Source organism: Mycobacterium sp. E787 (assembly GCF_001668725.1).
Classification (GTDB): Bacteria; Actinomycetota; Actinomycetes; order Mycobacteriales; family Mycobacteriaceae; genus Mycobacterium.
The window spans coordinates 1-54122 of record NZ_LZKL01000100.1 but is presented as its reverse complement, the minus strand read 5'-3'; the positions used below and the strand labels follow the sequence as shown (position 1 = coordinate 54122).

General features: G+C 70.6%; 50 protein-coding genes and 5 pseudogenes. 39 read left to right on the top strand and 16 right to left on the bottom strand.

What is annotated here, in order from left to right; genetic code table 11:
• The coding region (locus tag A5705_RS28720; protein WP_231982525.1) for a DUF2561 family protein at positions 1 to 52 on the bottom strand (52 nt) is incomplete at its 3' end.
• On the opposite strand from A5705_RS28720, the pseudogene A5705_RS27435 reads away from it, so the two are divergent.
• Positions 37 to 438: pseudogene (locus A5705_RS27435) on the top strand (MmpS family transport accessory protein); the annotation flags it as partial. The gene A5705_RS28720 and the pseudogene A5705_RS27435 sit on opposite strands and share 16 nt — an antisense overlap.
• Positions 438 to 1082: a DUF2561 family protein gene (locus A5705_RS20335; protein ID WP_068279546.1), complete on the top strand. Its 645-nt coding sequence runs from the start codon at positions 438 to 440 to the stop codon at positions 1080 to 1082. The pseudogene A5705_RS27435 and the gene A5705_RS20335, both read left to right, overlap by 1 nt.
• Before the next feature lie 115 nt (positions 1083 to 1197).
• Here the strand turns inward: A5705_RS20335 and A5705_RS20330 are convergent, their stop codons facing one another.
• Genes A5705_RS20330 through A5705_RS20315 form a run of 4 tightly spaced genes read right to left on the bottom strand, consistent with a single transcriptional unit; the run spans position 1198 to position 5591 of the window.
• Positions 1198 to 2886, bottom strand: coding sequence for a cytochrome bc complex cytochrome b subunit (locus A5705_RS20330; protein WP_068279558.1), 1689 nt, complete (start codon positions 2884 to 2886; stop codon positions 1198 to 1200).
• Positions 2883 to 4091, bottom strand: a complete 1209-nt coding sequence (locus A5705_RS20325; RefSeq protein ID WP_068279543.1) for a ubiquinol-cytochrome c reductase iron-sulfur subunit — start codon at positions 4089 to 4091, stop codon at positions 2883 to 2885. The genes A5705_RS20330 and A5705_RS20325 overlap by 4 nt, the downstream gene beginning before the upstream one ends.
• Positions 4088 to 4954 (bottom strand): c-type cytochrome, encoded by an 867-nt coding sequence (locus A5705_RS20320; protein ID WP_068279541.1) that lies wholly within the window; start codon positions 4952 to 4954, stop codon positions 4088 to 4090. The genes A5705_RS20325 and A5705_RS20320 overlap by 4 nt, the downstream gene beginning before the upstream one ends.
• A 25-nt stretch (positions 4955 to 4979) precedes the next feature.
• Positions 4980 to 5591, bottom strand: a complete 612-nt coding sequence (locus A5705_RS20315; RefSeq protein WP_067883377.1) for a heme-copper oxidase subunit III — start codon at positions 5589 to 5591, stop codon at positions 4980 to 4982.
• A 138-nt stretch (positions 5592 to 5729) separates the two neighbouring features.
• Here A5705_RS20315 and trpD point away from each other — a divergent pair, with 138 nt between their 5' ends.
• Complete coding sequence (gene trpD / locus A5705_RS27430) at positions 5730 to 6821, top strand: anthranilate phosphoribosyltransferase (RefSeq protein WP_156763172.1); 1092 nt, start codon at positions 5730 to 5732, stop codon at positions 6819 to 6821.
• On the opposite strand, the pseudogene A5705_RS20310 reads toward trpD, so the two are convergent.
• Positions 6759 to 8609: pseudogene (locus A5705_RS20310) on the bottom strand (DEDD exonuclease domain-containing protein); the annotation flags it as partial. The gene trpD and the pseudogene A5705_RS20310 sit on opposite strands and share 63 nt — an antisense overlap.
• 146 nt (positions 8610 to 8755) lie before the next feature.
• Here A5705_RS20310 and A5705_RS20305 point away from each other — a divergent pair.
• The 4 genes from A5705_RS20305 to pimB all read left to right on the top strand — a co-directional run bounded on the left by A5705_RS20305 (position 8756) and on the right by pimB (position 12380).
• Positions 8756 to 9001: a hypothetical protein gene (locus A5705_RS20305; protein WP_067883378.1), complete on the top strand. Its 246-nt coding sequence runs from the start codon at positions 8756 to 8758 to the stop codon at positions 8999 to 9001.
• A gap of 209 nt (positions 9002 to 9210) precedes the next feature.
• Positions 9211 to 10359 (top strand): peptidoglycan hydrolase RipC, encoded by a 1149-nt coding sequence (ripC, locus tag A5705_RS20300; protein WP_369829613.1) that lies wholly within the window; start codon positions 9211 to 9213, stop codon positions 10357 to 10359.
• Positions 10360 to 10402: 43 nt separating this feature from the next.
• A complete protein-coding gene (locus A5705_RS20295) occupies positions 10403 to 11236 on the top strand; it encodes a hypothetical protein (RefSeq protein ID WP_068279539.1) in 834 nt (277 codons plus the stop codon).
• 10 nt (positions 11237 to 11246) lie between these two features.
• Positions 11247 to 12380: a GDP-mannose-dependent alpha-(1-6)-phosphatidylinositol monomannoside mannosyltransferase gene (gene pimB / locus A5705_RS20290; protein ID WP_068279537.1), complete on the top strand. Its 1134-nt coding sequence runs from the start codon at positions 11247 to 11249 to the stop codon at positions 12378 to 12380.
• A 67-nt stretch (positions 12381 to 12447) separates the two neighbouring features.
• Here pimB and A5705_RS20285 read toward each other — a convergent pair whose 3' ends face one another.
• Complete coding sequence (locus A5705_RS20285) at positions 12448 to 14250, bottom strand: long-chain fatty acid--CoA ligase (RefSeq protein WP_068279534.1); 1803 nt, start codon at positions 14248 to 14250, stop codon at positions 12448 to 12450.
• A gap of 156 nt (positions 14251 to 14406) precedes the next feature.
• Here A5705_RS20285 and A5705_RS20280 point away from each other — a divergent pair, with 156 nt between their 5' ends.
• From A5705_RS20280 to A5705_RS20260, 5 genes are all read left to right on the top strand, one after another.
• Positions 14407 to 14796, top strand: coding sequence for a polyketide cyclase / dehydrase and lipid transport (locus A5705_RS20280; RefSeq protein WP_067883382.1), 390 nt, complete (start codon positions 14407 to 14409; stop codon positions 14794 to 14796).
• Between the two features lie 104 nt (positions 14797 to 14900).
• Positions 14901 to 15338, top strand: coding sequence for an SRPBCC family protein (locus A5705_RS20275; RefSeq protein WP_067883418.1), 438 nt, complete (start codon positions 14901 to 14903; stop codon positions 15336 to 15338).
• Positions 15331 to 16614 (top strand): ArsA family ATPase, encoded by a 1284-nt coding sequence (locus A5705_RS20270; RefSeq protein WP_156738562.1) that lies wholly within the window; start codon positions 15331 to 15333, stop codon positions 16612 to 16614. Before A5705_RS20275 ends, A5705_RS20270 begins: the two co-directional genes overlap by 8 nt.
• Entirely contained in the window at positions 16611 to 17000 is a 390-nt protein-coding gene (locus A5705_RS20265; protein ID WP_067883384.1) for a hypothetical protein, read from the top strand. The genes A5705_RS20270 and A5705_RS20265 overlap by 4 nt, the downstream gene beginning before the upstream one ends.
• Positions 17001 to 17084: 84 nt before the next feature.
• Complete coding sequence (locus A5705_RS20260) at positions 17085 to 17813, top strand: 1-acyl-sn-glycerol-3-phosphate acyltransferase (RefSeq protein WP_067883385.1); 729 nt, start codon at positions 17085 to 17087, stop codon at positions 17811 to 17813.
• Here the strand turns inward: A5705_RS20260 and A5705_RS20255 are convergent.
• On the bottom strand, positions 17806 to 19089 hold the full coding sequence (locus A5705_RS20255; protein WP_068279531.1) for a glycosyltransferase 87 family protein: 1284 nt from the start codon (positions 19087 to 19089) through the stop codon (positions 17806 to 17808). The two genes, A5705_RS20260 and A5705_RS20255, sit on opposite strands and share 8 nt — an antisense overlap.
• A 90-nt stretch (positions 19090 to 19179) precedes the next feature.
• On the opposite strand from A5705_RS20255, the gene A5705_RS20250 reads away from it, so the two are divergent.
• Genes A5705_RS20250 through A5705_RS20240 form a run of 3 tightly spaced genes read left to right on the top strand, consistent with a single transcriptional unit; the run spans position 19180 to position 22011 of the window.
• Complete coding sequence (locus A5705_RS20250; protein WP_068279525.1) at positions 19180 to 20064, top strand: hypothetical protein; 885 nt, start codon at positions 19180 to 19182, stop codon at positions 20062 to 20064.
• Between the two features lie 9 nt (positions 20065 to 20073).
• Entirely contained in the window at positions 20074 to 20577 is a 504-nt protein-coding gene (locus tag A5705_RS20245) for a polyadenylate-specific 3'-exoribonuclease AS (RefSeq protein WP_067883388.1), read from the top strand.
• Positions 20578 to 20622: 45 nt separating this feature from the next.
• Positions 20623 to 22011 carry a class II 3-deoxy-7-phosphoheptulonate synthase gene (locus tag A5705_RS20240; RefSeq protein ID WP_067883389.1) on the top strand — a complete coding sequence of 463 codons (1389 nt, stop codon included), beginning with the start codon at positions 20623 to 20625 and terminating at the stop codon, positions 22009 to 22011.
• A gap of 78 nt (positions 22012 to 22089) precedes the next feature.
• Here A5705_RS20240 and A5705_RS20235 read toward each other — a convergent pair whose 3' ends face one another.
• Positions 22090 to 23331, bottom strand: coding sequence for a protein kinase (locus A5705_RS20235; RefSeq protein WP_197521307.1), 1242 nt, complete (start codon positions 23329 to 23331; stop codon positions 22090 to 22092).
• Between the two features lie 60 nt (positions 23332 to 23391).
• Here A5705_RS20235 and A5705_RS20230 point away from each other — a divergent pair, with 60 nt between their 5' ends.
• Positions 23392 to 23796, top strand: a complete 405-nt coding sequence (locus A5705_RS20230) for an Rv2175c family DNA-binding protein (protein ID WP_067883391.1) — start codon at positions 23392 to 23394, stop codon at positions 23794 to 23796.
• Here A5705_RS20230 and A5705_RS20225 read toward each other — a convergent pair.
• Both A5705_RS20225 and idsA2 read right to left on the bottom strand, forming a co-directional pair.
• Positions 23783 to 25321, bottom strand: a complete 1539-nt coding sequence (locus tag A5705_RS20225; RefSeq protein WP_067883392.1) for an alpha-(1->6)-mannopyranosyltransferase A — start codon at positions 25319 to 25321, stop codon at positions 23783 to 23785. The genes A5705_RS20230 and A5705_RS20225 overlap by 14 nt on opposite strands.
• A gap of 4 nt (positions 25322 to 25325) precedes the next feature.
• Positions 25326 to 26384 (bottom strand): bifunctional (2E,6E)-farnesyl/geranyl diphosphate synthase, encoded by a 1059-nt coding sequence (gene idsA2, locus A5705_RS20220; protein WP_067883393.1) that lies wholly within the window; start codon positions 26382 to 26384, stop codon positions 25326 to 25328.
• 211 nt (positions 26385 to 26595) lie between these two features.
• On the opposite strand from idsA2, the gene A5705_RS20215 reads away from it, so the two are divergent.
• Positions 26596 to 27480, top strand: a complete 885-nt coding sequence (locus tag A5705_RS20215) for a mycobacterial-type methylenetetrahydrofolate reductase (RefSeq protein WP_067883419.1) — start codon at positions 26596 to 26598, stop codon at positions 27478 to 27480.
• Here A5705_RS20215 and A5705_RS20210 read toward each other — a convergent pair.
• Positions 27477 to 28124: a DUF3153 domain-containing protein gene (locus A5705_RS20210; RefSeq protein ID WP_067883394.1), complete on the bottom strand. Its 648-nt coding sequence runs from the start codon at positions 28122 to 28124 to the stop codon at positions 27477 to 27479. The genes A5705_RS20215 and A5705_RS20210 overlap by 4 nt on opposite strands.
• Before the next feature lie 97 nt (positions 28125 to 28221).
• Complete coding sequence (locus A5705_RS20205) at positions 28222 to 28806, bottom strand: N-acetyltransferase (RefSeq protein WP_067883395.1); 585 nt, start codon at positions 28804 to 28806, stop codon at positions 28222 to 28224.
• 326 nt (positions 28807 to 29132) lie between these two features.
• Here A5705_RS20205 and A5705_RS20200 point away from each other — a divergent pair, with 326 nt between their 5' ends.
• From A5705_RS20200 to A5705_RS20105, 20 genes and pseudogenes are all read left to right on the top strand, one after another.
• Entirely contained in the window at positions 29133 to 29534 is a 402-nt protein-coding gene (locus A5705_RS20200; protein WP_067883396.1) for a DUF3040 domain-containing protein, read from the top strand.
• A gap of 464 nt (positions 29535 to 29998) precedes the next feature.
• Positions 29999 to 30430, top strand: coding sequence for a division/cell wall cluster transcriptional repressor MraZ (mraZ, locus tag A5705_RS20195; protein ID WP_066913393.1), 432 nt, complete (start codon positions 29999 to 30001; stop codon positions 30428 to 30430).
• Complete coding sequence (gene rsmH / locus A5705_RS20190; protein WP_156738563.1) at positions 30405 to 31610, top strand: 16S rRNA (cytosine(1402)-N(4))-methyltransferase RsmH; 1206 nt, start codon at positions 30405 to 30407, stop codon at positions 31608 to 31610. The genes mraZ and rsmH overlap by 26 nt, the downstream gene beginning before the upstream one ends.
• A complete protein-coding gene (locus A5705_RS20185; protein ID WP_068279520.1) occupies positions 31607 to 32785 on the top strand; it encodes a hypothetical protein in 1179 nt (392 codons plus the stop codon). Before rsmH ends, A5705_RS20185 begins: the two co-directional genes overlap by 4 nt.
• Positions 32782 to 34806: a penicillin-binding protein 2 gene (locus A5705_RS20180; RefSeq protein ID WP_068279517.1), complete on the top strand. Its 2025-nt coding sequence runs from the start codon at positions 32782 to 32784 to the stop codon at positions 34804 to 34806. The genes A5705_RS20185 and A5705_RS20180 overlap by 4 nt, the downstream gene beginning before the upstream one ends.
• 147 nt (positions 34807 to 34953) lie before the next feature.
• Positions 34954 to 36489 carry a UDP-N-acetylmuramoyl-L-alanyl-D-glutamate--2,6-diaminopimelate ligase gene (locus A5705_RS20175; RefSeq protein WP_067883400.1) on the top strand — a complete coding sequence of 512 codons (1536 nt, stop codon included), beginning with the start codon at positions 34954 to 34956 and terminating at the stop codon, positions 36487 to 36489.
• Positions 36486 to 38024, top strand: a complete 1539-nt coding sequence (murF, locus tag A5705_RS20170) for a UDP-N-acetylmuramoyl-tripeptide--D-alanyl-D-alanine ligase (protein ID WP_067883401.1) — start codon at positions 36486 to 36488, stop codon at positions 38022 to 38024. Before A5705_RS20175 ends, murF begins: the two co-directional genes overlap by 4 nt.
• Entirely contained in the window at positions 38021 to 39100 is a 1080-nt protein-coding gene (gene mraY / locus A5705_RS20165; RefSeq protein WP_067883402.1) for a phospho-N-acetylmuramoyl-pentapeptide-transferase, read from the top strand. The genes murF and mraY overlap by 4 nt, the downstream gene beginning before the upstream one ends.
• Positions 39100 to 40557 (top strand): UDP-N-acetylmuramoyl-L-alanine--D-glutamate ligase, encoded by a 1458-nt coding sequence (gene murD, locus A5705_RS20160; protein WP_068279513.1) that lies wholly within the window; start codon positions 39100 to 39102, stop codon positions 40555 to 40557. The genes mraY and murD overlap by 1 nt, the downstream gene beginning before the upstream one ends.
• Before the next feature lie 165 nt (positions 40558 to 40722).
• Positions 40723 to 42270, top strand: a complete 1548-nt coding sequence (ftsW, locus tag A5705_RS20155) for a putative lipid II flippase FtsW (protein WP_369803385.1) — start codon at positions 40723 to 40725, stop codon at positions 42268 to 42270.
• Positions 42267 to 43486 (top strand): annotated as a pseudogene (gene murG, locus A5705_RS20150) (undecaprenyldiphospho-muramoylpentapeptide beta-N-acetylglucosaminyltransferase); the annotation flags it as partial. The gene ftsW and the pseudogene murG, both read left to right, overlap by 4 nt.
• Before the next feature lie 39 nt (positions 43487 to 43525).
• Positions 43526 to 44959 carry a UDP-N-acetylmuramate--L-alanine ligase gene (gene murC / locus A5705_RS20145; protein ID WP_067883421.1) on the top strand — a complete coding sequence of 478 codons (1434 nt, stop codon included), beginning with the start codon at positions 43526 to 43528 and terminating at the stop codon, positions 44957 to 44959.
• Complete coding sequence (locus A5705_RS20140) at positions 44956 to 45885, top strand: cell division protein FtsQ/DivIB (protein WP_067883404.1); 930 nt, start codon at positions 44956 to 44958, stop codon at positions 45883 to 45885. The genes murC and A5705_RS20140 overlap by 4 nt, the downstream gene beginning before the upstream one ends.
• A 236-nt stretch (positions 45886 to 46121) precedes the next feature.
• Entirely contained in the window at positions 46122 to 47273 is a 1152-nt protein-coding gene (gene ftsZ, locus A5705_RS20135; protein ID WP_067883423.1) for a cell division protein FtsZ, read from the top strand.
• Positions 47274 to 47350: 77 nt separating this feature from the next.
• On the top strand, positions 47351 to 48058 hold the full coding sequence (pgeF, locus tag A5705_RS27900; RefSeq protein ID WP_067883405.1) for a peptidoglycan editing factor PgeF: 708 nt from the start codon (positions 47351 to 47353) through the stop codon (positions 48056 to 48058).
• Between the two features lie 3 nt (positions 48059 to 48061).
• A complete protein-coding gene (locus tag A5705_RS27895; protein ID WP_067883406.1) occupies positions 48062 to 48844 on the top strand; it encodes a YggS family pyridoxal phosphate-dependent enzyme in 783 nt (260 codons plus the stop codon).
• A 66-nt stretch (positions 48845 to 48910) separates the two neighbouring features.
• On the top strand, positions 48911 to 49576 hold the full coding sequence (gene sepF / locus A5705_RS20120; protein WP_067883407.1) for a cell division protein SepF: 666 nt from the start codon (positions 48911 to 48913) through the stop codon (positions 49574 to 49576).
• Between the two features lie 117 nt (positions 49577 to 49693).
• On the top strand, positions 49694 to 49984 hold the full coding sequence (locus A5705_RS20115; protein WP_007170773.1) for a YggT family protein: 291 nt from the start codon (positions 49694 to 49696) through the stop codon (positions 49982 to 49984).
• 250 nt (positions 49985 to 50234) lie between these two features.
• Positions 50235 to 51038, top strand: a complete 804-nt coding sequence (locus tag A5705_RS20110) for a DivIVA domain-containing protein (protein ID WP_067883408.1) — start codon at positions 50235 to 50237, stop codon at positions 51036 to 51038.
• A gap of 96 nt (positions 51039 to 51134) precedes the next feature.
• The gene (locus A5705_RS20105; protein WP_068279510.1) at positions 51135 to 51458 is read left to right on the top strand and encodes a hypothetical protein; all 324 of its coding nucleotides are present in this window, start codon (positions 51135 to 51137) and stop codon (positions 51456 to 51458) included.
• Between the two features lie 14 nt (positions 51459 to 51472).
• On the opposite strand, the pseudogene A5705_RS20100 reads toward A5705_RS20105, so the two are convergent.
• A pseudogene (locus tag A5705_RS20100) lies at positions 51473 to 52165 on the bottom strand (phosphoribosyltransferase); the annotation flags it as partial.
• Between the two features lie 56 nt (positions 52166 to 52221).
• On the opposite strand from A5705_RS20100, the gene A5705_RS20095 reads away from it, so the two are divergent.
• Positions 52222 to 52548: a PadR family transcriptional regulator gene (locus tag A5705_RS20095; protein ID WP_067883411.1), complete on the top strand. Its 327-nt coding sequence runs from the start codon at positions 52222 to 52224 to the stop codon at positions 52546 to 52548.
• The gene (locus tag A5705_RS20090) at positions 52545 to 52925 is read left to right on the top strand and encodes a hypothetical protein (RefSeq protein ID WP_068279507.1); all 381 of its coding nucleotides are present in this window, start codon (positions 52545 to 52547) and stop codon (positions 52923 to 52925) included. The genes A5705_RS20095 and A5705_RS20090 overlap by 4 nt, the downstream gene beginning before the upstream one ends.
• A gap of 113 nt (positions 52926 to 53038) precedes the next feature.
• Here A5705_RS20090 and A5705_RS27420 read toward each other — a convergent pair whose 3' ends face one another.
• Both A5705_RS27420 and A5705_RS28715 read right to left on the bottom strand, forming a co-directional pair.
• Positions 53039 to 53473: a type II toxin-antitoxin system VapC family toxin gene (locus A5705_RS27420; RefSeq protein WP_082956592.1), complete on the bottom strand. Its 435-nt coding sequence runs from the start codon at positions 53471 to 53473 to the stop codon at positions 53039 to 53041.
• A gap of 3 nt (positions 53474 to 53476) precedes the next feature.
• Positions 53477 to 53770, bottom strand: a pseudogene (locus A5705_RS28715) (type II toxin-antitoxin system Phd/YefM family antitoxin); the annotation flags it as partial.
• Positions 53771 to 54122: the final 352 nt, after the last annotated feature.

Genomic DNA, 54122 nt, shown 5'->3' with positions numbered 1-54122 from the left:
CGTCCATGGTGCCGGTCAGAATGACGGTGCCGCGCAACCACACCCGATCCACCGCGGCGCCCGACCACTCCGTCGCCGGCTCCGCCGCCCCCGCCGGCGCCGGCCCCGCCGCCGGCCACCTCGACCGCGGCGGCACCGCCCCCGGCCACCACGACGACACCCGCCGGGCCGCGGCAGGTCACCTATTCGGTGACCGGCACCAAGGCTCCGGGTGACATCATCTCGGTGACGTACGTCGACGCGTCCGGCCGGTCCCGCACCCAGCACAACGTGTACATCCCGTGGTCGATGACCGTGACACCGATCTCCACGTCCGACGTCGGATCGGTCCAGGCATCCAGCCTGTTCCGGGTCAGCCGGCTCAATTGCTCGATCACCACCAGCGACGGAACGGTGCTGTCGTCGAACAACAGCGACGCACCGCAGACGAGCTGCTGATGGTCAGCAGGTATTCGGCCTACCGGCGTGGTTCGGACAGCATCCCGCCCGACGTCATCGACCGCCTCCTGCTCGGCGCCTGCGCGGCCGTCTGGCTGGTGTTGCTGGGCGTCAGCGTGGCGGCCGCCGTCGCCCTGGTGGATCTCGGCCGGGGCTTCCACAAGACGCCCGGCGGCTCGCACACCTCGTGGGTGTTGTACGCCGTCATCGCGATTTCCGCGCTGATCATCGCCGGGGCGATCCCGCTGCTGCTGCGGGCGCGCCGCATGGGCCTGATCGAGCCGGCGACCCGGCCCGGCGCGGGTGCCGGGCGCACGCCGCACCGGCCCCCGGTGCGCCTGATGGCCCCCGCGCCGCGCACCGCGGCCGAGCGGGCGCGCCAGCCGCGGATGCAGGCGGCGGAGCCGGCGACGGAGTGGTCGGGCGCCGCGGTGGATCGGGTGTGGTTGCGCGGCACCGTCATTCTGACCGGCACCATGGGCGCCGCCCTGATTGCGGCCGCCGCGGCGACGTACCTGATGGCCGTCGGTCACGACGGCCCATCCTGGGTGGGCTACGCGGTGGCCGGGGTCGTCACCGCGGCGATGCCGGTGGTGGAATGGCTGCACATCCGCCAGTTACGCGACCTGCGGGACGCGCGCTAGGCGCACAAACTCCCTCGGTTCTCCTGGGGCCGCGACACATAAACCTCGGCGAGGACACGCCCAAAATGCGCCGCAAGAGTTGATGTCTCGCGGCGCACTCTTGGCTTGGTGCGGTTCAGTGCTCGTCGTGTTCGCCGTTGGGGGAGCCGACGATGCTCTCCTGGTATTCGCGCAGCGCGGTCAGCTCGCGGTGCTCGGCGGCATGCTCCGCCTCGCGCAACGCGGCGTCCTCGGACGGCGGGTCGGCGAACAGGAAGCTGCCGCTGCCGGGCGAGCCGGCGGAGCCCAGCTTGTTCATCCGCTTGGGAACCGGGGCGCCCTCATACTCCAGCGGAATCGCGTGACCGTGCGCGTCGACGGGGCCGAGCGGCTGGTGCAGCTCGATGTAGGCGCCGTGCGGCAGCCGCTTGATGATGCCGGTCTCGATGCCGTGCTCGAGCACCTCGCGGTCGCTGCGCTGCAGCCCGATGCACCACCGGTAGGCGATGAAGTAGACGAACGGCGGCAGGATCACCATCCCGATGCGCCCGATCCACGTCGTCGCGTTCAGCGAGATGTCGAACTTGAACGCGATGATGTCGTTCATCGCCGCGAGGGTGAGCACCATGTAGAAGGCGATCGCCATCGCGCCGATCGAGGTGCGCACCGGCACGTCGCGCGGCCGCTGCAGCAAGTTGTGGTGCGCGTAGTCGCCGGAGAACCGCTTCTCCAGGAACGGGTAGATGATCAGCAGGATGAAGATCAGGCCCATCAGCAGCGCGACCCAGACCGGGGCCGGAATGGTGTGGTGCCAGAAGTAGAACTCCCACGGCGGCCAGATACGGGCCAGGCCCTCCGTCCACATCATGTAGAAGTCCGGCTGCGAGCCCGCCGACACGTGAGACGGCTTGTAGGGGCCCAGGTTCCAGATCGGGTTGATCTGCAGCAGCCCGCCCATCAGGCCGAGCACACCGACGATCGCGGCGAAGAACGCGCCGGACTTGACCGCGAAGATCGGCATCACCCGCACGCCGACCACGTTGTGCTCGGTGCGGCCGGGCCCGGGGAACTGGGTGTGCTTCTGGAACCACACGAACGCCAGGTGCAGCCCGATCAGCGCCAGGATGATCCCCGGCAGCAGCAGGATGTGCAGGGCGTACATGCGCGGGATGATGGCGCCCACGGTCGCGCATTCGTTGCCGATGCCACCGCAGGGGAAGTCGCCGCCGAACAGCGCCCAGTGCAGCCAGGTGCCGATCACCGGCATTCCCAACGTGATCGAGGACAGGGCGGCGCGCAGCCCGATGCCGGACAGCAGGTCGTCGGGCAGCGAGTAGCCGAAGTAGCCCTCGAACATGGCGAGGATCAGCAGCAGCGAACCGATCACCCAGTTGGCCTCACGGGGTCGGCGGAACGCGCCGGTGAAGAAGATCCGCGCCAGGTGCACCATGATCGATGCGGCGAAAAGCAAAGCGGCCCAGTGGTGTACCTGGCGCACGAACAGCCCGCCGCGCACCTCGAACGAGATGTCCAGGGTCGAGGCGAAGGCCTTGGACATGTCGACGCCGCGCAACGGTTGGTAGGCGCCGTTGTAGGTGACCTCGGCCATCGACGGGTCGAAGAACAGCGTCAGGTAAACGCCGGTGAGCAGCAGCACGATGAAGCTGTACATCGCGATCTCGCCCAGCAGGAACGACCAGTGGGTGGGAAACACCTTGTTGAGTTGCCTGCGCACCGCCGCCGACGGGTGGTAGCGCGTATCGATGTCCTCGCCTTGGCGGGCCAGGACGTCACCGATCTTCGGGGGACTCAGTTTGGGGCTCATGTCGTCGTCCTCTCCCAAAATGCCGGTCCGACGGGCTCGATGAAGTCGCCGTTGGCGACCAGGTACCCGTTGGAGTCGATCGTGATGGGCAGTTGCGCCAACGCACGCGCCGCGGGGCCGAAGATCGGCTTGGCGAAGTGCAGGGCGTCGAACTGCGACTGGTGGCAGGGGCACAAGATCCGGTAGGTCTGCTGCTCATACAGCGACGCGGGACAGCCCAGGTGCGAGCAGACCTTGGTGTAGGCGAAGAACTCGCCCCAGTTGAAGCTCTCCTGGCCCTGGCGCTTGACCATCCGCGACATGTCGCTGGGCCGGATCCGGATGAGCATCACGGGATTTCGGACGCCCTGGTTGATCGCGCGGAGCTTCTCCTGCGATTCCGGGGTGGTGCCGTCCCCGTCGGACTCCCGCCACGGGAAGACGGTCTCCATGCCGCCGGCGTCGAGGTCCTCGGGGCGCATCTTGATGAACGGCGAGGAGCCGGCCGAACCGGTGGCACGCGCCAGGAAGATGGTCTCGCCCTTGTAGCGCGGGGTCCACCCGGACGTCCACAGCACGGCCTTCTTGCCGTCCGCGGTCGGCACCACCGGCTTCCACGGGTTTTTGATCAGGCCGCCGGCAAACGCCACCAGGGTGGACAGCCCGAACGCGCCCAGCCCCACGCCCAGCGACAGGCCGACCAGCTTGCGCCGCCCGATCGTCGAGCCCTGGTACGCGTCGGCCAGGTTGGCCACCACCGTCTTGCGGTCGATGTCGCGTGAGGCGCCGTCATGGCGCTCCTGGATCGAAAGCTCTTCGGGGATAAACCTTTTCTGGTACAGGATCGCGCCGATCGCGATGCACAGGATCGACATGCCGAAGGTCAGGCCGTACAGCGGGGTGGCCAGCGTGTACAGCAGGCTGCCCGGGGCGTCCTTCGGCTTGTACTCCCACGGCCAGAACAGGAAGACCAGCAGCAGCGCCACCCCGAAGAAGCCGCCCAGCAAAAGCCAGCGGGCCACGGAGCGCTCGGCGCGCTTCTCGGCCTTGGTGCCCTCGACCGGCCAGCGCGTCTCCTTGTAGACCGTCTCGACGCCGTCGATCTTGCCGCCCAGGGCCACCAGTTCCTGCTGCGACATCGCGGCCAGCGCGGCGTCGCTGGGCTCGTGGGGTGCCCCCGGTCCGCCCTTGTCGGTGTCCGAGCCGCGCACGTCTTGCTCGCTCATGATGCTCGCGCCCCAATCCACAGTGCCAGCCCGATGGCGGCCACCATCCCGATGATCCACGCGGCCATGCCCTCGGGCGCGGGTCCGAAGCCACCCAGGCCGTAGCCGCCCGGCTGCCGCTCCTCGGTGACGGTCTTCACGTACGCGATGATGTCCTTCTTGGCGTCGAAGGACAGCTGGCGGTCGGAGAACTTCGGCATGCTCTCGGGTCCGGTCAGCATCGCGGTCAGGATCTGCTGCTCGTTGGCTTCGCCCAGGTCGGGCGCGTACTTACCCGACGACAGGGCCCCGCCCTTCCCGGTGAAGTTGTGGCACGACGAGCAGTTCAGCCGGAACAGGTCGCCGCCGCGGCCGACGTCGTCACCGCGCAGCGAGTGCATCGCCAGGCTGCCGTCGGGGTTGCGCACGGTGGTGGGGCCGCCGCCGTTGGCCTGCACGTAGGCGCCGATCGCGTCGATCTGAGCTTCGTCGAAGATCGGCTCCTTGCGCGGAGCCTGGGCGGCGCCGGCCATCACCGGCATGCGGCCGGTGGACACCTGGAAGTAGACGGCCGCCTCGCCGACGCCGATCAGGCTGGGGCCGTGGTCGGCCACGCCCTGCAGGTTGGCGCCGTGGCAGGACACGCAGGACGTGTCGAAAAGCTGCTTGCCGGTGCGCAGGATCGCCGAGGAGTTCTCGTCGGCGACGGCCACCTGTGGCGTGGGGGTGAGGACGGCGGCCAGGCCGCCGGCCACGGTCAGGGCGATCAGCAGCAGCAACCCGCCCGACAACCGCCGCCGCAGGCGCCGTCGCGAGCGGTCGTTGTGCCCTTTTCGCGGCTGGCCACGCCGGGCACCGTTTCGGGTAGACCCCAGTTTCTTCAACCGAGCACTCCTGTCCTTCGCCTGGTCAGCGGATGAAATAGATCACGGTGAACAGCGCGATCCACACGATGTCGACGAAATGCCAGTAGTAGGAGACGACGATGCTGGCCGTCGCCTGCGCCGGCGTGAACTTGCTCATCGCGGTGCGGGCCAGCAGGAAGATGAAGGCGATCAGCCCGCCGGTGACGTGCAGGCCGTGGAAGCCGGTGGCCAGGTAGAACACCGTGCCGTAGGCGCTGCCGGGGATCGTCGTCCCGTGCGACACCAGGTGGTAGTACTCGTACGCCTGGCCGAGGACGAAGAACAGGCCCATCAGGAAGGTGATCACATACCAGCGGCGCAGCCCGAACACGTCGCCGCGCTCGGCCGCGAACACGCCCATCTGGCAGGTGAACGACGACGCGATCAGCACCAGCGTCACCGGCACGGCCTGATAGAGGTTCAGCTCGGTCGGCGGCGGCGGCCATTTGCCGCCCGCCTGAGCCCGCGCCGTGAAGTACATCGCGAACAGGCCAGCAAAGAACATGAGTTCGCTGGACAGCCACACTATGGTGCCGACAGCGACCATGTTCGGCCGATTCAGCGAATGCACTCGCGACGTGATCGCAGTACCCGAGGTCCCCACAGCGCTGGTCACATCCGCAAGTATGACGCTTTGTAGTTGTCGAACTCTACCCGGGTCCGAAATTTCTCGAATCGGCGTTCCGCCCGCCCCCACCGGCGCGCTTGGAGCAACGGTTGGGCGGGCGGCTGACCCTCGTGGGACCATCGGCGCGTGGCCGCGTCGCCTGAAGCCCGCCCTCCCCGGGGCGCCCCCGGGGAGTCGCCGTCGTGGCCGCAGGTGCTCGGCCGCCTGACGGGCGGTCAGGAACTGGGGCAGGGCCAGGCCGCCTGGGCCATGGACGAGATCATGGCCGGCGCGGCCGGCCCGGCCCAGATCGCCGCCTTCGCGGTGGCGATGACGATGAAGGTGCCCAGCGCGGCCGAGGTGAGCGAGCTGGCCGACGTGATGCTGCGCCACGCCCGCCCGATGCCCGCGGGCGCGGTCCCGGACGACGCCGTCGACATCGTCGGCACCGGCGGCGACGGCGTCAACACGGTCAACCTGTCCACCATGGCCGCGATCGTGGTGGCCGCCGCGGGGGTGCCGGTGGTCAAGCATGGCAACCGGGCGTCGTCGTCGCTGTCCGGGGGCGCCGACACGCTCGAGGCGCTCGGGGTGCGCATCGACCTCGAGCCCGACCAGGTCGCGCGGAGCCTCGCCGAGACCGGGATCGGGTTCTGCTTCGCGCCGCTGTTCCACCCGTCGTACCGGCACACATCCGCGGTGCGCCGCGAGCTCGGGGTGCCCACCGTGTTCAATCTCCTTGGGCCGCTTACCAATCCGGCTCGGCCGCGGGCGGGCCTGATCGGCTGCGCGTTCGCCGGCCTCGCCGAGGTGATGGCCGGTGTGTTCGCGGCACGCCGGTCCAGCGTGCTGGTGGTGCACGGCGACGACGGGCTCGACGAGCTGACCACCACGACCACCAGCACGATCTGGCGGGTGCAGGCCGGCACGGTGGACCGGCTGACGTTCGATCCGGCCGGATTCGGGTTCGCCCGGGCCGAGCTGCACGAGCTGCTGGGCGGCGACGCGCAGGCCAACGCGGCGGAGGCGCGCGCGGTGCTGGCCGGGGCCAAGGGCCCGGTCCGCGATGCGGTGGTGCTCAACGCCGCCGGGGCGATCGTCGCGCACGCCGGCCTATCCAGCCGTGCTGAATGGCTGCCGGCCTGGGAGGACGGGCTGCGGCGCGCCTGCGCGGCCATCGACTCCGGAGCGGCCGAACACCTGCTCGCGCGATGGGTGCGGTTCGGCCAGCAGCTCTGAGCCCCCCTGCGCCGGATCCTGTTGCCAGGCCAGCCGCGCCGAACGCGCCAGGGCCGCCCACGCCGACCAGGCGCCGGCCGACCGCAGCGGGGTGCTCCACCCGGCATCGTCAACGCCGGCCACCCGCACGATGCGCACCCCTGGGGTGGCCAGCCACCGCGCGACGAGCGCGGTCTCCTCGACCAGCGCGCCGCCCAGCGGGGCCGCCGTCGGCAGGATCGTCTGCGCGCCGGCCCGAAGGGCGTCGACCACCGGCATCGGGGGCACCCCGCGCCTGGCGGCCCCGGCCGCGGCGAGTTGGCCGTAGCGGATCACGGTGAGGTGGTAGCCGCCCTGACCATCGGGCGCGGCGGCGATCAGCTCGGGCACCGCGGCCAGCGACCGCAGCCGCTGGCCGCGCCACAGCGTCTCGATGGCGGTGGCGGTGCGGTCGCGCAGGCGCGCGGCGCTCTCGAAGTGGCGTTGCTCGGCAAGCGAGGCGACGTGGCGCACGGCGGCGGCCAGCGCGGCGTTGTCCAGCCCGTCGATCAGCGCCCCGGCCCCCGCCACGGCCGCCGCGTACCGGGTGGCGGTGACACCCCGGGCGGCCGGGCACGGCGACACCTCGACCTCCGGGCAGGCCGGTCCGTGCAGGGCCGAACGGCCCAGCCGCGCGGTGCACGTCCGCAGGCCGGTGAACCGCGCCAGCAGCGCCGCCGTGTCGATCGCATCGGTGCGGGACCGGAACGGGCCGACGGCGCGGTCGTGCCGCGGAGCCCGGATCGCCGACAGCCGCGGGAATGGCTCGTCGCTCAGCACCAGCCACCACCACCGCTGCGGGAACCTCGACCGCCGGTTGTAGGGCGGGGCGTGCGCGGCCAGCAACCGCAGCTCCCGCACGCCGGCCTCCAGCGCATGCGCGCACTCGACATGGTCGACCGCGCCGGCCAGCGTGACCATCTCCTTCATCCGGCCGCGGGGATCCGCGCCGGTGAAGTACTGGCCGACCCGGCGCCGCAGGTCGACGGCGGTCCCGACATAGAGCACTTCACCCGCCGGACCGCGGAACAGGTACACGCCGGGCCGGTGCGGAAGGCCTTCCGCGAGAACGCGTTTGCTGCGCTGGGCGGGCGTCACGTCGGGCAGATACGAGCGCAGGTCGGCATAGGTGTGCACGCCCTGGTTGCCCACTCGCTCGATGAGCGCGTGCAGGACGTCGACGGTCGCCCGGGCGTCGTCGAGCGCGCGGTGCGTCGGTTGGGTGGCCACCGCGAACAGCCGCGCCAGGGCGGCCAGCCGCACGCTGGGGGCCTCCTCGCGGCCGAGCACCCGGCGGGCCAGGCGCACGGTGCACAGCACCTGGGGACGGGGCCAGGGGATGGCGCAGCGCTGCGCGGCGGCCCGCAGGAACCCCACGTCGAACCCGGCGTTGTGGGCCACGAGCACCGCCCCGTGGTCCAGGCCGGCGAACTCGAAAAACATCGGCAGCACGGCGTCGATGGTCGGGGCGTCGCACACCATCGCCGTGGTGATCCCGGTGAGCCGCACGATCTGGGGCGGGATGGCGCGCTGCGGGTCCACGAGGGTGGCGAACTCGCCGAGCACGACGCCGCCGCGCACTTTGACCGCCCCGATCTCGGTGATGGCGTCGCACGGTCCGCCGTCGGCGCTCTTGGTGCGTCCGCCGGTGGTCTCCAGGTCCACGACGACGAAAGTGGTTTCGCGCAACGGGATTTCGTCGATCGGGGTGGCGGCCGAGTGCCAGCGCGCTCCCAAGTCGGCGAAACTCAGCTGAGCCGCACCACTCATGGCGGAGAGGTTAGGCACTCGCACCGACAGCGGTCTGCTTCCCACGCCGGGCGGATCGACGGCGGATTCGATGTCGGTGCCCCCGGCTAGCGTGCGGATCAGCGCGCGAAACTTCAGCGTTCGAACGACCGAGAGGACGGCCCGAGATGGCATACGGCAGCGGCAAGGGCGAGGCGGCGTCCGGTCCGGAGGCACCGGTGGTGATCGACTGCGACGAGTGCGCGGTGCGCGGCCCGGGATGCCGCGACTGCGTGGTCAGCGTGTTGCTCGGCGTTCCGGAGACCCTGTTGCACGACGAACGGGCCGCACTCGAGGTGCTCGCCGATGCCGGGCTGGCGCCGAGGCTGCGGCTGGTGCCGATTCGTCGGGACCGTGGGGCCGGTGTAGCCTAATTGCCTTGTGCGCCAAAACCGCTCAAGCGTCTTAGGGGATTGCCAACATTCACATAGTAACGACAGAAATCTTTCCGATTTCTTAACGATCCGGTTTGGACAAACGTCGATATCGTTTCGTAACCTGTTTGAGACCTAAACTAGTCCGACGGCGCTCCTGCAGTGCCAGTCCAGGCCGTTTAAGGATGCAAATTTTGAGGCTCGACTCTATGTACCCCTGTGCGCGTGTCATCACACGTTCTGCCCTAGGTACGTTAGCGGGCTTGGTGGTCTTCTCGGGGGTTTTCGCCGCGAACTCCGTGGCCGATCCGGCCGAGGACGCGCTGGCCAAACTGAATCAGCTGTCCCGCCAGGCAGAACAGACCACCGAGGCGATGCACAGCGCGCAGCTCGACCTGAACAAGAAGCTGGCGGTCCAGCAGGCGGCGGAAAAGAAGCACGCCGACGACCAGGCCGCCGTGGATTCGGCGAAGGCGCGCCTGGCCTCCTTCCAGGGCGCCGTCAACAAGCTCGCCGCCGCGCAATACATGGGCGGCCGCGTCGACGGCATGGAGGCCATGCTGACCGCGGGATCGCCGCAGGGCCTCATCGACAAGCTGGCCGTGCAGCGGCTGATGGCGGCGCAGATGCGCACGCAGATGACGAGCTTCCGGGCCGCCAGCGAGCAGGCCGCCAAGGCCGAGCAGGCCTCCGCCAAGTCCGCGGCCGACGCCAAGAGCGCCGCTGAGCAGGCCGCCGCGGTCCGCGCGAGCCTGCAGTCCAAGCAGAGCCAGCTGCAGGTGCAGATCGCCGTCGTCAAATCGCAGTACGTGGCCCTGACGCCGGAGCAACGCACGGCGCTCGCCGACCCCGGGCAGGTCCCGGCGGCCGCGCCGCCGCCAGGTGCGCCGGCGCCGGACGCGGTGCCGCCGCCGGGCGGACCGCCGCCCGCCGACGCTCCGCAACCCGCCGGAATGATGCCCGGGATGCCCGGGATGCCGGGGATGCTGCCCCCCGGCGGCGTGGGCGGCGGTGACCGCGCGACCGTCGTGCAGGCGGCGCTGACCCAGGTCGGCTCGTCCTATGTGTGGGGCGGCGCCTCACCCGGCGCTTTCGACTGCTCCGGGTTGGTGATGTGGGCGTTCCAGCAGGCCGGCATCTCGCTGCCGCACTCCAGCCAGGCGCAGGCTCAAGGCGGTCAGCCGGTGGCGCTGTCGGACCTGCAGCCCGGCGACGTGGTGACCTTCTACTCCGATGCGTCGCACAGCGGCATCTACGTCGGCGACGGGATGGTCATCCACTCCTCCACCTACGGCGTGCCGGTGCGGGTGGTGCCGATGAATGCCGCCGGCCCGATCCACGACGCCCGTCGCTACTGACCCCCTCAGTCGGCGGCGTCGGCTGCCGCTCCTGCTGGCCTGGGTGTTCGCCCTCGAGCTGATCGTGGCCGCGGCCGTGCCGTTCGACGCGGCCGGCGACGGCAAGGCCCGGCACGCGCAGCTGGTCACGCCCGCCCGCAGCCAGGTGGGCGCCGCGGCGAGGTCGCTGGTCGTCGGCGACCGTACGGTCCGGCTCGTCGGCCTGGGCGGCGCCGTCAGCGACCGGCTGCTGTCGCGGGTGGCCTCCGGCATCGGTGGCGCGATCACCGCGGTGACGTCCTTCTGGGGCGGCGACTGGCCGCACGACATCTCGATCCTCGCCACCGGCTCGGACGAACAGTTCCGGGCCGCCGCCGGCGGGGGACCGGCGTCGCAGTGGGCCGACATCGCGGCCGTGACGGTGGCCGACCGCGTCGATCCCACCCACCACGCCGCTTTCGGTCAACGGATCGTCTTCGCCCCGGGCGCGGTGACCATGAACGAAAGCGCGCTGCGAATTGTGTTGACGCACGAGCTGTTTCACTACGCCGCCCGCGCCGACACCGCCGCGGACGCGCCCCGGTGGCTCACCGAAGGGGTCGCCGACTTCGTCGCCCGGCCGCAGACCGCGGTGCCCGCCGACGCACTGCCGGTGCCGCTGACGATGCCGGCCGACAGCGAGCTGGACGAGCCGGGTCCCCAGCGCTCGCTGGCGTACGACAAGGCATGGTGGTTCGCCCGCTTCGTCGCCGACACCTACGGGGCGCCGAAGTTGCGTGACCTGTACCTGGCCGCATGCGGGATCGGCCACGCCGACGTGCCCACCGCGGTGCACGACGTCCTCGGCACCGACACGGCCGGCCTGCTGGTGCGATGGCACCAATGGCTGGCCCGCTAGCCTGACCCAGGTGAGCCGGGTCCTGCTGGTAACCAACGACTTTCCGCCCCGCCCGGGCGGCATCCAGTCCTACCTGGGCGAGTTCGTCGGCCGACTGACGCAGCATTCGGTGACGGTGTACGCGCCGCAATGGAAGGGGGCCGACGCCTTCGATGACTCGGCCGCCGCCGCCGGCTACCGCGTGGTGCGCCACCCCGGCACCCTGATGCTGCCCGGCCCGGCGGTGGACGCCCGGATGCGCCGGCTGATTCGCGAGCACGGCATCGACACCGTCTGGTTCGGCGCGGCCGCGCCGCTGGCGCTGCTGGCGCCGCGCGCCCGGCAGGCCGGCGCCACCCGCGTGCTGGCCAGCACCCACGGCCACGAGGTGGGCTGGTCGATGCTGCCGGTCGCGCGGTCGGTGCTGCGTCGCATCGGCGACAGCACCGACGTCGTGACCTTCGTGAGCCGCTACACGCGTTCGCGCTTCGCGTCGGCCTTCGGGCCCGCGGCGCGGCTGGAGTACCTGCCGCCCGGGGTGGACACCGACCGGTTCCGGCCCGACCCCGCCGCCCGGGCCGAGCTGCGCGCCCGCTACGGGCTGGGCGAGCGGCCGGTCGTCGTGTGTCTGTCGCGGCTGGTGCCGCGCAAGGGCCAGGACGCGCTGATCAAGGCGTTGCCGTCGATCCGGCGGCGCGTCGACGGGGCGGCGCTGGTCGTCGTCGGCGGCGGACCGTACCTCGAGGCGTTGCGCACGCTGGCCCGCGATCGCGGCGTGGCCGAGGATGTGACGTTCACCGGCGGCGTGCAGGCCGCCGAACTGCCGGCCCACCACGCGCTGGCCGACGTGTTCGCGATGCCGTGCCGCACCCGCGGCGCCGGGATGGACGTCGAGGGCCTGGGCATCGTCTTCCTCGAGGCCTCGGCGACCGGCGTGCCCGTCATCGCCGGCCTGTCCGGTGGGGCCCCGGAAACGGTGCAGCACAACAAGACTGGGCTGGTGGTGGACGGCCGCTCGGTGGACGAGGTCGGCGAGGCCGTCACCGAATTGCTGGCCGATCCCGACCGGGCCGCCGCGATGGGCGCGGCCGGGCGCGCCTGGGTGACCTCGCAGTGGCGCTGGGACACGCTGGCCGCCCGGCTGGGCGAACTGCTGGGCGGCTAAGTGTGGCGAGCAGACGCAAAAGTCCCCGATTTCATGCCGAAATGGGGACTTTTGCGTCTGCTCGCGGCTAATCCTTCTCGTAGATCGATTCGATGTCGGCGGCGAACTTTTCGGCCACCACGTTGCGCTTGACCTTCATCGTCGGGGTCAGCTCGCCGGTGTCCTCGGTGAAGTCGACCGGCAGGATGCGGAACTTGCGGATCGACTCGGCGTGCGACACCGCCAGGTTGGCGTTCTTGACGGCCGCGTCGACCTCGGCGAACAGGTCCGGGTCGGTGGCCAGGTCGCCGACCGACGCCTCGGCGGGCTTGTGGTTGCGCTCCTTCCAGCCGACGAACGCCTCCGGGTCGATGGTGATCAGCGCGCCGATGAACGGCTTGGCGTCGCCGACCACCATGGCCTGACTGATCAGGGGGTGCGCCCGCAGCTGGTCCTCGAGCACCGCGGGCGCGACGTTCTTGCCGCCGGCGGTGACGATGATCTCCTTCTTGCGGCCGGTGATCTTCAGGAAGCCGTCCTCGTCCAGCGCCCCCAGGTCGCCGGTCTTGAACCAGCCGTCCGTGAACGCGTCGCTGGTGGCCTGCTCGTTGCGCCAGTAGCCGTCGAAGACCACGCCGCCGCGCACCAGCAACTCGCCGTCGTCGGCGATGCGCATGCTGTTGCCCGGCAGCAGGGTGCCGACCGTCCCGATCTTGACCCTGCCGACCTGGTTGACCGTGATGGCGGAGCTCGTCTCGGTCAGGCCGTAGCCCTCGTGGATGGTCAGGCCGACGCCGCGGTAGAAGTGGCCCAGCCGCGCGCCCAGCGGGGCACCGCCCGAGACCGACGCGTGGCAGTCGCCGCCCAGCGCCGTGCGCAACTTGTGGTAGACCAGCCGGTCGAACAACGCGTGCTTCGCACGCAGCAGCAGCCCGGGCCCGCCGTCGTCGTGGGCCTGGCTCCAGTCGACCGCCGTTTGCACGGCCATCGCGAAGATGCGCCCCTTGCCGTCGTTGACGGCGTTCTGCTCGGCGGTGTTGTAGACCTTCTCGAACACCCGCGGCACCGACACCACGACCGTCGGCTTGAACACCGCGAACATCGGCAGCAGGTTCTTGATGTCGCTGGTGAACCCGACCGTGACCTTGTTCGCGAACGCCGACAGGGTCAGTGACCGGGCCAGCACGTGAGCCAGCGGCAGGAAGACCAGCAGCCGCTGGCCCTCGTTCAGCAGCGTCGGCAGGCACTCCTTGGCGCCGCGGGACTCGTAGAGCAGGTTGGAGTGGGTGAGCTGGCAGCCCTTGGGCCGGCCGGTGGTGCCCGAGGTGTAGATCAGGGTCGCGGGGTCGTCGGCGCGCAGCGCCTCGAGGCGGGCGGTCAGCTCGGCCGGCTCCACCGCCGCGCCGGCGTCGGCGAGCTGGTCGAGCGCCTTGGGGCCCGATCCGTCGATGTGCAGCACCCGGCGCAAAGCCGGCAGATCGGTGGTCAGTTCGGTGACCATCGCGGCGTGCGCGTCGGTCTCGGCGAAGGCCACCACCGCTTCGGAGTCCTGCAGCACCCAGCGCACCTGCTCGGCCGACGACGTCTCGTAGATCGGCACGGTGACCGCGCCCACCGAGAGGATCGCCAGGTCCAGGATCGCCCACTCGTAACGGGTGGCCGAGAAGATGGACACCCGGTCGCCGGCCTGCACGCCGAGGGAGATCAGACCCAGCGCGGCCGAGCGGACATGCCTGGCCGCCTCGGCGCACGTGACGTCGGTCCACACGCCGTCGACCTGGCGCTGAAAGATGACGAAGCTCGGGTCATCGCGCTCGTGGTCGAAGACCATGGCCGCGACGCTTTCGTGCTCGCCGACGGTAAAGCGGGCGGGGACACTGTACTCACGCACTCTGATGACCTCGATTGGCTCGTCACGTTCCGGGTGCCGGCTTGCTGTGGCCCAGCCTAATCCGCGCTTCGAGCAGCACGGCCGAGGTCCACCCGGCCCGCACCGCACTGCGGCGCCGGATACCGGCGATTCCGATCGGTGTGTGAAGCTGGGACGGTGAACAGCATCCAGATCGCCGACGAGACGTTCGTCGCCGCCGACGGCGCCCGTGTCGGCGCCGTGGTCGCCGATCCGTCGTGCTGGCGCCGGTGGTGGCCGGACCTTCGGCTGCAGGTCGTCGAGGATCGCGCCGAAAAGGGCATGCGGTGGACGGTCACCGGCGCGCTGACCGGCACGATGGAGATCTGGCTGGAACCGTCGTTGGACGGCGTGGTGCTGCACTACTTCCTGCACGCCGAGCCCACCGGCGTAGCGGCCTGGCAGCTGGCCAAGCTGAACCTGGCGAAGATGACGCACCGCCGTCGGGTGGCGGGCAAGAAAATGGCCTTCGAGGTCAAAAGGACGGCGGAACGCTCACGTCCGGTCGGCGTTTCTCCGGTAGTTTAGCCGGATCAAGGTTCGGCGGTAGGAGTACCGTTTCGGCCCGGAGGCCGGGGTAATCCGGTATGTCGCGGGGCCTACCCGCGCGCGGGAGAGAGGGCAGCAGCCAGGTGGCGGAGAAGACGACGCAGACCATCCACATCGAGGCCGACCCCGGTACGGTGCTGGGGGTGATCGCCGATATCGATTCCTACCCGGAATGGATCTCGGAATATAAGGAAGCCGAGGTGCAGGAGCGGGGCGCCGACGGTTACCCCAAGGTCGTGCGGTTCGTGATGGACGCCGGAATCATCAAAGACACCATGGTGATGTCCTACCAGTGGCCGGCGGACCGCCAGTCGCTGAGCTGGACCCTGGTCTCCAGCTCGCTGCTGCGCTCGCTCGAAGGCTCGTATCGCCTGACGCCCAAGGGATCTGGCACCGACGTCACCTATGAACTTTCGGTTGACCTGTCCCTCCCCATGATCGGAATGCTCAAGCGCAAGGCCGAGCGCAGGCTGACCGACACGGCTTTGAAGGAACTGAAGAAACGAGTCGAGGCTGAGTGAGTCCAGTGAATTCCGGGCGACCACCCCGGCCCGGATCAGTCTTTTCGTCGGGAAGGGCGGGGTAGGAAAGTCCACCCTGGCGTCCGCCACCGCCGTCTGCGACGCGGGCGCGGGGCGGCGGGTGCTGGTCGTGTCCACCGACCAGGCGCACTCGCTGGGCGACGTGCTGGGCGTCGCGGTCCCGCCCGGCGGTCAGGGCGAGCTGGTTCGGGTGCTCGCCGACCTCGAAACCGGGGGGGCGGAGGCCGGCGGCGGCTTCCTCGACGCGCTGGCGCTGGACACGCTGCAGCTGCTCGAGTCCCGGTGGCGCGGCGTGGTCGACACGCTTGATCGCCGATTTCCCGATTCCGAGCTCAGCACCATTGCACCGGAAGAACTTTCGGCGCTGCCGGGTGTTCAGGAGGTGCTGGGGCTGCACGCCGTCGGGGAGCTCGCCGCCTCCGGGCGATGGGATCGCATCGTCGTCGATTGCGCCTCGACCGCGGACGCGCTGCGAATGTTGACCCTGCCGGCCACCTTTGGGCTCTACGTCGAACGCGCGTGGCCGCGCCATCGCAGGCTGTCCGTCGCCGGCGACGACGCCCGCTCGGCCGCGATGGTCGAGCTGCTGGAGCGCATCAGCGCCAGCGTCGAGAAGCTCAACGCGGTGCTGACCGACGGGGAGCTGGTCACCGCGCACCTGGTGCTGACCCCCGAGCGGGTGGTGGCGGCCGAGGCGGCGCGGACGCTGGGCTCCCTGTCGCTGATGGGCGTGCGGGTCGAGGAGCTGATCGTCAACCAGGTCCTCACCGAGGACGAGTCCTATGAGTACCGGAACCTGCCCGAACATCCGGCGTTCTACTGGTACGCCGAACGCATCGCCGAGCAACGCGCCGTGCTCGAGGAACTCGACGCCACCATCGGCGACGTGGCGCTGGTGCTGACCCCGCACCTGTCCGGCGAGCCGATCGGCCCCAAGGCGCTGGGGGCGCTGCTCGACGGCGCCCGCCGGCGCGGCGGGGCGGCGCCCCCCGGGCCGCTGCGGCCCGTGGTGGACCTCGAATCCGGGTCGGGGCTTGGGTCGATATACCGTATGCGGCTAACGTTGCCGCAGCTTGATCCCGGAGGACTGTCGTTGGGCCGAGTCGACGACGACCTGATCATCAGCGCCGGAGGGTTGCGGCGCAGGGTCCGGTTGGCGTCCGTGCTGCGGCGCTGCACGGTGCTCGACGCGCAGCTGCGGGGTAGCGAGCTGACGGTTCGCTTTCGACCGGACCCGGAGGTGTGGCCAAAGTGAGTGGGGCTCACCCCGAGATCGGTCCCGAGCTGCGCAGGCTTGCGCAGGCGATCCTGGACGGCATCGACCCCGCGGTGCGGGCGGCGGCCGCGCTGACGGCGGGCGCGGGAGTCGGGACCGGCAAGTGCCAGCAGGTGTGGTGTCCGGTGTGCGCGCTGGCCGCCTTGGCCACCGGCGATCAGCACCCGTTGCTCACCGTCGTCGCCGACCACAGCATCGCGCTGCTGGACGCGATCCGCGCGATCGTCGACGACTTGAACCGGTCGGCCGAACCGCCGCCCGACGGACCGCCCGGCGGCGGCGCCCAGCCCGACGTCGGGACGCCCGCCGGCGATGCGACCGCCAAGACGCGCTACCAACCCATCCCGGTCACCATCGAGGAGTGACCCGGCCGCGCCGAAGGTGGTCCCTTCCGCCGCGGGTCGGTACAGTTGGCGCAAACACGGCAGGTGCGGGCGAGAGGGAGGGCCATGTGGTACTGGCTATTCAAGTACGTCTTGCTCGGCCCGTTGCTCACCCTGCTCGGTCGACCGAAAGTCGAAGGGCTGGAATACGTTCCGAGTTCCGGGCCGGCGATCCTGGCGAGTAACCACCTGGCCGTCATGGACAGCTTCTTCCTGCCGCTGGTCGTGCGGCGGCGGATCACCTTCCTCGCGAAGTCCGAATATTTCACCGGCACCGGGCTCAAAGGCTGGTTCAGCCGCTGGTTCTTCACCGCCGTCGGGCAGGTGCCGATCGACCGCACCGACGCCGACGCCGCGCAGGCCGCGCTCAACACCGCCGAGCAGGTGCTGGCCCACGGCAAGCTGCTGGGCATGTACCCCGAGGGCACCCGGTCGCCCGACGGCCGCCTGTACAAGGGCAAGACCGGGCTCGCGCGCCTGGCGCTGCACACCGGGGTTCCGGTGATTCCGGTGGCGATGATCGGCACCAACGTGGTCAACCCGCCGGGCACCACGATGCTGCGCCCCGGGCGGGTCACCGTGCGCTTCGGCAAGCCGATGGACTTCTCCCGCTTCGAGGGCATGGCCGGCAACCGCTTCATCGAGCGGGCCGTCACCGACGAGGTCATCTACGAGCTGATGGGCCTGTCCGGGCAGGAGTACGTCGACATCTACGCCGCCAGCGTCAAGGAACGCAGCAACGGCGCCGACCCGGCCGGTGACACCGCACGGATTCCCGAGACCGCCGTCAGCTGATCGCCGACACCGGCGCCAGCGTCTGCGCGGCCGAATCCCGCGACGCTATCCGCGCGGTGACGGTCAGCCCGGCCGCGACGATCACCGCCAGCGCCCACCACACGTAGGACGCCCCGACGAGCTGGCGCCACCAGTTCGCCGTGGTCTCGTGGTGCTTGGGCAGCAGGTCGATCGGCGTCCACCGCATCAGCGCCACCCCGGCGGCGCTCAGCACGGCCAGCGCCATGTTTCGGCGCCGCCAGGCCAGCACCCCGGTCACGAGCACGGTCGGCAGCGCCCAGACCCAGTGGTGGGACCAGGACACCGGCGAGACCACCAACCCGAACAGGGCCACGCAGATCACCGCCAGGATCGGCTCGCCCGCGCGCAGCACCCGCCGCATCGCCCAGATCGTCAGCGCCAGCACCACCAGGCACGCGGCGACCCACAGCGGGAAGCGTTCATGCTCGTTGAGCCCCAGGCGGGCCAGGGTGCCGGCGATGTTCTGGTCGGTGTTCAGCGCGGCCTCACCGATGCGGTCGGTGTGGTGCACGGTGTGGGTCCAGTATTCCCACGAATCGCTCCACGCCAGCGCGAAGCCCAGCAGGGTCATCCCCGCGAACGACGCCAGCGCGGTCAGCGCCGCGCGGTTGTCGCGGCGCAGCAGGAAGTAGAGCAGGAACACCGCCGGCGTGAGCTTCAGCGCCATGCCGAGGCCCAGCAGCAGCCCGCGCGGCCACGGCAGGCGGCGCGGCACGCAGTCGGCGATCACCAGGGTCATCAGCACGACGTTGATCTGGCCGAAGGCGAAGTTCGACGCGACCGGCTCCAGCCAGATCGTCGCCGCCGCCGCGATCAGCACGGCCAGCCACAGCCGGCGCAGCCACGCCGGACCGGGCACCACGGCCGACGTCTGCCACACGTCGAGGCCGGTCAGCAGGATGGCCGTCGAGGTGACCAGGAGCACCAGCGTCAACAGCGTGATCGCGACGCTGGCGGCCGGCATGTGCAGCCAGGAGAACGGGCAGAACACGATGGCCGCCAGCGGGGGATACGTGAACGGCAGGTTCAGCCCGATCGGTGTGTGGAACAACACATCCCCGCGGTACAGCGGGCGCCCGTCCAGCCAGGCCTGGCCGCCCAGCTGATAGATGTCGATGTCGATGCGGTACGGCGTGTGGCCGAACAGCCGCCCGGCCACGTAATACATCGCCGCGCCCGCCACCAGCCAAAGCAGGCACCACAGCAAGACCCGCCCGGGTTGACTGCCCACGCCGGGGGCCCGCCATCTACTCATGTCGCCCAACAGCGTAATCGGTGCGACCGCGGGCCAGGTGTCGCAGCGCGGCTCCCGCCCTGTCGCGACGTGCAGGCGTAGGTTTCTAACGTGCTCCATTGGTTCGTGTTCGGGGTGGCCCACTGGTTCGCGCACGACATCATCGACCGCGGCCGGCTGCCGCTGCTGTGCTGCCTGGTGGCCTTCATCCTGACCTTTTTCGTGACGCGAACGTTCGTGCGGCTCATCCGGCACCGCGCCGTCGCCGGCCGTCCGACGCGATGGTGGCACCCGCGCAACGTGCACATCGGCGAGCTGCACATCCACCATGTGGCGTTCGGGGTGGTCCTGGTGATGCTCTCCGGGTTGACGCTGGTCACCCTTTCCATCAGCGGGCAAGAGCCCGAATTCACCTTGGCCGCGACACTTTTCGGCGTCGGGGCCGCTCTGGTGCTGGACGAATACGCGTTGATCCTGCATCTCTCCGACGTCTACTGGGAGGAAGACGGGCGCACGTCGGTGGACGCCGTATTCGCCGCGGTGGCGGTGGCCGGGCTGTTGATCATGGGCCTGCACCCGCTGATGTTCTTCCTTCCGTTCTGGCACGCGGCCGATTCGGTGGCCCTGCGCGCCGGCGTGGCCGGCGCGCTGGTGCTGACGTTGCCGCTGGCCGTGGTGGTGGTGCTCAAGGGCAAGGTCTGGACCGGGTTGCTCGGCATGTTCATCGTCGTGCTGCTGGTCGTCGGCGCGATCCGGTTGTCGCGCCCGCACGCCCCCTGGGCTCGGTGGCGCTACACCACCCAGCCCGACAAGATGCGCCGCGCGCTGCAGCGGGAACGGCGGCTGCGCCGCCCGGTGGTGCGCGTCAAGCTGTTGGTGCAGTGCGCGATCGCCGGCACCCCGCGCCTGCCCGACAAGCGCACGGTCGACGCGCAGCTCGACCACGACGTGCACCCCGCACCTGCGCCGACGGGGCCCATCCTGATCAGCCGATAGGCTGCGCCGGTGCGGTACTTCTACGACACCGAGTTCATCGAGGACGGCCGCACCATCGAACTGATCTCGATCGGGGTCGTGGCCGAGGACGGGCGCGAGTACTACGCCGTCTCCACCGAATTCGACCCGGAGCGCGCCGGCAACTGGGTGCGCGCCAACGTGCTGCCCAAGCTGCCGCCGCCGTCGTCGCCGCTGTGGCGGTCGCGCAAGCAGATCCGGCTGGACCTGGAGGAGTTCTTGCGCGTGGACGGCGGCGAGCCGATCGAGCTGTGGGCCTGGGTGGGGGCCTACGACCACGTGGCCCTGTGTCAGCTGTGGGGGGCGATGCCGGCGTTGCCCCAGGCGATACCGCGCTTCACCAGGGAATTGCGGCAGTTGTGGGAGGAGCGCGGGTCGCCCCGGATGCCCCCGCGGCCGCGCGACGCGCACGACGCCCTGGTCGACGCCCGTGACCAGCTGCGCCGGTTCCGGCTGATCACGTCCGGTGAGGGCCCGCAGGGGCGTTCGCCCTGATCAGGCGTGATCAGTCGTGAGGGGAACCCCGGTTACCATGGACCGATGAACTGGACCGTCGACATACCGATCGAACAGCTGCCGCCGCTGCCGCCGCTGTCGACCGAGCTGCGTGCGCGCCTGGACGCCGCACTGGCCAAGCCGGCCGCCCAGCAGCCCAGCTGGGACGCCGAACAGGCCGCGGCGATGCGCACGGTCCTCGAGAGCGTGCCGCCGGTGACCGTGCCGTCCGAGATCGTCCGGCTGCAGGAACAGCTGGCCCAGGTCGCCCGGGGTGAGGCCTTCCTGTTGCAGGGGGGCGACTGCGCGGAGACGTTCGTCGACAACACCGAACCCCACATCCGCGGCAACATCCGCACCCTGCTCCAGATGGCCGTCGTGCTGACCTACGGCTCGAGCATGCCGGTGGTCAAGGTGGCCCGCATCGCCGGCCAGTACGCCAAGCCCCGCTCGGCGGACGTCGACGCGCTGGGCCTGAAGTCCTACCGCGGCGACATGATCAACGGCTTCGCCCCCGACGCCGCGGTGCGCGAGCACGACCCGTCGCGACTGGTGCGCGCCTACGCCAACGCCAGCGCGGCGATGAACCTGGTGCGGGCGCTGACCTCGTCGGGGCTGGCGTCGCTGCACCTGGTGCACGACTGGAACCGCGAATTCGTCCGGACCTCGCCGGCCGGCGCGCGGTACGAGGCGCTGGCCACCGAGATCGACCGCGGACTGCGGTTCATGAGTGCCTGCGGGGTGGCCGACCGCAACCTGCAGACCGCCGAGATCTACGCCAGCCACGAGGCTTTGGTGCTCGACTACGAGCGGGCCATGCTGCGCCTGTCCGATGTGGAGGGCGGCGAGCCGCAGCTGTACGACCTGTCGGCGCACACCGTGTGGATCGGGGAGCGCACCCGTCAGCTCGACGGCGCGCACGTCGCGTTCGCGGAGGTGATCGCCAACCCGATCGGCGTCAAGATCGGCCCGACGATGACCCCTGAGCTGGCGGTCGAATACGTCGAGCGGCTCGACCCGCACAACAAGCCGGGGCGGCTGACGCTGGTGAGCAGGCTGGGCAACAACAAGGTGCGCGACCTGCTGCCGCCGATCGTCGAGAAGGTCCAGGCCGCCGGGCACCAGGTGATCTGGCAGTGCGACCCGATGCACGGCAACACCCACGAGTCGTCCAACGGCTACAAGACCCGGCACTTCGACCGCATCGTCGACGAGGTGCAGGGCTTCTTCGAGGTGCACCGCGCCCTGGGCACCCACCCCGGCGGCATCCACGTCGAGATCACCGGCGAGAACGTCACCGAGTGCCTCGGTGGGGCGCAAGATATTTCGGACACCGACCTGGCCGGCCGCTACGAGACGGCGTGTGACCCGCGGCTGAACACCCAGCAGTCGCTGGAGTTGGCCTTCCTGGTCGCCGAGATGCTGCGCGACTAGCTTCCGCCACCAGACGCAAAAGCACCGTTTTCATCGGCGTGTTGGGGGCTTTTGCGTCTGCTCGCGGGGAAGAGGCTCTCAGAGCAGGCCGGTCAGGTTGCTGCCGAGCGTCCAGGCCACGGTCGCGATCAACCCCGTGAACGCGAGCACGATCGCCACCCAGATCAGCACCATCCGCCGGGCGCGCTGACGGGCCCAGACGAACTCACTCATCGCGATGCCGGCGAATTCGCCTGAGACCGGCTGATATTCGTACTCGTCGGGTTCGCGCTCGCGGGCCGCCGGGCGGGCGGGCTCGGCCCAGTCCTCGGGCCCGCGGGTCAGCTGGCGGGTGGGGTGGCGGACCGGGGCCGCGACCGGCGGGCGCGCGGGTTGTGCGGCCGCCAGGCGCTCGCTCATCCGCAGGTGGTGCAGCGCCGCCGATCGGTGCTGGGCGGAGTTGCGCGGCGCCGGCACCCGGAAGTCCGGCAGCGCGAGTTCCTCGGCGATGGCCTCGAGGTCGGCGCCCATCTCGACCGCGTCGGCGTACCGGTCGGCGGGGTCGCGGGCCGTCGCCCGCAGCACCAGCTCGTCGAATTGCGGTGGCACACCGTCGATCGCCGCGCTCGGCGGCGGGACGTCGGCGTCCAGGCGGCGGTAGGCGACCGACAACGCCGAGTCACCGGTGAACGGCGCGCGCCCGGTCAGCAGCTCGTAGGTGAGGATCCCGGATGAATACACGTCGCTGCGCGGGCTGGCGGTGCCGTCGCGCACCTGCTCGGGCGACAGGTAGGCGGCCGTCCCCAGGATGACGCTGGTGGAGGTGATGCCTGCGGCCGCGACGGCGCGGACCAACCCGAAATCGGCGATCTTGACATCGCCGTCGTCGGAGATCAGGACGTTCTCGGGTTTGACGTCGCGATGCACCAGGCCGGCCCGGTGCGCGGCGGCCAGCCCGCCCAGGACCGGGCGGAGCACCGCGGCCACCGCGTGCGGCGGCATCGGACCGCGCTCGGCCAGCAGCTCGCGCAGGGTGCCGCCCTCGATGAGCTCCATCACCAGGAACGGGTGCCGGGCGTCCAGGCCCTGGTCATAGACGGCGACCAGCCCGGGGTTTTTCAGCCGGGCGACCGTGCGTGCCTCGAGCTGGAATCGGGTCAGGAATTGGTCGTCGCCGGCGTAACGGGCATCCATGACCTTCACCGCGACCGGCCGGTCGAGGCGGACGTCCAGCCCGCGATACACCGTCGAGGTGCCGCCGCTGGCGATCCGGGACTCGACGCGGTAGCGGCCGTCCAGCAACGCGCCCTCCATCGGGTCCCCCGTCCCAGCTCCGGCCACGGGGCCATAGTAGGTGCGGAACGCCCGTGCAACGCGGGAAGCTGGGCCTACACTGGCGCGATGAGCAGTGTTCCGGCCGGGGACGACGTTCTTGACCCCGACGAACCCATCTACGAGTTGCCCCGGGTCGCCGAATTGCTCGGCGTATCGGTCAGCAAGGTTCAGCAACAGCTGCGGGAGGGACACCTGGTCGCGGTGAAGCGCGGCGGCGGCGTCGTCGTGCCCCAGGTGTTTTTCACGCACTCCGGTGAGGTGGTCAAGAGCCTGCCGGGCCTGCTGACGATCCTGCACGACGGCGGTTACCACGAGACGGAAATCATGCGCTGGCTGTTCACCCCGGATCCGTCGCTGACGATCACGCGCGACGGCACCCGGGACGCGATCAGCAACGCCCGCCCGGTCGACGCCCTGCACGCCCACCAGGCGCGGGAAGTCGTGCGGCGCGCGCAGGCTATGGCGTACTGACCGATCCGGCCTGGGGCGTCCGGTACAGCGCATACCAGGCGGCCAGCCCGCACGCGGCGGCCAGCGAAACGTGCAGCCACGAATACATGCCGTGCGATCCGTCGGGCTTGAAGATCACCATGACCCACGTCGACAGGCCGGCGATGGCCGCGACCGCGCGCCGGGACTGGGCCAAGGGGGCCGCGACGGCCAGCGGCCAGGAGTAATACCAGGGCAGGGCGGCCGGGACGAACAGCACCACGATCAGCATCGACCACGCGATCCCGGCCAGCGCGTCGCGGTCGTCGCGCCGAAACCGCCACCACAACAACGGCAATGACACCCCGATGATCGCGATGCCGATAAAGCGGGTGATCCGCAGCGTGGCGTAGAAGTCGACGGGGAAGAATCCGCTGCACAGGGCGTGGATCAGGTTGGCGACCGCGGTCGGCACCGTCAGCCAGTTGATGATCTTCACCGACCCGGCCAGTGCGGTCAGCCACCCCAGCCCGACCCCGGCCACGGCCGACAAGACGGCGAACACCACGGCGAAGGTCAGCCCGGACATCGCGGTGGCCGCCAGGAACGCGGGGACGGTGCGATATCCGCGCCGGTCGCGCAGGTGCCGCATCCACACCCAGACCAGGAACGGCAGCGAGATCCCGGCGGTGGCCTTCACCGCGATCGCCACCGCGATCAGCACGACGCCCAGGACGTGGCGGCCCTGAAACGTCAGCGCGATCCCGGCGGCCATCAGGCCGACCATCAGCATCTCGTTGTGCACGCCGCCCATCAGGTGGATGAGCACCAGCGGGTTGAGGACGCAGATCCACAGCGCCAGTGCGCCGTTGGTGCCCAGGTGGTGCGACAGCCGGGGGGTCGCCCAGATCAGCAGGGCCAATCCGGGCAGCATGCACAGGCGCAGCAGCATGGTCCCGGCGATCACGTGGTTGCCGGCAACCACCGTGACCAGCTTCGCGATCAGGATGAACGCCGGCCCGTACGGTGCCGTGGTGATCGTCCAGATGGGACTCACGTTGTCCAGCAACACGTTCGGGTTGGCGACCGGACCGACCGCGTACGGGTCGAAACCGTCGCGCAGCAGCGCGCCCTGCGCCAGGTAGGAGTAGGTGTCGCGGCTGAAGACGGGCACCGACAACAGCAACGGCGCCAGCCAGAATGCGGTGGTCGCCCGCATGGTGAACTCGGTTGCGTCGCCGGCCAGCGCGCGCCGGCCCAGCGCCACCCACGCGATCAGCATGAGGCCCACGCCCGCCCACAACACGATCGACGACAGCACCAGCCCGTGGCCGAAGCGCAGCCAGGACAGGTGCAGCGCTTCGAGCAGCGGGTCGTGCGGCTTGGTGCTGCCGGCGCCCAGGCCGCCCAACGTGATCAGCGCGGAGCCGAGGAAGCCAAGCTTCGCCGGGCGGGCCTCCGGGGTGGCGGCGAACGACGCCAGGCGTGAAATATACTGAGCGACAAACCTTTTGGCCGCCAGCGAATCGGCCGCCTGGGTGTGAGTCGGGGTCGACGGGGTTGTCATGGCCTCAGGCGGACCGATTCGTGGCCATCCTGGCCAGCTCGGTCAGTCCGGCTTTGGCCGCCGCGTTGACGGGCGCGACGGCGAGGGTGGCCAGCGCGCGTTCGGTCAACTCGGCGATGCGCCGCTCGGCGGCGGCCAGCGCGCCCACCGACACGATCAACTCGCGCAGTTCACTCACCTGCGCGTCGGTCAGCCGCTCGCCGATGGAGGTACGTAACAGGTTGGCCGCCAACGGATCCGACTTGTCGGCCCGCTCCATCGCCTCGGCGAGCAAGACGGTCCGCTTGCCGGATCTCAGGTCGTCGCCGGACGGCTTGCCGGTCACCGCCGGGTCGCCGAACACGCCCAGCACGTCGTCGCGCAACTGGAACGCCACGCCGAGGTCCGTCCCGAACTGCGCGAAGGCGGCCTGCACGTCGGGTCTGTCCGCGGCGGCGGCCACCCCGAGCTGCAGCGGTCGCGCCACCGTGTAGCAGGCGGTCTTGAAGGTGTCGACGTTCATCGCCGACGCGATCGACTCCGCGGCGCTGGCCTCGCCGACGATGTCGAGGTATTGCCCGCCCAGCACCTCGGTGCGGATGTCGGCCCACACACGCCGGATGCGGCGCTGGGTCTGTCGCGGCAGGTCGAGCCCGAACACGATGTCGTCGGCCCAGGCCAGCGCCAGGTCGCCGAGCAGGATGGCCGCCGAGATCCCGAATTGCACCGGTGAACCGCGCCAGCCCCGGTCGCGGTGCAGCTCCGCGAAGCGGACGTGGGTCGTCGGCTTGCCGCGGCGGGTGGCCGAGTCGTCGATCACGTCGTCGTGCAGCAGCGCGCAGGCGTGCAGCAGTTCGAGCGCCGAAAACAGCAGCAACGCTTCGGTATCGGGCTCACCGGGCGCGACGGCCCGCCAGCCCCAATAGGCGAAGGCGGGGCGCAGCCGCTTGCCGCCGCCCAGCACGAAGTCCTCGAGGGCCGCGATCAGGGCATCGAAGTGGGCGCCTTCAGAGCTGATGTAGCCGCTCTGGGCGCGCCTGTCGCGCAGATACCGCCGGAGTTGCTCGGTGATGGCGCCGGTCAACTCGACGGTTGCCCCTGCTTCTGCGGCTTTTGGGCTCAGCGCGGCGCCCCTTTCCGGTCGGCGTGACGGGTATTTGCTCCCGGGCCGACAGTTTATGTCGCTTCGGCGCCCCCAGTTGCTTCGACTGCCTCACTATCCCGCCCCTATGCTGGCGAGGGTGCCGGGGCGCTGCGGGGCGCAGCGCGGCCGGCCCGGCAAGGAGAGGAGCCGCGTGAGCCTCAACACCATCGCGCTCGAGCTGGTGCCCCCCAACGTCGAAGACGGCAAGGAGCGGGCGCTTGACGACGCGACGAAAGTGGTGCGCTACGCGGCCGAATTCGGCCTCGAGGGCCGGATCCGGCACGTGATGATCCCGGGGATGATCGCCGAGGACGACGATCGTCCCGTCGCGATGAAGCAGAAGCTGGACGTGCTGGACTTCTGGTCGATCATCAAGCCCGAGCTGCCCGGATTCCACGGCCTGTGCACGCAGGTCACCGCTTTCATGGATGAGGCGTCGCTGCGCCAACGGCTCACCGCTCTGTGCGACGCCGGGATGGAGGGCGTGGTCTTCGTGGGCGTGCCCCGCACGATGAACGACGGGGAGGGCTCCGGTGTCGCACCCACCGACGCCTTGTCGATCTATCGCGAGCTCGTGGGCAACCGCGGCGTGATCGTCATCCCCACCCGGGAGGGTGAGCAAGGCCGGCTGAACTTCAAGTGCAACCAGGGCGCGACGTACGGCATGACGCAGCTGCTCTACTCCGACGCCATCGTGGGCTTTTTGACCGACTTCGCCGCGAACACCGATCACCGGCCCGAGATCCTGCTGTCCTTCGGCTTCGTGCCCAAGGTGGAGAGCCGCGTCGGCCTGATCAACTGGCTGATCCAGGATCCGGGCAACGCCGCGGTGGCCGGCGAGCAGGAGTTCGTCAAGAGGCTGGCCGCCAGCGAACCGGACAAGAAGCGCCAGCTCATGGTCGACCTGTACAAGCGGGTGATCGACGGCGTCGGCGAACTCGGCTTCCCGCTGAGCATCCATTTCGAAGCGACCTACGGGGTTTCCGCGCCCGCGTTTCACACGTTTGCGGAGATGCTGGCCTACTGGTCGCCCTAGCTCGGGGGCTGGTCGCGCGGGGCGGTCAAGCGCGGTGAGCGGTCGCGGCTCATCCACGCCAGCAGCGCCACCACGCCGGCCGCCGCGAACGACGCGATGCCCAGCCAGACGCCCGCGCCGGTGAAGTTGCGGGTGTTGGGGTCGGTGTAGCGGGCGTTGGCGGTCATGGTGCTCACCACGCCGGGCTTGAGCTTCCAGGACACCACGTCGGGTTCGACCCGGTCACCGTTGGTGGAGGTCACCACGCCGGGAAAGGCGACGGTCAGCTCGACGTCGGCGTCGTTGTCTGTGACCGAAGTCAGGTCCGCGCGGCCCTCCAGGATCACCAGGTTGCCGTTGCGGCGCAGTGACAGATTCACGCCCTGGGCGTCGGAGTTCATATTCGCCAGCTGCGGCAGTTCGGCGAATGTCAGGTCGGAGAACACCGCCTGCGACCCGACGTAGCCGTCGCTGTCGTAGTTGGACACCGCAACCTTCTGGCCGAACGGCAGATTGTTGGTGTCGAGCTGGGGACCGGAGTCCTTGGGCGTCTTGGGCTTGGCCGCCGCGATGACCTCCCCGGAAACCAGATCATCGGGGGAGATGGTCAGCGACGCCCGTACCCGCAGGCAGCCGCTGGCCAGCGGCACGATGAGCAGCAGCATGGCGAGGGCCAGCAGGCGGCGCCGGCGGAACCCGCGGGCTCGAAGCGGGGAAGGGCTGGCGTGCACGAGGTCATCGTGCCAGATGCGTGGCCCGGCCCTATAGCGGCAGCGCCCGGCCCAGGATCGCGAACGCGCGGGGGTCCCCGGCGAAGTGGTAGCCGCGGATGACGTCGGTGAAGCCCAGGCGCCGGTACAGCCGCCAGGCGCGGTTGGGCTCGCCGTTGGTCTCGGGGGTGGACAGCAGGACGTTCCTCTCCGCGCGCCCGGCGAGCAGCCGGCGGGCCAGCGCCTCGCCGAGGCCGCGGCCCTGCGCGCGGGGATGGATGTGCAACTCCGTCAACTCGAAGTAGCTGTTCATCAGCCGGGCGATCTCGGCGGGGGGCAGGCCGCCGCGTTGCAGGCCCAGGACCACCTGTTGCTGCCACCACTGTCCGGGCGCCCCGGGATAGCCGTAGGCCACGCCCAGCAGCGGGGCATCGCTCAGGTCGGCCGCATCGCCGGCGTCGGCCTCGACGGCGGCCACGCCCTGCCAGCCTGGCCGTCGGACGTGTTCCAGCCACATGGCGGCGCGCTGGTTCTCGGTGCCCCGCGGGTATCGCATCGCCTCGACGTAGACCGCGAGGGCGTCATTGAGGCGGCGCTCCATATCGTTCGGCGGCAGATCGATGAGGAATATCGCCAACTCGCGGTGCCCTCCTCATCCGGTGACTTCATGTATGGGTTCGGCCCCGTGCCGCTGTCGTCATTATCCGACGCGGCTCTCCACGTTGCGCCGAGCGGTCGCGCCGGGGGCCCGCGGGGCCGGGCACACCCGCCGGTTTCGCGTGCCGGTTACCGCGCGGCGTCGCTGAGGGCCACGCCGGGGTCGGGATGCGGCCGGGATAGAATCGCTGCCGAACCGGTGGTACAGCGCAGATTGAGCTCGTATCATTTGTGTTAGTTGCCTTTACAACGGGCATCCGCGTGCTATCGATAGTTACGTGCCAAACTGTCGGCAAGGAGGGACGAATGCCACTCTCCGATCATGAACAGCGGATGCTCGATCAGATCGAGAGCGCACTTTACGCGGAAGATCCGAAATTCGCGTCGAGCGTCCGTGGCGGAGGGTTCCGCGCGCCGACCGCGCGGCGGCGCCTGCAGGGCGCGGCGTTATTCGTCATCGGCCTGGCGATGCTGGTGTCGGGGGTGGCGTTCAGGGCCACGATGATCGGAAGCTTCCCGATTCTGAGCGTTTTCGGCTTCATCGTGATGTTCGGCGGCGTGGTCTACGCGATCACCGGCCCGCGGCTGGCCGGCAGGCCGGACCGTTCCGGGTCGGCTCCCGGGTCCGCCCGCCAGCGCCGCAACAAGGGCGGCGGTTCGTTCACCAGCCGCATGGAGGACCGGTTCCGGCGGCGCTTCGACGAGTAGACCGACCACCACACGACACGGGGTAGCCGGCTGGGCTGCCCCGTTTTTCGTGCTCGAGACTGCAGTGAGCGCGTGCGTCTGCGTCGTTTCCACGATCTGGACGCAGTCTCGGCGCCATCGTCGCGGGGTCCCAACGCGCCGGGTGGCCGCACAGGGGCGTCGAGTCCCTTCTGACGCCCAATCGAGCCCAAATCGAGGCACAGGCGCCGGTTGGCCCCCCACCGGGCCCCACCGACGGGCCCCACCACGCCCCACTCCACCGGTTTGCGCCTCCGACGTGCGGATTTCCGGCGCCGCACTCGCATCGCGACCGGCCCCCGCCGCCCGCCGCCGGGCCACGTGACCCCGATCGGTGGCAGATGACCGGGAAAAGTCGGCGCCGACACCGCAGTAATGGGGCAAAGTGGGGGATCGTGGGGTATGGTGGCTGAAGTGTTTGGGTGACCGGTGTGGGAGGTGAGCTGGTGTTTCTCGGCACCTACACGCCCAAACTCGACGACAAGGGGCGGCTGACGCTGCCCGCCAAGTTCCGCGACTCGTTGGCAGGGGGGTTGATGGTCACCAAGAGCCAAGACCACAGCCTCGCCGTCTACCCGCGGGCGGAATTCGAGCAGCTGGCGCGGCGGGCGAGCAAGACGTCGCGCAGCAACCCCGAGGCGCGAGCGTTCCTGCGCAACCTCGCCGCCGGCACCGACGAGCAGCATCCCGACGCGCAGGGGCGGATCACGCTGTCGGCCGACCACCGCCGCTACGCGAACCTGTCGAAGGACTGCGTGGTGATCGGGGCGGTCGATTACCTCGAGATCTGGGATGCGCAGGCCTGGCACGACTACCAGCAGACGCACGAAGAGAACTTCTCCGCGGCCAGCGATGAAGCACTCGGCGACATTATCTGAGGCGCATGCCCGTGCATCGTGGCCTCTGCCCGAACCGACCCTGGCGTACTTCCCCAACGCCAGGTTCGCGCCTTCGGACAGGGACCTGGGTGCAAGGGCGGCCCTTCGGGCCGACCGAGGTGCGAGGGCGGTCCGCGGAGCCCGGGAAGGCGTTGCGGTGCAAGAGGTTTCAGGCGATTTCGGCCATGTGCCCGTCCTGCTGGAGCGCTGCGTCGAGCTGCTGACCCCCGCACTGACGCGCGACAACCCGGACGGCGCGGGGGCGGTGCTCGTCGACGCCACGCTCGGCGCCGGTGGGCACGCGGAGCGGTTCCTCACCGACCTGCCCGGCCTGCGGCTGATCGGGCTCGACCGCGATCCTGGCGCGCTGGACATCGCCTCCGACCGGCTCGCCCCGTTCGCCGACCGCGTCACGCTGGTGCACACCCGCTATGACGGCCTGGCTGGCGCCCTGGCCGAATCCGGTTACGCTGCAGCCGAATCCGTCGACGCCGTGCTGTTCGACCTCGGCGTCTCGTCGATGCAGCTGGACCGCGCCGAACGGGGTTTCGCCTACGCCCAGGACGCGCCGCTGGACATGCGGATGGACCCGGAGTCGGCGCTCACCGCGGCCGACATCGTCAACACCTACGACGAGGCGGTACTGGCCGACATCCTGCACCGCTACGGCGAGGAGCGGTTCGCGCGCCGCATCGCCGCGCAGATCGTCCGCCGGCGTGCCCGGGCGCCGTTCACCTCGACCGCGGAATTGGTCGCCCTGCTCTACCAAGCGATTCCGGCACCCGCCCGCCGCACCGGCGGGCATCCGGCCAAGCGCACCTTCCAGGCGCTGCGGATCGCCGTCAACGACGAATTGACCTCGCTGCGCGAAGCCCTGCCCGCCGCCCTGGACGCGCTGAGGGTGGGCGGACGCATCGCGGTGCTGGCCTACCAATCGCTGGAAGACCGGATCGTCAAGCGTGTGTTCGCCGACGCGGTCGCCTCGCGCACGCCGGTGGACCTTCCGGTCGAACTGCCCGGCCACGAGCCGCGGTTCCGGTCGCTGACGCGCGGCGCCGAACGCGCCGACGCGGCCGAGATCGAACGCAACCCACGCAGTGCCGCCGTGCGATTACGGGCCTTGCAACGGCTGGGGCAGCGGGAGCAACCAGAGCAGGCGAGCCGGGAAGGCGATACATGAAGGTAAAGCGCGAGACGCCGAAGCGCCGCGGAAGCGGCGACCGTCGTGGCACACGCGACGGTTCGGCCCGCAAGGGCAGGCGCGCCACCGCCGATCCTGCGTCGCCGCGGCGCACGCGCCCGGCCTCGGCCAACACCCGCGAGGCCGGTGCGCACAAGTCCGGCCCGCAAACCAGCCCGAACGCCCGGCCCGTCGAGCGGCCGGGCCGGCCCAAGAGCGCCAGCCAGGCCAAGGCGCGAGCCAAGGCGCGAAAAGCCAAGGCGCCCAAAGCAGTTCGACCCAGGTTGGCGGAGCGGTTGGCCATCCGGCTGGCGTCGATCGACCTGCGGCCGCGGACATTGGCCGCCAAGGTTCCCTTTGTCGTGTTGATCATCGGCGCGCTCGGCCTCGGGCTGGGCCTGACGCTGTGGTTGTCCACCGCGTCGGCGGAGCGTTCCTACCAGCTCAGCCACGCGCGCGAGAAGAACAGGATGCTGCAGGAGCAGAAGGAGGCGCTGGAACGCGATGTGCGCGAGGCGGAGTCGGCGCCGGCGCTGGCCGAGGCGGCACGCAAGCAGGGCATGATCCCGACGAGGGACACCGCGCATCTGGTCCAGGACCCGTCCGGTAACTGGGTGGTCGTGGGCACCCCGAAGCCGGCCGACGGGGTTCCGCCGCCGCCGCTGAACACCAAGATTTCCGACGCGCCACCGCCGCCTCCGCCACCGCCGGCGCTGCCGCCGGAGGTCCCGGTCCGGGTGCCGCCGGCCCCAGGGGGCCCGGCCGTGCCGGCCAGGCAGGGACCGGAGGCGTTGTTGCGGGCCCCGGACGGGTCGTCGACGGTCGGCGGCCAGCACCTGCCGTCGCAGCCGGTCCCGCCGCTGCCGGGCATGCCCGGCGGCGCGGCCACCGGGCACTTCCAGGGGGTGGTGCCGTTGCCGGGGCTGCCGGGCCCGGCCGCACCCGCGACGCCTCCGGTGCCCGCCGAGGTGTCAATCCCGTTGGGGGGACTGCCCGTTCCGCCGCCCGCCCCGGCGCCTGCGCCGCTGCCCGCGGAGGTGCCGCTACCGGTGCAGCCGGGTCCGCGGCCCCCGCAGCCCGTCGCACCCGGGGTGCCGGCGCCGCAGCCGGGCGCGCCGGCTAACGGCGCGCCGTTGGGGCCCCTGACCGCCGCGACGCCGGGCGCCGCCCGGTGATCCGCGGCGAGGCCGGGCGGACGCGCCGGTCGCAGCCGGCGCGATCGACCCGGGCTCCGGGTAAACCACAGAAGGCCAAGGCCGTCCGGCAACCCACGCTGAAGGAGCCACGGCAGGCGAGGAAGGCCAAGCAGGCCAAGCAAACCCGGCCCGACGCGGTGGGCACCGGGCACTCCGCGCGCGAGCGGCGCACCCGTCAGATCGTGGAGGCGGGATCGCGCGGCGCGTCGTTCGTTTTTCGGCATCGGGCCGGCAATGCCGTCATTTTGGTGCTGATGCTGGTCGCGGCGGCCCAGCTGTTCGTGCTGCAGGTCAAGGACGCCCCCAAGCTGCGGGCCCAGGCGGCCGGACAGCTCAAGGTCACCGATGTCGAAAAGGCGGTCCGCGGCAGCATCGTCGACCGTAACAACCAACAGCTGGCGTTCACCATCGAGTCGCGCGCCTTGACGTTCCAGCCCAAGCGGATTCGCCAGCAACTCGAGGAGGCGAAGAAGAAGACCCCGACCGCCCCCGATCCGCAGGAGCGGCTGCGTGACATCGCCAAGGAGGTCTCGACCCGGCTGAACAACAAGCCGGACTTCCAGACCGTGCTGAAGAAGCTGCAGGGCGACGACAACTTCGTCTATCTCGCGCGTGCGGTCGACCCGGCGGTGGCCAGCGCGATCTCCGAGAAGTATCCCGAGGTCGGCTCCGAGCGGCAGGATCTGCGCCAGTACCCGGGCGGATCGCTGGCGGCCAACATCGTCGGCGGCATCGACTGGGACGGCCACGGGCTGCTGGGGCTGGAGGACTCGCTGGACTCGGTGCTGTCGGGCACCGACGGCTCGGTCACCTACGACCGCGGCTCCGACGGCGTCGTCATCCCCGGCAGCTACCGCAACCGGCACCGGGCGGTCAACGGATCGACCGTCCAGCTGACCCTCGACGACGACATCCAGTTCTACGTTCAGCAGCAGGTCCAGCAGGCCAAGAATCTCTCGGGGGCGCACAACGTTTCGGCCGTGGTGCTCGACTCCAAGACGGGTGAGGTGCTGGCGATGGCCAACGACAACACCTTCGACCCCTCCCAGGACATCGGTCGGCAAGGCGACCGGCAACTGGGCAACCTGGCGGTGTCCTCGCCGTTCGAGCCGGGCTCGGTGAACAAGGTGATCACCGCGTCATCGGTGATCGAATACGGCCTCTCCAACCCCGACGAGGTGTTGCACGTGCCCGGCTCGATCAACATGGGCGGGGTCAACGTGCACGACGCCTGGGACCACGGCGTCATGCCCTACACCACCACGGGCGTGTTCGGGAAGTCCTCGAACGTCGGCACCCTGATGCTGGCGCAGCGCGTCGGTCCGGAGCGTTTCTACGACATGGTCCGCAAGTTCGGGCTGGGTCAGCGCACCAACGTCGGGCTGCCCGGTGAGAGCGCGGGCCTGGTGCCGCCGATTGACCAATGGTCGGGCAGCACCTTCTCCAACCTGCCCATCGGCCAAGGTCTTTCGATGACCCTGCTGCAGATGACCGACATGTACCAGACCATCGCCAACGACGGCCTGCGGGTGCCGCCGCGGATCATCAAGGCCACCATCGCGCCCGACGGCACCCGGACCGAGGAACCGCGCCCGGAGGGGATTCGGGTGGTCTCGCCGCAGACCGCGCAGACGGTGCGCGGCATGCTGCGCGCCGTCGTGCAGAAGGACCCGATGGGCTACCAGCAGGGCACCGGGCCGGCCGCCGCCGTGTCCGGCTACCAGATGGCCGGCAAGACGGGCACCGCCCAGCAGATCAACCCCGGCTGCGGCTGCTACTTCGACGACGTCTACTGGATCACCTTCGCCGGCATGGCCACCGTCGACAATCCCCGCTACGTGGTCGGCATCATGATGGACAACCCGCAGCGCAACGCCGACGGCTCGCCCGGGCATTCGGCCGCCCCCTTGTTCCACAACATCGCCGGCTGGCTGATGCAGCGGGAGAACGTGCCGCTGTCACCGGATCCGGGTCCGCCGCTGACCCTGCAGGCCACCTAGCTGTACCCGGCACCCGCCCTCGGCGAGATCGACGTTAGCGTGCGGTCTACTCGCTCGGGTTGGCGTCGATCTCGGCGCTGTGCCCCTTCTCGGTAGGGTGTCAGGGCTGATCGTGCGACAGGGGAGCCGACGGAGGGAGGTGTGGCTGTGGTCTCGGTACCCACCGGTTTGCGGCCCACCGCCGTCCCGGGCGCGCGGTTGCCGGCGCTGGCGGCCCAAGTGGGCGCGGTGATGGCCGACGGGGTGGACGTTCCGGATCTCGCGGTCACCGGCGTGACGCTGCGCGCTCAGGACGTGCTGCCCGGCGACCTGTTCGCCGCGCTGCCGGGTTCCACCACGCACGGCGCCCGCTATGCCGGCGAGGCGATCGAACGCGGCGCCGTCGCGGTGCTCACCGACGCCGCCGGCGTCGCCGAGATGGCCTCCCAGTCCCGCACCGCGCCCACCCTGGTCCACCCGTCACCGCGCCGCGTGCTCGGTGGCCTGGCCGCCACGGTGTACGGCGATCCGTCGGCGAAGCTCACGGTCGTCGGGATCACCGGCACGTCGGGCAAGACCACCACGACCTACCTCGTCGAGTCCGGGTTGCGCTCCGGCGGGCGCACGGCCGGGTTGATCGGCACCATCGGCATCCGCATCGACGGCGCCGACATCCCCAGCGCGCTGACCACCCCGGAGGCCCCCGACCTGCAGGCGATGCTCGCGGCGATGGCCGAACGCGGGGTGGACACCGTGGTCATGGAGGCGTCCAGCCACGCGCTGACCCTGGGTCGCGTCGACGGCACCACGTTCGCGGTGGGCGCCTTCACGAACCTGTCCCGCGACCACCTCGACTTTCACCGCACGATGGCCGACTACTTCGAGGCCAAGGCGGTGCTGTTCGACCCCGCCTCGCCGCTGCGTGCGCGCACCGCCGTGGTGTGCGTCGACGACGACGCCGGGCGGGCGATGGCCGGGAGGGCCGGCGCCGCGATCACGGTCAGCGCCGCCGGCGAACCCGCCGACTGGCGTGCTATGGACGTGGCGCCGATGGGCGCCGGGTCCGAATTCACCGTCGTCGACCCCGCGGGCGTGCACCACCGCGTCGGCATCCGGCTGCCGGGCCACTACAACGTCGCCAATTGCCTTGTCGCGCTGGCCATTCTGGACATCGTCGGGGTCTCCCCGGAGCAGGCGGCGCCGGGCTTGCTGCACACCCGCGTCCCGGGACGCCTGGAGGAGATCGACCGCGGCCAGGACTTCCTCGCGCTGGTCGACTACGCGCACAAGCCCGAAGCGCTGCGCGCCGTGCTGACCACCCTGCGCCGGCCGGGCCACCGGCTGGCGGTGGTGTTCGGCGCCGGCGGGGACCGCGACCCGGGCAAGCGGGCGCCGATGGGCGAGATCGCCTCGGAGCTGGCCGATTTGGTGGTCGTCACCGACGACAACCCGCGCGGCGAGGACCCCGCGGCGATCCGACGCGCGATCATGGCCGGGGCGGCCGGCGGCAAGGCGCAACTCGTCGAGATCGCCGACCGACGCCAGGCCATCGACCACGCGGTGGCCTGGGCCAAAGCCGGCGACGTCGTCCTCGTCGCGGGCAAGGGCCACGAAACCGGGCAGCGCGCCGCGGGGGAGACGCGGCCCTTCGACGACCGGGTGGAGCTCGGGGAGGCGCTGGGGGCCCTGAGGACCCCGCGGTGATCGACCTGACCGTCGCCCAGATCGCCGAAATCGTCGGCGGCACACTGGCCGACATCTCACCCGAGGCCGCGGCCGAACTGCACGTCACCGGGACCGTCGAATTCGACTCGCGCAAGGTCGGCCCCGGCGGGCTGTTCCTGGCGCTGCCCGGCGCCCGCTCCGACGGGCACGACCACGCGGCCTCGGCGGTGGCCGCCGGCGCGGTCGCCGTGCTGGCGGCGCGGCCGGTCGGGGTGCCCGCCATCGTGGTCGAACCGGAGCCCCGCGCGACCGGTGGCGGGCTGGCCGGGGTGCTCGAGCACGACGCCGACGGCTCCGGCGCGGCCGTCCTGGCCGCGCTGGCCGCGCTGGCCAAGGCGGTGGCCGCCGAACTGGTGGCGGGCGGGCTGACGATCGTCGGGATCACCGGCTCGTCGGGAAAGACCTCGACCAAGGACCTGGTGGCCGCCGTGCTCGAGCCGCTGGGCGAGGTGATCGCCCCGCCCGGGTCGTTCAACAACGAACTGGGCCATCCCTGGACGGTGCTGCGCGCCACCCGCAGCACGCACTACCTGGTTCTCGAGATGTCGGCGCGGCACCCGGGCAACATCGCCGCGCTGGCCGAGATCGCTCCGCCGTCGATCGGCGTCGTGCTCAACGTCGGCACCGCCCACCTGGGCGAGTTCGGCTCGCGGGAAGCCATCGCGCGGACCAAAGCCGAACTGCCCCAAGCCGTTCCGTCATCCGGTGTCGTCGTCCTCAACGTCGATGACCCGGTCGTCGCGGCGATGGCCGGGGTGACCGCGGCCCGGGTGGTCCGGGTCGCCCGTTCCGCGCGCACCGAGTCCGGACCCAGCGACGTCTGGGCCGAGGGAGTGTCGCTCGACGAATTGGCCCGGCCGCGCTTTACCCTGCACGCGATGGACAGCGCGGCTGACGTGCGGCTGGGCGTGTTCGGCGACCATCAGGTCACCAACGCGCTGTGTGCCGGCGCGGTCGCGCTGCACTGCGGCGCGGGCGTCGAGCAGGTGGCCGCCGCCCTGGAAGCGGCGGGCCCGGTGTCGCGGCACCGCATGCAGGTGACCACCCGCGCCGACGGCGTCACGGTGATCGACGACGCGTACAACGCGAACCCCGACTCGATGCGGGCCGGCCTGCAGGCGCTGGCCTGGATCGCGCACGGCGGGCCGGAAGGGGGCCCGGGCGCCCGGCGCAGCTGGGCCGTGCTGGGCGAGATGGCCGAACTCGGTGAGGACGCGATCGCCGAGCACGATCGCATCGGCCGGCTCGCAGTGCGCTTAGATGTGTCTCGACTCGTTGTCGTGGGAACCGGGAGGTCGATGAGCGCCATGCACGACGGCGCGGTCCTGGAAGGGGCAGTGGGCTCGTGGGGCGACAGGGGGGCCGTCGCGGTGCCCGACGGCGACGCCGCCCTGGCCCTGCTGCGGGCCGAGGTGCAACCCGGCGACGTCGTCCTGGTCAAGGCGTCCAACGCCGCCGGCCTCGGCGCCTTGGCCGAAGCGCTGGCCGCCGATGACGGCGGGGCCCGCCCGTGAGACAGATCCTCGTCGCCGTCGCCATCGCGCTGACGGTGTCCATCCTGCTGACGCCCGTGCTGATCCGGCTGTTCACCAAGCAGGGGTTCGGCCACCAGATCCGCGAGGACGGGCCGCCGAGCCACCACACCAAGCGCGGCACCCCGTCGATGGGCGGCGTGGCGATCCTGGCCGGCATCTGGGCGGGGTACCTCGGCACGCATCTGGTGGGGCTGGCGTTCGACGGCGAGGGCATCTCCGCGTCGGGCCTGCTGGTGCTCGGCCTGGCCACCGCGCTGGGTGCCGTCGGGTTCGTCGACGACCTGATCAAGATCCGCCGGTCGCGCAACCTCGGGCTGAACAAGACGGCAAAGACCGTCGGGCAGATCGTCGCCGCGGTGCTGTTCGGCGTGCTGGTCCTGCAGTTCCGCAACGCCAACGGCCTCACCCCGGCCAGCGCCAACCTGTCCTACGTGCGTGAGATCGCCACCGTCACACTGGCTCCCGGGCTGTTCGTGCTGTTCTGCGTGGTCGTCGTGAGCGCCTGGTCCAACGCGGTCAACTTCACCGACGGCCTCGACGGGCTGGCCGCCGGCTGCATGGCGATGGTCAGCGCCGCCTACGTGCTGATCACGTTCTGGCAGTACCGCAACGCTTGCGTCACCGCGCCGGGGCTGGGCTGCTACAACGTGCGCGATCCGCTGGACCTGGCGCTCATCGCGGCCGCCACCGCCGGCGCCTGCATCGGCTTTCTGTGGTGGAACGCCGCGCCCGCCAAGATCTTCATGGGCGACACCGGCTCCCTGGCGCTGGGCGGCATCATCGCCGGCCTGTCGGTCACCAGCCGCACCGAGATCCTCGCCGTGGTGCTGGGTTCGCTGTTCGTCGCGGAGGTCACCTCGGTGGTGCTGCAGATCCTGGCCTTCCGCACCACCGGGCGCCGGGTGTTCCGGATGGCGCCCTTCCACCACCATTTCGAGTTGGCCGGCTGGGCCGAAACGACCGTGATCATCCGCTTCTGGCTGCTCACCGCGATCTCCTGCGGCCTGGGCGTGGCGCTCTTCTACGGTGAGTGGCTGGCCACCGTCGGTGCGTGATGAGCGGCCTTGACCCGTTGAGACCGGGCGCGCCCGTGCTGGTGGCCGGCGGCGGAGTGACCGGCAAGGCGGTGCTGGCCGCGCTGACCCGGTTCGGCGCGGCGCCGACGCTGTGCGACGACGACCCGGCCACGCTGCGCCGGTACGCCGACGGCGGGGTGGCCACCGCGCCGACGTCGACGGCGGTCGGGCGGGTCTCCGAATACGCGCTGGTGGTGACCAGTCCCGGCTTCTCGCCGGCCACGCCGCTGCTCGCCGCCGCGGCGACGGCCGGCGTGCCCATCTGGGGCGACGTGGAACTGGCCTGGCGACTCGACGCCGCGGGCCGCTACGGGCCGCCGCGCCGCTGGCTGGTGGTGACCGGGACGAACGGCAAGACCACGACGACGTCGATGCTGCACGCCATGCTGACCGCCGCCGGAAAAAGCAGCGTGCTGTGCGGCAACATCGGCGATCCGGTCCTGGACGTGCTCGACCAGCCCGCCGACCTGCTGGCCGTCGAGGCGTCCAGCTTCCAGCTGCACTGGGCGCCCTCGCTGCGGCCCGAGGCCGGCGTCGTCCTCAACATCGCCGAGGACCACCTCGACTGGCATGCCACGATGGCCGAATACACCGCGGCCAAGGCCCGGGTACTCGACGGCCGGGTCGCCGTGGTCGGGCTGGACGACGTCCGGGCTGCCGCGCTGCTGGGCACCGCCGCCGCGCCGGTCCGGGTCGGCTTCCGGCTCGGCGAGCCCGGCCCGGGCGAGCTCGGCGTGCGCGACGGCCAGCTGATCGACCGGGCCTTCGCCGACGACCTGGCGCTGCTGCCGGCCGGCGCGATACCCGTGCCGGGCCCGGTCGGCGTGCTCGACGCCCTGGCCGCGGCGGCCCTCGCCCGCAGCGTCGGCGTGCCCCCTGAAGCCATCGCCGGGGCGGTCGCGTCGTTCCGGTTGGGCCGGCACCGGGCGGAAGTCGTGGCCGTCGCCGACGGGATCACCTACGTCGACGACTCCAAGGCCACCAACCCGCACGCCGCCGAGGCGTCGGTGCTGGCCTACCCGCGCGTGGTGTGGGTGGCCGGCGGTTTGCTGAAGGGCGCATCGGTCGACGCCGAGGTCGCCAGGATCGCATCCCGGCTGGTCGGGGCGGTGCTCATCGGCCGGGATCGCGCCGAGGTTGCGGAGGCGTTATCGCGACACGCGCCGGATGTCCCCGTCGTCCACGTTGTGACAGGCGAGGATGCTGGTATGAACGCGACTGCTGTGGTTCCTGATACAGATGTGATAGAAGTGAAACCGTCGGACGGGGACCTCGGCGCTCCCGTGATGACCGCGGCCGTGGCCGCAGCGCGGGAGCTCGCGAAGCCGGGCGACACGGTGCTGTTGGCGCCGGCCGGCGCGTCGTTCGACCAGTTCGCCGGCTACGCCGCCCGGGGTGACGCGTTCGCCGCCGCCGTGCGCGCGGCGATCCGGTAGGTGGGCGTGGCTAACCCGCTCGCCCGGCGGTTGCGCCGGGGCAGGAAGACCCAGGACGCCGCGCCCGAGCCCCGCGGGGCGGAAGCGGCGGACCAGGCCGCAGACGCCCCCGATGCCGCCGACGCCGCCGACGCCTCCGACGACGCGGACGCCGCCACGGACGTCATCGACACCGCCGCCGAGCCCGCCGAAGTCGTGGCCCCGGGGGCCGCGAAGGCCGCCAAGGCGAGGCTCGCCGCCATGCCGGGGGGTTTGCGCAGCCGGTTCGGCGCCTGGCTGGGCCGGCCGATGACGTCGTTTCACCTGATCATCGCCGTGACGGGGCTGCTGACGACGCTCGGTCTGATCATGGTGCTGTCCGCCTCGGGCGTGCGCTCCTACGGCGCCGACGGGTCGGCCTGGGTGATCTTCGCCAAGCAGGTCTTGTGGACGGTCATCGGGCTGATCGCGGCCTACGTCGCGATGCGGGTGTCGGTGCGGTTCATCAGGCGCGTCGCGTTCACCGGCTACGTCATCACCATCATCCTGCTGGTCCTGGTGCTGGTTCCCGGGATCGGCAACCTGGCCAACGGCTCGCGGAAGTGGTTCGTGATCGCCGGCTTCTCGATGCAGCCCTCCGAGCTGGCGAAGATCGCGTTCGCGATCTGGGGCGCCCACCTGCTGGCCGCCCGGCGCATGGAGCGGGCCTCGCTGCGCGAGATGCTGATCCCCCTGGTCCCGGCCGCGGTCATCGCGCTGGCGCTGATCGTCGCCCAGCCCGACCTCGGGCAGACCGTGTCGCTGGGCATCATCCTGCTGGCCCTGCTGTGGTACGCCGGGCTGCCGCTGCGCGTGTTCGTCACCTCGCTGGTGGCCGTCTTCATGGCCGGCGCGGTGCTCGCGATGTCGGCGGGTTACCGCTCGGACCGGGTGCGGTCCTGGATCAACCCCGAGAACGACCCGCAGGACACCGGCTACCAGGCCCGGCAGGCCAAGTTCGCGCTCGCGCACGGCGGCATCTTCGGCGACGGCCTCGGCCAGGGCGTCGCCAAGTGGAACTACCTGCCCAACGCCCACAACGACTTCATCTTCGCCATCATCGGCGAGGAGCTGGGCTTCATCGGCGCGTTCGGGTTGCTGGCCCTGTTCGGGCTGTTCGCCTACACCGGGATGCGGATCGCGCGCCGGTCGGCCGACCCGTTCCTGCGGTTGGTGACCGCCACCACGACCATGTGGATCCTGGGTCAGGCGTTCATCAACATCGGCTATGTGATCGGCGTGCTCCCGGTGACAGGCCTGCAGCTGCCACTCATCTCCGCGGGCGGAACATCAACGGCCGCAACGCTATTCATGATCGGCATCATGGCCAACGCGGCCCGGCACGAACCCGAGGCGGTGGCCGCGCTGCGGGCCGGCCGGGACGACAAGATGACCCAGCTGCTGCGGCTGCCGCTGCCCCGGCCGTACGTCCCGAGCCGCATCGAGGCGTTCCGCGACCGCAAGCGGGAGGGCACCGCCGCGCCGCGGACCGGCCCGAAGGCGCCCGCCCGGAAGGCGAAGCGCAACCCCGACAAGCCGCTGCGCAAGGCCACCGGCCGAACGGCCACCCCGACGGCGCGCCAGTCTGGGGGCGCCGCGCGGGGGCGGGGAGGGCATCATGGATCAAGCCAGCGGTACGCCGGTCAGCGTCCGACACGGCGGGCACGCACATTGGAAGGTCAGCGTTACGGGTGAACGGCACGATCGGACAGCCGGCCGGCGGGCTGGGGGGCAACCCCTCGCCCGCCGGTGCCGCATCATCGGCCGATGATGCGTCATCGGTTGATTCCCCCCTGTCGGTGGTGCTGGCCGGCGGCGGCACGGCCGGCCACGTCGAGCCGGCGATGGCCGTCGCCGACGCGCTGTCCGCGCTGGATCCGCACGTCAGGATCACCGCGCTGGGCACCCCGCGCGGGCTGGAGACCCGGCTGGTGCCCGAGCGCGGATATCACCTCGAGCTGATCACGCCGGTCCCGCTGCCGCGCAAGCCCAGTGGTGACCTGGCACGGCTCCCGCCGAGGGTGTGGCGCGCCGTCCGGGAGACCCGCGCGGTGCTCGACGCCGTCGACGCCGACGTGGTGATCGGTTTCGGCGGCTACGTGGCCGTGCCGGCCTACCTGGCCGCGCGCGGCGGGCTGGGCCGCAGGCGCCGGGTCCCGGTCGTGATCCACGAGGCCAACGCCCGCGCCGGGCTGGCCAACCGGGTCGGCGCCCGCCGCGCCGACCGGGTGCTCTCGGCGGTGCCGGACTGCGGCCTGCCGCGGGCCGAGGTGGTCGGCGTGCCGATCCGGGCCACCCTCACCGCGCTCGACCGCGCCGCGCTGCGCGCCGAAGCCCGAAGGCACTTCGGCTTCGCCGACGACGCGCGGGTGCTGCTGGTGTTCGGCGGCTCGCAGGGCGCCGTCTCGCTCAACCGGGCCGTGTCCGCTGCGGCCGCCGACCTGGCCGACGCCGGGGTCAGCGTGCTGCACGCGCACGGGCCCAAGAACACGCTGGACCTGCGCGAGCCCCAACCCGGCGACCCGCCCTACGTCGCGGTGCCCTACCTCAACCGGATGGACCTGGCCTACGCCGCCGCCGACCTGGCGATCTGCCGGTCCGGCGCGATGACGGTCGCCGAAGTCTCGGCGGTCGGCCTGCCGGCCATCTACGTGCCGCTGCCCATCGGCAACGGCGAGCAGCGGCTCAACGCGCTGCCGGTGGTCAACGCCGGCGGGGGCATGGTCGTCGCCGATGCCGACCTCACCCCGGCCCTGGTCGCCCGCGAGGTGGCCGGCCTGCTCACCGATCCGCCGCGGCTGGCGGCGATGACGGCCGCCGCCGCCCGGGTGGGCCACCCCGACGCCGCGCGCCAGGTGGCCCAGGCGGCGCTGGACATCGCGCGACGGGCGCGGGTCGGCGGGAGAAACACGTGAACGCCGAGCTGCCCCCCGAATTGCACAGGGTGCACATGGTCGGCATCGGCGGAGCCGGAATGTCGGGCATCGCCCGCATCTTGCTGGACCGCGGCGGGCTGGTGTCGGGGTCCGACGCCAAGGAATCGCGCGGCCTGCACGCGCTGCGGGCCCGGGGCGCCCAGATCCGCGTCGGCCACGACGCGTCGGCGCTGGATCTGTTGCCCGGCGGCGTCACGGCGGTCATCACCACCCACGCCGCCATCCCGAAGACCAACCCCGAGCTGGTCGAGGCCCGGCGCCGCGGCATCCCGGTGATCTTGCGCCCGGCCGTGCTGGCCAAGCTGATGGCCGGGCGCACCACGTTGATGGTCACCGGCACGCACGGCAAGACGACGACGACGTCGATGCTGATCGTGGCCCTGCAGCACTGCGGACGGGACCCGTCGTTCGCCGTCGGCGGCGACCTGGGGGAGGCCGGCACCAACGCCCACCACGGCAGCGGCGACTGCTTCGTCGCCGAGGCCGACGAAAGCGACGGCTCGCTGCTGGAGTACGCGCCCAACGTCGCGGTGGTGACCAACATCGAGACCGATCACCTGGACTTCTACGGCAGCGCCGATGCCTACGTCGCGGTGTTCGATTCCTTCGTGGAGAGGCTGGCCCCCGGCGGGGCGCTCGTGGTCTGCACCGACGACCCCGGCGCGGCGGCGCTGGCCGAACGCACCGCGGAGCTGGGCATCCGGGTCCTGCGCTACGGCTCGGCGGGTGACGGCTTGGCCGCCAGGCTGCTGTCGTGGGAGCAGCAGGGCACCGAGGCCGTCGCGCACATCCAACTCGCGGGCGACGCGCACCCGCGCGTGATGCGGCTGTCGGTGCCCGGCCGGCACATGGCGCTCAACGCGCTGGGCGCCCTGCTGGCGGCGATCGAGATCGGCGCCTCGCCCGACGAGGTGCTCGACGGGCTGGCCGGATTCGAGGGCGTGCGCCGCCGATTCGAACTGGTCGGAACGTCCGGGACCGGCCCCGAAACGGTCCGGGTGTTCGACGACTACGCCCACCACCCCACGGAGATCAGCGCCACGCTGGCGGCGGTTCGCGCCGTGCTTCAGCGGGATGGTGACCCCGGTGGTCGCTGCATCGTGGTGTTTCAGCCCCATTTATATTCGCGCACAAAGACTTTCGCGGCCGAGTTCGGTCGCGCGCTGGACGCCGCCGATCAGGTGTTCGTCCTCGACGTCTACGGCGCCCGCGAAAAACCGCTCACCGGCGTCAGCGGTGCGAGCGTCGCCGAACACGTGAGTGTGCCGGTGCGCTACCTGCCGGACTTCTCGGCGGTCGCCGAGGAGGTCGCCGCGGCCGCGGGCCCCGGGGACGTCGTCGTCACGATGGGCGCGGGCGACGTCACCCTGCTGGGCCCTGAGATCGTGACCGCGCTGCGGGTGCGGGCCAACCGTAGCGCGCCGGGCAGACCGGGGATTCTGCGATGACCGAGCCGAACGAGCCCGCGCCGGCCGACCCCGAGCGCGCCGACGGCGTGATCACCGAGCCGATCGCGACCGGGGCGCCCGCCGACGCGTCGCAGCCGGATCAGGCCGAATTCGAGGGGCCGCGCCGGCGGGCCCGCCGCGAGCGGGCGGAGCGCCGCGCCGCGCAGGCCCGCGCCCGAGCCATCGAGGAGGCCCGCCGCGAGGCCAAGCGCCGGGCCAGCGGGCGCATCGCCAACCAGCCCAAACCGGCGGCCCGCGGCGTGGTGCGGGGGCTGAAGATGCTGCTCGCCAGCGTCATCGTGGCCATCGTCGGGGTCGGTCTCGGGCTCATCCTCTATTTCACGCCCGCGATGTCGGCGCGCACCATCGTCGTCACCGGGATCGGCACGGTGACGCGCGAGGAGGTGCTCGACGCCGCGCGGGTGCGTCCCGGGACGCCGCTGCTGCAGATCAACACCAACCAGGTCGCCGAGCGGGTGGCCGCGATCCGGCGGGTGGCCAGCGCCCGAGTGCAGCGCCAGTACCCGTCGGCGCTGCGGATCACCATCGTCGAGCGAGTTCCGTTGGTGGTGAAGGACTTTCCCGACGGGCCGCACCTGTTCGACCGCGACGGCGTCGACTTCGCGACCGCGCCGCCGCCGCCGGCGCTGCCCTACATCGACGTGGCCAATCCCGGGCCGAACGACCCGACGACCAAGGCGGCGCTGCAGGTGCTGATCGCCCTGCGCCCGGAGGTCGCCGGTCAGGTGAGCCGGATCGCGGCCCCGTCGGTGGCCTCGATCACCCTGACGCTGGGCGACGGGCGGGTGGTGATTTGGGGGACCACCGACCGCACCGAGGAGAAGGCGGAAAAGCTGGCCGCCCTGTTGACCCAGCCGGGCAAGACCTACGACGTGTCCAGCCCCGACCTGCCGACCGTCAAGTAGCTTTCGCGCGCGAATGTGCGGCCAGCCGCACGTTCGGCGCCGAATGTGAGGCCAGCCGCACACTCGGCAACTGCAAAATTTGCGTGCCGCGCGTCGGCGCGCCTGCGGGATAAGCGCGCGTACTACCCATACCGTTCTGTTTGCGCGGAACTACTTGACATAACTCTAACTCTATGGTTGAGGTTGAGGGTTTGCCAGGCCGACACACCGAGTCCCACCAGGGAGGAAGACGAATGATGACCCCCCCGCACAACTACTTGGCCGTCATCAAGGTCGTGGGCATCGGTGGCGGCGGCGTGAACGCCGTCAACCGGATGATCGAACAGGGCCTCAAGGGCGTGGAGTTCATCGCGATCAACACCGACGCCCAGGCGCTGTTGATGAGCGACGCCGACGTCAAGCTCGACGTGGGGCGCGACTCCACCCGAGGGCTGGGCGCCGGAGCGGACCCGGAGGTCGGGCGCAAGGCCGCCGAGGACGCCAAGGACGAGATCGAGGAGTTGCTGCGCGGCGCGGACATGGTGTTCGTCACCGCCGGCGAGGGCGGCGGCACCGGCACCGGCGGGGCGCCCGTCGTGGCCAGCATCGCCCGCAAGCTGGGCGCCCTGACCGTCGGCGTCGTCACCCGGCCGTTCTCCTTCGAGGGCAAGCGGCGCGGCAATCAGGCCGAAAGTGGCATCGCCGCGCTGCGGGAGAGCTGCGACACCCTCATCGTGATCCCCAATGACCGGCTGCTGCAGATGGGTGACGCCGCGGTGTCGCTGATGGACGCGTTCCGCAGCGCCGACGAGGTGCTGCTCAACGGCGTGCAGGGCATCACCGACCTGATCACCACCCCCGGTCTGATCAACGTGGACTTCGCCGACGTCAAGGGCATCATGTCCGGCGCCGGGACGGCGTTGATGGGCATCGGCTCGGCGCGCGGCGAGGGCCGGTCGCTCAAGGCCGCCGAGATCGCCATCAACTCGCCGCTCCTGGAAGCCTCGATGGAGGGCGCGCAGGGCGTGCTGATGTCTATCGCCGGCGGCAGCGACCTGGGCCTGTTCGAGATCAACGAGGCCGCTTCGCTGGTGCAGGACGCCGCCCACCCGGACGCCAACATCATCTTCGGCACCGTGATCGACGACTCGCTGGGCGACGAGGTGCGGGTCACCGTCATCGCAGCGGGCTTCGAGGCCACCGGACCGGGCCGCAAGCCGGTCATCGGCAGCACCGCCGAGGAAAAAGGCGGCGCGCACCGCATCGAATCCGCCAAGGCCGGCAAGCTCAGCTCGACGCTGTTCGAGCCCGTCGACGCGGTCAGTGTCCCGATTCACACCAACGGTTCGACCCTGAACATCGGTGGCGACGACGACGACGTCGACGTGCCGCCTTTCATGCGCCGCTGAGTCTCATGTCGGTGACAACCGGACCCCGGCGCGCGTCGGGGCGGCATGGCCGACATTGCTTTTCGGATACTGGTGACGTGAGCGTTCGCATCCGTCGGGTGACCACCACCCGCGCCGGCGGGATCTCGGCGCCGCCGTTCGACACCTTCAACCTCGGTGACCACGTCGGCGACGACCCCGCGGCGGTGGCGGCCAACCGCAAGCGGCTGGCCGACGCGATCGGCCTGGGCGCCGACCGGATCGTGTGGATGAACCAGGTGCACGGCGATCGGGTCGAGGTCGTCGACGGACCGCAGGCTGCCGCGGTCGACGAGACCGACGCGTTGGTCACCGGAACGGCGCGCCTGGCGCTGGCGGTGGTGACCGCCGACTGCGTGCCGGTGCTGCTGGCCGACGCGCGCGCCGGTGTGATCGCCGCCGTGCACGCCGGCCGCGTCGGCGCGCAGCGCGGGGTGGTGACCCGCGCGATCGCGGCGATGCTGGCGCGGGGCGCGCGGGCCGGCGACATGTCGGCGCTGCTGGGCCCGGCGGTCAGCGGTCGCAACTACGAGGTGCCCGCCGCGATGGCCGACGAGGTCGAGGCGGCGTTGCCGGGCAGCCGCACCACCACCGCGGCCGGCACTCCCGGGCTCGACCTGCGCGCCGGAATCGCTTGCCAGCTCCGCGATTTGGGCGTCACGGCGATCGACGTCGATCCGCGCTGCACGGTGGACGACCGGGCGCTGTTCAGTCATCGCCGGGACGCGCCGACCGGGCGCCTGGCGTCGCTGATCTGGATGGAGTGACCGATGGCGGGGGACCTGCCGGCCCACGAGCATGGCGACCGCGAATCGGAATTGACGCATGCGCTGGCCGCGGTGCGTTCGCGACTTGCGGGTGCCGCGGAAGCGGCGGGCCGCAATGTCAGCGAAATTGAACTTCTCCCTATTACCAAATTCTTTCCAGCAACCGATGTTGCGATTTTGTCTCGATTGGGTTGTCGGTGCGTCGGCGAATCCCGCGACCAGGAAGCGACGGCGAAGGTCGCCGAAGTCGACCGGTTGGCGGCCAGTTCCGGGCTTGCCGAGTTGCGGAATATGCACTGGCACATGGTGGGCCGGATTCAGCGAAACAAGGCGCGTTCGCTGGCGCGGTGGGCGCACACGGCCCACTCGATCGACAGCACGCGCCTGGTCGCCGCGCTCGACCGGGCGGTGTCGGCGGCCCTGGCCGACGGCCGCCGCCAGGAGCCGCTGCGCGTCTACGTCGAGGTCAGCCTCGACGGCGACGTCTCCCGCGGCGGCGTCGACGTCACCGCGCCCGGCGCCGTCGATGAGGTCTGCGCGCAGGTCGCGGGATCCCGAAGCCTGGAACTGCTCGGCCTGATGGGCATCCCGCCGCTGGACTGGGACCCCGCGCGGGCCTTCGAGCTGCTGCGATCCGAGCACCGCAGGGTGCTGGAATCGCACCCGAACGCCGTCGGACTGTCCGCCGGCATGTCCAACGATTTCGAAATAGCCGTCAAACATGGTTCGACGTGTGTGCGTGTCGGTACCGCGCTATTGGGTCCGAGGCGGCTACCGTCACCGTGAGTAGTCACTGTAGTCACATCTTCATCACAGACACCAATACTCCCAGGGGCTAGAAGGGTTTACGCGATGAGCACACTGCACAAAGTCAAGGCCTACTTCGGTATGGCTCCGATGGAGGACTACGACGACGAGTACTACGACGACCGGGCGCCCTCCCGCGGCTTCCCGCGGCCCCGGTTCGACGAGGGGTACGGCCGCTACGAGGGCCGTTTCGAAGGCCGCGACTACGAGGACCTCAGGGACCCGCGCGGCGAGCCCGCCGACTACCCCCCGCCCGGCGGCTATCGTGGCGGCTACGCCGACGAGGGCCGCTACGGCCCCGTCCACCCGCGCGAGTTCGAACGGCCCGAGATGAGCCGGCCGCGGCTCGGCTCGTGGTTGCGGAATTCCACCCGCGGTGCGCTGGCGATGGACCCGCGCCGCATGGCGATGCTGTTCGAGGAGGGCAGCCCGCTGTCGAAGATCACCACGCTGCGGCCCAAGGACTACAGCGAGGCGCGCACCATCGGCGAGCGCTTCCGCGACGGCACCCCGGTGATCATGGACCTGGTGTCGATGGACAACGCCGACGCCAAGCGGCTGGTCGACTTCGCCGCCGGCCTGGCCTTCGCGCTCCGGGGGTCGTTCGACAAGGTCGCGACCAAGGTGTTCCTGTTGTCGCCCGCCGACGTCGACGTGTCACCGGAGGAGCGTCGCCGGATCGCCGAAACCGGGTTCTACGCCTACCAGTAGACGCACCCGTTCCGCCGCTCGGCGGGGTCGGCGCACGTGAGATGTGTGCCCGCACCCGAGAATCGGTAGGCTGGCGCCTGACATCGGGTCATCTCATCGGTAAGGTCGGGGCTCCAGTTGGTGCTGTTTTTTCAGATCCTTGGGTTCGCGCTGTTCATCTTCTGGCTGCTGCTCATCGCCCGGGTCGTCGTCGAGTTCATCCGCTCGTTCAGCCGCGACTGGCATCCCACCGGCATCACCGTGGTGATCCTGGAGATCATCATGTCGATCACCGACCCCCCGGTGAAGCTGCTGCGGCGGCTGATCCCGCAGCTCACCATCGGGGCGGTGCGCTTCGACCTGTCGATCATGGTGCTGCTGCTGGTCGCGTTCATCGGCATGCAACTGGCGTTCGGCGCGGCGGCATGATCGGTGCTGAGAGCGCGCGCCGCGGCCCGGAGACGGTTCGGCCACGTTTTAGCGTCGGTTCGGCCGCCGCAATTTAAAAATTTTAAGGGTTTGGATTTTATTGGTCTTAGTGTGTGAAATAGGTTCTTATTTATTGGGCTAATCGGCTACCGCCGAGTCTGGTGTGACAGGATGGACGGCAGTTGCACGACGGCAACCACTCCGTTCTACACTTTCCAGATCGTTTGACAGGAACTCGAGGGGACGAACAATGCCGCTTACACCAGCCGACGTCCACAATGTGGCGTTCAGTAAGCCGCCGATCGGCAAGCGCGGTTACAACGAAGACGAGGTCGACGCCTTTCTCGACCTGGTGGAAAACGAGCTGACGCGGCTCATCGAGGAGAACTCCGATCTGCGTCAACGGATCGAGGAGCTGGACCGCGAGCTGGCCGCCGGTGGGGGCGGCGGCGCAGCTCAGCCCACCCAGGCGATCCCGACCTTCGAGCCCGAGCCCGAGCCGGTCAAGCCTGCGCCGGTCGTCGCGCCGGCGGCGCCGGCGGCGTCCCAGGGGACCAACGAGGAACAGGCCATGAAGGCCGCCCGGGTGCTGACCCTGGCCCAGGACACCGCCGACCGGTTGACCAGCAACGCCAAGGCCGAGTCCGAGAAGATGCTGGCCGATGCGCGGGCCAACGCCGATCAGATCCTCAGCGAGGCCCGGCACACCGCCGAGACCACGGTCACCGAGGCCCGCCAGCGCGCCGACGCGATGCTGGCCGACGCGCAGAGCCGCTCGGAGACGCAGCTGCGCCAGGCGCAGGAGAAGGCCGACGCCCTGCAGGCCGACGCCGAGCGCAAGCATTCCGAGATCATGGGAACCATCAACCAGCAGCGCACCGTGCTGGAAGGCCGCCTCGAGCAGCTCCGCACCTTCGAACGCGAATACCGCACCCGGCTCAAGACCTACCTGGAATCCCAGCTGGAGGAACTCGGCCAGCGTGGATCGGCGGCGCCCGTCGACTCGAGCGCCGACGCCGGCGGGTTCGACCAGTTCAATCGGGGTAATAACTAGCCGGGCGATCGTGCCGGGGTACTCGCCGGGGCTCCCGTTCGGCACACTAGCCTGCACTAGACCTGGCAGTCCCCGTCTTCGGCTGGAGGATGACCGATGCTGATCATTGCGCTGGTACTCGCCCTGATCGGGCTCGTCGCCCTGGTGTTCGCGGTGGTCACCAGCAACGAGCTGGTCGCCTGGGTGTGCATCGGCGCCAGCGTTCTGGGCGTGGTGTTGCTGATCATCGACGCGTTGCGGGAACGCCAGCGTCGTGACGCCGACGGCGCAGCACACGACGTGGAAGAACCCGGGCATGACGAGGAAGCCCCGGTCGACTACCCCGAAGAGGCCCCCGACGAGGGGGAGCGGCCCGCGGTCGAGGACACCGCCGACGAGTCGTCCCAGGGCCTCGAGTCCAGCGAGGACCGGGCCACCTAGTACTTCAGCGTTCTTCAGCGGGTCGGCGTAGTCAGCAGCTCGCGAACCTCATCGTCGGTGACCTGGCGAAAGTCTGCGTAGACCTGCCCGACGGCTTCGAACCCGGGTGGCATGGAGGCGCACACCACCTCGTCGGCTTCCCGCCCGATTTCGCGGCAGGTCGACGCCGGTCCGACCGGCACCGCGACGACGATCGACAGCGGCCCCGCGGCCCGCACGGCCCGGACGGCGGCCAGCATGCTGGCGCCGGTGGCGATGCCGTCGTCGACCAGGATCACGACCTTGCCGCGCGGGTCGGCGCCGGGGCGGCCGCCCCGGTAGGCCTGCTCGCGCCGGTTGAGTTCGGCGGTCTCGCTGGCGATCACCTCGCGCACCTGGTCGTCGGTGATGTGCAGGCTGGAAACCACGTTGTCGTTCATCACCACCCCGCCGCCGCTGGCCAGCGCGCCCATCGCCAGCTCCGACCAACGCGGAACCCCCAGCTTGCGCACCAGAAACACGTCCAGCGGGGCGTGCAATGCCGAGGCGATCTCCCAGGCCACCGGCACGCCGCCCCGCGCCAGCCCGAAGACCAGCACGTCGTCCCTGTCCCGATAGGAGGCCAACTCCTCGGCCAGCGCGCGGCCCGCCTCACGACGATCACGGTAGATGCGCGCCGTCGCTCGCCGGAGGAAGCCGCTGGGTGGGTTCATTGGTCGCTCTCCAGGCTAACGCCGAGCTAACTCGATTGCTCTAGTACGTCGCACGTACTAACGTGGCGGGCATGGCAAGGCCGAACGATCCCGGCGTGCTGATCCTGACGAGCCTGGCCTCGGGTCCCAAGCACGGGTACGCGCTGGCCCGCGATATCGAGGAGTTCTCCGGTGCGGCGTTGGGGCCCGGAACTCTCTACGGGGCGATCACCCGGCTCGAGGAGCGGGGCCTCATCGAGCCGCTGCAACACGACCAGCGGCGGCGGCCGTACCGGTTGACGGCGGCCGGGCAGGCCGAACTTGCTGCTGCCGTAAGGGAATTGGGCGCGATCGCCGACGAGGGCGCGCGCCGGCTGGGCATGCCGTTGCGGTCCCCGCGGCCGGGCTGGTCGGTGTGAACGCCGACGACGCGCGGCGGGCGCTGCGCTGGTATCCGCGGGCCTGGCGCCGCCGCTACGGCGACGAGCTGGTGGCCTTGCTGGAAGACATGTACGGCGACGAGCCGCTATCCCGGCACTGCCGGGCATCGCTGTTCTGGTCAGGCACGATCGAAAGGATCCACGAGATGGGCCGGCGCTTTCGCAGAACGTACACGGGATACAGCATCGGCTGCGCGATCGTGTGGGCCGTCATCCTGGCCGGGGTGTCGTCGACGGCCGGCACCGCCACCCGGCACACGCTGATGCTCGTTTTCGGGGGATGGTGGATCGGATGGCTGTCGGCCACGATCGCGCGAGCCGTCTACCCGCCGCCGAAACGCCACATCGCGCCGTAAAACCGGTGTCCGAAAAGGGGCTAGCCACTTACGCCACGGGTCCCGACCTGAAGAACCGGTACCTGACCGTCGTCCGTGCTGGGGTTGACCCACTCTGATGTCGAGCGCTCGGATCAAGGGTCGAGTTGGGCGGGGGCGACGCGGCACCCGACGGCTTGGGCTCCGGTGTGCAGGCGTCGGTCCCAGACGGCGACGATCAGGTCGGGATCGCCGACAGCCAACGCGCTGGCCAGATGAACTGCGTCGGCTCCTCGCAAGGCATGGGATCGAGCGAGGTGGCCGGCGTGCTGTTCAACCGTCGCGGTGAGTTCGACTGGGCGGGTCGCGGCCCAGAAGTCGGCCAACCCATGCTCGGCATCGGCGAGCTCATCTTCGGTTAGGTCGTGATTGCGGGCGGCCGCAGCGAGTGCGGCGCGCACTTCGGGGTAGGCCAAACGGCTGGACAATGCGGCGTCGCAGCCGTCCCATAGCGCGGTTGCCAGCGCGCTCCCCGGCTCAGTGGTGAGAAGTTTGACGAAGGCGCTGGCGTCGAAGTAAACGAGCGGCACCTGTCAGCGCCGCTGGTCGCTGACCCGGTCAGACACCGGCCGTCGCGGTCGGGGCCCGCGCCGACCCGCAGCGACGGGCCGCTGCGCGGTGGCCTTGCCAATCACGCCTTCGGCCGTGAGACGCTCCAAGGTGCCTGCGCTGTCCAGTGGAGTCAGTCGCGCGACCGGAATCCCACGGTCGGTGATGACGACCTCACGACCAGCCCGCGCTCGATCCAGCCACTCGCTGAGGTGCGCGCGCAACTCGGTCACGGATACGTCCATATCCCCAACTGTACACTCACGGAGCCTTGATTTTGTACATGTCGCCGCTGAGTGCAGCAACGACCCACGTGACCGAGGTCTGTTCAAATACCTCCGATTCACGTCTTGCCAATTCAAGCTCAGGCGACAACTGCGCCCACACACGAGGCGGGCAAATGCGGGCGGACGGCCGACGCGCGTCGTGTCGCCGATTGTGTGATCGTCGCCGGTTCTAGCGAACCCGCGTGGAATCACACTCCATCGGCTCGGATGTGAATGCGAGCATTCACATCGCTGGCCTCAGTCGTGTCGCCGGATGTGTCCGAGGGGGTCTGTGGTTCATTGACATAGAGGACAGATGTCTCCCGACATAGAGGACAGCCCAGTTATCGCGAGGTGTCCTCAT

Excerpts from the sequence above, each read along its gene's own strand:
- A5705_RS20335 (WP_068279546.1), top strand. The coding sequence starts at position 438 with ATGGTCAGCAGGTATTCGGCCTACCGGCGTGGTTCGGACAGCATCCCG.
- A5705_RS20330 (WP_068279558.1), bottom strand. The coding sequence starts at position 2,886 with ATGAGCCCCAAACTGAGTCCCCCGAAGATCGGTGACGTCCTGGCCCGC.
- A5705_RS20325 (WP_068279543.1), bottom strand. The coding sequence starts at position 4,091 with ATGAGCGAGCAAGACGTGCGCGGCTCGGACACCGACAAGGGCGGACCG.
- A5705_RS20305 (WP_067883378.1), top strand. The coding sequence starts at position 8,756 with ATGGCATACGGCAGCGGCAAGGGCGAGGCGGCGTCCGGTCCGGAGGCA.
- ripC (WP_369829613.1), top strand. The coding sequence starts at position 9,211 with ATGTACCCCTGTGCGCGTGTCATCACACGTTCTGCCCTAGGTACGTTA.
- A5705_RS20260 (WP_067883385.1), top strand. The coding sequence starts at position 17,085 with ATGTGGTACTGGCTATTCAAGTACGTCTTGCTCGGCCCGTTGCTCACC.
- A5705_RS20255 (WP_068279531.1), bottom strand. The coding sequence starts at position 19,089 with ATGAGTAGATGGCGGGCCCCCGGCGTGGGCAGTCAACCCGGGCGGGTC.
- A5705_RS20240 (WP_067883389.1), top strand. The coding sequence starts at position 20,623 with ATGAACTGGACCGTCGACATACCGATCGAACAGCTGCCGCCGCTGCCG.
- A5705_RS20230 (WP_067883391.1), top strand. The coding sequence starts at position 23,392 with ATGAGCAGTGTTCCGGCCGGGGACGACGTTCTTGACCCCGACGAACCC.
- A5705_RS20225 (WP_067883392.1), bottom strand. The coding sequence starts at position 25,321 with ATGACAACCCCGTCGACCCCGACTCACACCCAGGCGGCCGATTCGCTG.
- A5705_RS20210 (WP_067883394.1), bottom strand. The coding sequence starts at position 28,124 with ATGCTGCTGCTCATCGTGCCGCTGGCCAGCGGCTGCCTGCGGGTACGG.
- A5705_RS20200 (WP_067883396.1), top strand. The coding sequence starts at position 29,133 with ATGCCACTCTCCGATCATGAACAGCGGATGCTCGATCAGATCGAGAGC.
- rsmH (WP_156738563.1), top strand. The coding sequence starts at position 30,405 with ATGAAGCACTCGGCGACATTATCTGAGGCGCATGCCCGTGCATCGTGG.
- A5705_RS20185 (WP_068279520.1), top strand. The coding sequence starts at position 31,607 with ATGAAGGTAAAGCGCGAGACGCCGAAGCGCCGCGGAAGCGGCGACCGT.
- murD (WP_068279513.1), top strand. The coding sequence starts at position 39,100 with ATGAGCGGCCTTGACCCGTTGAGACCGGGCGCGCCCGTGCTGGTGGCC.
- murC (WP_067883421.1), top strand. The coding sequence starts at position 43,526 with ATGGTCGGCATCGGCGGAGCCGGAATGTCGGGCATCGCCCGCATCTTG.
- A5705_RS20140 (WP_067883404.1), top strand. The coding sequence starts at position 44,956 with ATGACCGAGCCGAACGAGCCCGCGCCGGCCGACCCCGAGCGCGCCGAC.
- ftsZ (WP_067883423.1), top strand. The coding sequence starts at position 46,122 with ATGACCCCCCCGCACAACTACTTGGCCGTCATCAAGGTCGTGGGCATC.
- A5705_RS27895 (WP_067883406.1), top strand. The coding sequence starts at position 48,062 with ATGGCGGGGGACCTGCCGGCCCACGAGCATGGCGACCGCGAATCGGAA.
- sepF (WP_067883407.1), top strand. The coding sequence starts at position 48,911 with ATGAGCACACTGCACAAAGTCAAGGCCTACTTCGGTATGGCTCCGATG.
- A5705_RS20110 (WP_067883408.1), top strand. The coding sequence starts at position 50,235 with ATGCCGCTTACACCAGCCGACGTCCACAATGTGGCGTTCAGTAAGCCG.
- A5705_RS20105 (WP_068279510.1), top strand. The coding sequence starts at position 51,135 with ATGCTGATCATTGCGCTGGTACTCGCCCTGATCGGGCTCGTCGCCCTG.
- A5705_RS20095 (WP_067883411.1), top strand. The coding sequence starts at position 52,222 with ATGGCAAGGCCGAACGATCCCGGCGTGCTGATCCTGACGAGCCTGGCC.